The organism is Methylobacterium sp. J-072, assembly GCF_022829425.1.
Taxonomy (GTDB): domain Bacteria; phylum Pseudomonadota; class Alphaproteobacteria; order Rhizobiales; family Beijerinckiaceae; genus Methylobacterium.
This window is the reverse complement of record NZ_JAKSYK010000165.1, coordinates 1-55077: the sequence shown is the minus strand read 5'-3', so window position 1 is coordinate 55077 and position 55077 is coordinate 1. Positions and strand designations below refer to the sequence as shown.

57 protein-coding genes and 2 pseudogenes are annotated in these 55077 nt (G+C 68.6%); 21 read left to right on the top strand and 38 right to left on the bottom strand.

Features of this window, described 5'->3' with window-relative positions; translation table 11 throughout:
- Window positions 1-150 precede the first annotated feature (150 nt).
- From MKK67_RS18875 to MKK67_RS18865, 3 genes are read left to right on the top strand one after another with little or no spacing between them, the layout of a single operon-like run.
- Window positions 151-783: a MotA/TolQ/ExbB proton channel family protein gene (locus MKK67_RS18875; RefSeq protein WP_243967933.1), complete on the top strand. Its 633-nt coding sequence runs from the start codon at window positions 151-153 to the stop codon at window positions 781-783.
- 2 nt (window positions 784-785) lie between these two features.
- A complete protein-coding gene (locus MKK67_RS18870) occupies window positions 786-1262 on the top strand; it encodes an ExbD/TolR family protein (protein WP_243967922.1) in 477 nt (158 codons plus the stop codon).
- Complete coding sequence (locus MKK67_RS18865) at window positions 1259-2086, top strand: energy transducer TonB (protein WP_243967913.1); 828 nt, start codon at window positions 1259-1261, stop codon at window positions 2084-2086. Before MKK67_RS18870 ends, MKK67_RS18865 begins: the two co-directional genes overlap by 4 nt.
- 319 nt (window positions 2087-2405) lie before the next feature.
- Here the strand turns inward: MKK67_RS18865 and MKK67_RS18860 are convergent, their stop codons facing one another.
- The 4 genes and pseudogenes from MKK67_RS18860 to MKK67_RS18845 all read right to left on the bottom strand — a co-directional run.
- Window positions 2406-3467: a LacI family DNA-binding transcriptional regulator gene (locus tag MKK67_RS18860; RefSeq protein ID WP_243967906.1), complete on the bottom strand. Its 1062-nt coding sequence runs from the start codon at window positions 3465-3467 to the stop codon at window positions 2406-2408.
- A gap of 113 nt (window positions 3468-3580) precedes the next feature.
- Window positions 3581-4414: a DUF1868 domain-containing protein gene (locus MKK67_RS18855; protein WP_243967904.1), complete on the bottom strand. Its 834-nt coding sequence runs from the start codon at window positions 4412-4414 to the stop codon at window positions 3581-3583.
- A 2-nt stretch (window positions 4415-4416) separates the two neighbouring features.
- The gene (locus tag MKK67_RS18850) at window positions 4417-6723 is read right to left on the bottom strand and encodes a TonB-dependent receptor (protein WP_243967895.1); all 2307 of its coding nucleotides are present in this window, start codon (window positions 6721-6723) and stop codon (window positions 4417-4419) included.
- A 936-nt stretch (window positions 6724-7659) separates the two neighbouring features.
- Window positions 7660-8037: pseudogene (locus MKK67_RS18845) on the bottom strand (enolase C-terminal domain-like protein); the annotation flags it as partial.
- A 345-nt stretch (window positions 8038-8382) separates the two neighbouring features.
- On the opposite strand from MKK67_RS18845, the gene paoA reads away from it, so the two are divergent.
- Genes paoA through paoC form a run of 3 tightly spaced genes read left to right on the top strand, consistent with a single transcriptional unit; the run spans window position 8383 to window position 12188 of the window.
- Window positions 8383-9018 (top strand): aldehyde dehydrogenase iron-sulfur subunit PaoA, encoded by a 636-nt coding sequence (paoA, locus tag MKK67_RS18840; RefSeq protein WP_243968022.1) that lies wholly within the window; start codon window positions 8383-8385, stop codon window positions 9016-9018.
- A complete protein-coding gene (locus MKK67_RS18835) occupies window positions 9015-9965 on the top strand; it encodes an FAD binding domain-containing protein (protein ID WP_243967879.1) in 951 nt (316 codons plus the stop codon). The genes paoA and MKK67_RS18835 overlap by 4 nt, the downstream gene beginning before the upstream one ends.
- A gap of 3 nt (window positions 9966-9968) precedes the next feature.
- Complete coding sequence (gene paoC / locus MKK67_RS18830) at window positions 9969-12188, top strand: aldehyde oxidoreductase molybdenum-binding subunit PaoC (RefSeq protein ID WP_243967877.1); 2220 nt, start codon at window positions 9969-9971, stop codon at window positions 12186-12188.
- 272 nt (window positions 12189-12460) lie between these two features.
- Here the strand turns inward: paoC and MKK67_RS18825 are convergent, their stop codons facing one another.
- The 11 genes from MKK67_RS18825 to pobA all read right to left on the bottom strand — a co-directional run bounded on the left by MKK67_RS18825 (window position 12461) and on the right by pobA (window position 23126).
- Window positions 12461-12895, bottom strand: a complete 435-nt coding sequence (locus MKK67_RS18825; RefSeq protein ID WP_243967875.1) for a tautomerase family protein — start codon at window positions 12893-12895, stop codon at window positions 12461-12463.
- A 171-nt stretch (window positions 12896-13066) separates the two neighbouring features.
- Window positions 13067-14476: an amidase gene (locus tag MKK67_RS18820; protein WP_243967873.1), complete on the bottom strand. Its 1410-nt coding sequence runs from the start codon at window positions 14474-14476 to the stop codon at window positions 13067-13069.
- Window positions 14477-14611: 135 nt separating this feature from the next.
- Window positions 14612-15295 (bottom strand): type 1 glutamine amidotransferase domain-containing protein, encoded by a 684-nt coding sequence (locus MKK67_RS18815; RefSeq protein WP_243967871.1) that lies wholly within the window; start codon window positions 15293-15295, stop codon window positions 14612-14614.
- A 78-nt stretch (window positions 15296-15373) separates the two neighbouring features.
- Entirely contained in the window at window positions 15374-15607 is a 234-nt protein-coding gene (locus MKK67_RS18810) for a hypothetical protein (protein ID WP_243967863.1), read from the bottom strand.
- 133 nt (window positions 15608-15740) lie between these two features.
- Window positions 15741-16343: a TetR/AcrR family transcriptional regulator gene (locus MKK67_RS18805; RefSeq protein ID WP_243967861.1), complete on the bottom strand. Its 603-nt coding sequence runs from the start codon at window positions 16341-16343 to the stop codon at window positions 15741-15743.
- Window positions 16344-16505: 162 nt separating this feature from the next.
- Window positions 16506-17699 (bottom strand): 3-oxoadipate enol-lactonase, encoded by a 1194-nt coding sequence (gene pcaD / locus MKK67_RS18800; protein ID WP_243967859.1) that lies wholly within the window; start codon window positions 17697-17699, stop codon window positions 16506-16508.
- On the bottom strand, window positions 17690-19069 hold the full coding sequence (locus MKK67_RS18795; protein ID WP_243967848.1) for a lyase family protein: 1380 nt from the start codon (window positions 19067-19069) through the stop codon (window positions 17690-17692). The genes pcaD and MKK67_RS18795 overlap by 10 nt, the downstream gene beginning before the upstream one ends.
- On the bottom strand, window positions 19066-19779 hold the full coding sequence (gene pcaG / locus MKK67_RS18790) for a protocatechuate 3,4-dioxygenase subunit alpha (RefSeq protein WP_243967846.1): 714 nt from the start codon (window positions 19777-19779) through the stop codon (window positions 19066-19068). Before pcaG ends, MKK67_RS18795 begins: the two co-directional genes overlap by 4 nt.
- Window position 19780: 1 nt before the next feature.
- Window positions 19781-20488 (bottom strand): protocatechuate 3,4-dioxygenase subunit beta, encoded by a 708-nt coding sequence (pcaH, locus tag MKK67_RS18785; protein WP_243967837.1) that lies wholly within the window; start codon window positions 20486-20488, stop codon window positions 19781-19783.
- Between the two features lie 47 nt (window positions 20489-20535).
- Complete coding sequence (locus MKK67_RS18780) at window positions 20536-21921, bottom strand: MFS transporter (RefSeq protein ID WP_243967829.1); 1386 nt, start codon at window positions 21919-21921, stop codon at window positions 20536-20538.
- A complete protein-coding gene (pobA, locus tag MKK67_RS18775) occupies window positions 21918-23126 on the bottom strand; it encodes a 4-hydroxybenzoate 3-monooxygenase (RefSeq protein ID WP_243967827.1) in 1209 nt (402 codons plus the stop codon). Before pobA ends, MKK67_RS18780 begins: the two co-directional genes overlap by 4 nt.
- Before the next feature lie 132 nt (window positions 23127-23258).
- Between pobA and MKK67_RS18770 the strand changes: the two genes are divergently transcribed.
- On the top strand, window positions 23259-24122 hold the full coding sequence (locus tag MKK67_RS18770; RefSeq protein WP_243967819.1) for a helix-turn-helix domain-containing protein: 864 nt from the start codon (window positions 23259-23261) through the stop codon (window positions 24120-24122).
- A gap of 76 nt (window positions 24123-24198) precedes the next feature.
- Here the strand turns inward: MKK67_RS18770 and MKK67_RS18765 are convergent, their stop codons facing one another.
- Window positions 24199-24576 (bottom strand): hypothetical protein, encoded by a 378-nt coding sequence (locus MKK67_RS18765; RefSeq protein ID WP_243967810.1) that lies wholly within the window; start codon window positions 24574-24576, stop codon window positions 24199-24201.
- Between the two features lie 134 nt (window positions 24577-24710).
- Here MKK67_RS18765 and MKK67_RS18760 point away from each other — a divergent pair, with 134 nt between their 5' ends.
- Window positions 24711-25088 carry a PH domain-containing protein gene (locus MKK67_RS18760; protein WP_243967801.1) on the top strand — a complete coding sequence of 126 codons (378 nt, stop codon included), beginning with the start codon at window positions 24711-24713 and terminating at the stop codon, window positions 25086-25088.
- 91 nt (window positions 25089-25179) lie between these two features.
- Here MKK67_RS18760 and MKK67_RS18755 read toward each other — a convergent pair whose 3' ends face one another.
- The 3 genes from MKK67_RS18755 to serA form a co-directional block, all read right to left on the bottom strand.
- Window positions 25180-25740: a cytochrome b gene (locus MKK67_RS18755; RefSeq protein WP_243967799.1), complete on the bottom strand. Its 561-nt coding sequence runs from the start codon at window positions 25738-25740 to the stop codon at window positions 25180-25182.
- Window positions 25737-26792 (bottom strand): catalase family peroxidase, encoded by a 1056-nt coding sequence (locus MKK67_RS18750; protein WP_243967796.1) that lies wholly within the window; start codon window positions 26790-26792, stop codon window positions 25737-25739. The genes MKK67_RS18755 and MKK67_RS18750 overlap by 4 nt, the downstream gene beginning before the upstream one ends.
- A 139-nt stretch (window positions 26793-26931) precedes the next feature.
- On the bottom strand, window positions 26932-28230 hold the full coding sequence (serA, locus tag MKK67_RS18745; RefSeq protein ID WP_243967794.1) for a phosphoglycerate dehydrogenase: 1299 nt from the start codon (window positions 28228-28230) through the stop codon (window positions 26932-26934).
- Between the two features lie 523 nt (window positions 28231-28753).
- Here serA and MKK67_RS18740 point away from each other — a divergent pair.
- The 6 genes from MKK67_RS18740 (at window position 28754) to groL (ending at window position 34191) form a co-directional block, all read left to right on the top strand.
- Window positions 28754-29797 carry an ABC transporter substrate-binding protein gene (locus MKK67_RS18740; protein WP_243967785.1) on the top strand — a complete coding sequence of 348 codons (1044 nt, stop codon included), beginning with the start codon at window positions 28754-28756 and terminating at the stop codon, window positions 29795-29797.
- A gap of 53 nt (window positions 29798-29850) precedes the next feature.
- On the top strand, window positions 29851-30573 hold the full coding sequence (locus MKK67_RS18735) for an ABC transporter permease (RefSeq protein ID WP_243968007.1): 723 nt from the start codon (window positions 29851-29853) through the stop codon (window positions 30571-30573).
- Window positions 30574-30576: 3 nt separating this feature from the next.
- Window positions 30577-31398, top strand: a complete 822-nt coding sequence (locus MKK67_RS18730; RefSeq protein WP_243967774.1) for an ABC transporter ATP-binding protein — start codon at window positions 30577-30579, stop codon at window positions 31396-31398.
- A 137-nt stretch (window positions 31399-31535) separates the two neighbouring features.
- Window positions 31536-31808 (top strand): usg protein, encoded by a 273-nt coding sequence (locus tag MKK67_RS18725; protein ID WP_243967764.1) that lies wholly within the window; start codon window positions 31536-31538, stop codon window positions 31806-31808.
- Between the two features lie 434 nt (window positions 31809-32242).
- Window positions 32243-32533, top strand: coding sequence for a co-chaperone GroES (groES, locus tag MKK67_RS18720; protein ID WP_243967762.1), 291 nt, complete (start codon window positions 32243-32245; stop codon window positions 32531-32533).
- Between the two features lie 35 nt (window positions 32534-32568).
- Complete coding sequence (groL, locus tag MKK67_RS18715; RefSeq protein WP_243967753.1) at window positions 32569-34191, top strand: chaperonin GroEL; 1623 nt, start codon at window positions 32569-32571, stop codon at window positions 34189-34191.
- A gap of 192 nt (window positions 34192-34383) precedes the next feature.
- On the opposite strand, the gene MKK67_RS18710 is transcribed toward groL, so the two are convergent.
- The 5 genes from MKK67_RS18710 to MKK67_RS18690 form a co-directional block, all read right to left on the bottom strand.
- Window positions 34384-35385: a 4-hydroxyproline epimerase gene (locus MKK67_RS18710; protein WP_243967745.1), complete on the bottom strand. Its 1002-nt coding sequence runs from the start codon at window positions 35383-35385 to the stop codon at window positions 34384-34386.
- Window positions 35386-35408: 23 nt separating this feature from the next.
- Window positions 35409-36665 (bottom strand): NAD(P)/FAD-dependent oxidoreductase, encoded by a 1257-nt coding sequence (locus tag MKK67_RS18705; RefSeq protein ID WP_243967734.1) that lies wholly within the window; start codon window positions 36663-36665, stop codon window positions 35409-35411.
- 556 nt (window positions 36666-37221) lie between these two features.
- Window positions 37222-38244, bottom strand: coding sequence for a glycosyltransferase family 2 protein (locus MKK67_RS18700; RefSeq protein WP_243967727.1), 1023 nt, complete (start codon window positions 38242-38244; stop codon window positions 37222-37224).
- 273 nt (window positions 38245-38517) lie between these two features.
- Entirely contained in the window at window positions 38518-38916 is a 399-nt protein-coding gene (locus MKK67_RS18695) for an MliC family protein (RefSeq protein ID WP_243967725.1), read from the bottom strand.
- Between the two features lie 126 nt (window positions 38917-39042).
- Window positions 39043-39228: a hypothetical protein gene (locus tag MKK67_RS18690; protein WP_243967716.1), complete on the bottom strand. Its 186-nt coding sequence runs from the start codon at window positions 39226-39228 to the stop codon at window positions 39043-39045.
- Between the two features lie 464 nt (window positions 39229-39692).
- Between MKK67_RS18690 and MKK67_RS18685 the strand changes: the two genes are divergently transcribed.
- A complete protein-coding gene (locus MKK67_RS18685; RefSeq protein ID WP_243967714.1) occupies window positions 39693-39911 on the top strand; it encodes a hypothetical protein in 219 nt (72 codons plus the stop codon).
- Window positions 39912-39924: 13 nt separating this feature from the next.
- Here the strand turns inward: MKK67_RS18685 and MKK67_RS18680 are convergent, their stop codons facing one another.
- Entirely contained in the window at window positions 39925-41400 is a 1476-nt protein-coding gene (locus MKK67_RS18680) for a protein adenylyltransferase SelO (protein WP_243967712.1), read from the bottom strand.
- A 434-nt stretch (window positions 41401-41834) separates the two neighbouring features.
- Here MKK67_RS18680 and MKK67_RS32960 point away from each other — a divergent pair.
- Window positions 41835-42308: pseudogene (locus MKK67_RS32960) on the top strand (PAS domain-containing protein); the annotation flags it as partial.
- Complete coding sequence (locus tag MKK67_RS18675) at window positions 42300-43976, top strand: ATP-binding protein (protein WP_409568418.1); 1677 nt, start codon at window positions 42300-42302, stop codon at window positions 43974-43976. The pseudogene MKK67_RS32960 and the gene MKK67_RS18675, both read left to right, overlap by 9 nt.
- 112 nt (window positions 43977-44088) lie before the next feature.
- Here the strand turns inward: MKK67_RS18675 and MKK67_RS18670 are convergent, their stop codons facing one another.
- From MKK67_RS18670 to MKK67_RS18645, 6 genes are all read right to left on the bottom strand, one after another.
- Window positions 44089-45144, bottom strand: coding sequence for a serine endopeptidase (locus MKK67_RS18670; RefSeq protein WP_243967684.1), 1056 nt, complete (start codon window positions 45142-45144; stop codon window positions 44089-44091).
- Between the two features lie 51 nt (window positions 45145-45195).
- Window positions 45196-46509 (bottom strand): MFS transporter, encoded by a 1314-nt coding sequence (locus MKK67_RS18665; RefSeq protein WP_243967682.1) that lies wholly within the window; start codon window positions 46507-46509, stop codon window positions 45196-45198.
- A 36-nt stretch (window positions 46510-46545) separates the two neighbouring features.
- Window positions 46546-46689 (bottom strand): hypothetical protein, encoded by a 144-nt coding sequence (locus tag MKK67_RS18660; protein WP_243967680.1) that lies wholly within the window; start codon window positions 46687-46689, stop codon window positions 46546-46548.
- 169 nt (window positions 46690-46858) lie between these two features.
- Window positions 46859-47350: a MucR family transcriptional regulator gene (locus MKK67_RS18655; protein WP_243967678.1), complete on the bottom strand. Its 492-nt coding sequence runs from the start codon at window positions 47348-47350 to the stop codon at window positions 46859-46861.
- Window positions 47351-47685: 335 nt separating this feature from the next.
- Window positions 47686-47967, bottom strand: a complete 282-nt coding sequence (locus MKK67_RS18650) for a hypothetical protein (protein WP_243967676.1) — start codon at window positions 47965-47967, stop codon at window positions 47686-47688.
- Between the two features lie 60 nt (window positions 47968-48027).
- Window positions 48028-48399, bottom strand: coding sequence for a hypothetical protein (locus tag MKK67_RS18645; RefSeq protein WP_243968005.1), 372 nt, complete (start codon window positions 48397-48399; stop codon window positions 48028-48030).
- A 242-nt stretch (window positions 48400-48641) separates the two neighbouring features.
- On the opposite strand from MKK67_RS18645, the gene MKK67_RS18640 reads away from it, so the two are divergent.
- Window positions 48642-48968, top strand: a complete 327-nt coding sequence (locus tag MKK67_RS18640; RefSeq protein WP_243967674.1) for a hypothetical protein — start codon at window positions 48642-48644, stop codon at window positions 48966-48968.
- A gap of 9 nt (window positions 48969-48977) precedes the next feature.
- Here MKK67_RS18640 and MKK67_RS18635 read toward each other — a convergent pair whose 3' ends face one another.
- Complete coding sequence (locus tag MKK67_RS18635; protein ID WP_243967671.1) at window positions 48978-49211, bottom strand: DUF2171 domain-containing protein; 234 nt, start codon at window positions 49209-49211, stop codon at window positions 48978-48980.
- A 157-nt stretch (window positions 49212-49368) separates the two neighbouring features.
- On the opposite strand from MKK67_RS18635, the gene MKK67_RS18630 reads away from it, so the two are divergent.
- Window positions 49369-49611 carry a hypothetical protein gene (locus tag MKK67_RS18630; protein WP_243967669.1) on the top strand — a complete coding sequence of 81 codons (243 nt, stop codon included), beginning with the start codon at window positions 49369-49371 and terminating at the stop codon, window positions 49609-49611.
- Between the two features lie 35 nt (window positions 49612-49646).
- On the opposite strand, the gene MKK67_RS18625 is transcribed toward MKK67_RS18630, so the two are convergent.
- Window positions 49647-50036, bottom strand: coding sequence for a hypothetical protein (locus MKK67_RS18625; RefSeq protein ID WP_243967667.1), 390 nt, complete (start codon window positions 50034-50036; stop codon window positions 49647-49649).
- 95 nt (window positions 50037-50131) lie between these two features.
- On the opposite strand from MKK67_RS18625, the gene MKK67_RS18620 reads away from it, so the two are divergent.
- On the top strand, window positions 50132-50488 hold the full coding sequence (locus tag MKK67_RS18620; protein ID WP_243967665.1) for a hypothetical protein: 357 nt from the start codon (window positions 50132-50134) through the stop codon (window positions 50486-50488).
- Window positions 50489-50564: 76 nt separating this feature from the next.
- A complete protein-coding gene (locus MKK67_RS18615; protein ID WP_243967662.1) occupies window positions 50565-50849 on the top strand; it encodes a hypothetical protein in 285 nt (94 codons plus the stop codon).
- A gap of 22 nt (window positions 50850-50871) precedes the next feature.
- Here MKK67_RS18615 and MKK67_RS18610 read toward each other — a convergent pair whose 3' ends face one another.
- From MKK67_RS18610 to MKK67_RS18590, 5 genes are all read right to left on the bottom strand, one after another.
- On the bottom strand, window positions 50872-51612 hold the full coding sequence (locus MKK67_RS18610) for a DUF4336 domain-containing protein (RefSeq protein WP_243967660.1): 741 nt from the start codon (window positions 51610-51612) through the stop codon (window positions 50872-50874).
- Window positions 51613-51724: 112 nt separating this feature from the next.
- Window positions 51725-51919, bottom strand: a complete 195-nt coding sequence (locus tag MKK67_RS18605; protein ID WP_243967659.1) for a hypothetical protein — start codon at window positions 51917-51919, stop codon at window positions 51725-51727.
- Window positions 51920-52091: 172 nt separating this feature from the next.
- Window positions 52092-52841 carry a Crp/Fnr family transcriptional regulator gene (locus MKK67_RS18600; RefSeq protein WP_243967657.1) on the bottom strand — a complete coding sequence of 250 codons (750 nt, stop codon included), beginning with the start codon at window positions 52839-52841 and terminating at the stop codon, window positions 52092-52094.
- 410 nt (window positions 52842-53251) lie between these two features.
- Window positions 53252-54007 (bottom strand): amino acid ABC transporter ATP-binding protein, encoded by a 756-nt coding sequence (locus tag MKK67_RS18595; RefSeq protein WP_243967655.1) that lies wholly within the window; start codon window positions 54005-54007, stop codon window positions 53252-53254.
- Entirely contained in the window at window positions 54004-54684 is a 681-nt protein-coding gene (locus tag MKK67_RS18590; protein WP_243967653.1) for an amino acid ABC transporter permease, read from the bottom strand. Before MKK67_RS18590 ends, MKK67_RS18595 begins: the two co-directional genes overlap by 4 nt.
- Window positions 54685-55077: the final 393 nt, after the last annotated feature.

Genomic DNA, 55077 nt, shown 5'->3' with positions numbered 1-55077 from the left:
GGCAATGTGCTGCCGCGCCGCAGCAAATCGGGTACGCCACATTTTTGCCATCATCGCGACACTTGGCGGCCTTAATAGAACGTTCTAACAGCTGAGCGACGCAGATCGCATCACCCAAGCCATTCGAAATTGCATACCGGGGTTTGTAAGATGGACCCAGCTAGTCTCTCGCCGTCGGCGATGTTCTTTCAAGCCGGGCTGGTCGGTAAGGGGGTGATCATCACCCTCTCGATCGCCTCGGTGTGGTGTTGGGCCCTGATCGCCGAGGACATCTACACGACCATGCGACTCGGGCGGTCGCTCAAGGCGCTAGAGCGCGGGGGTGTTCCGAAGTTCCTGCGGCCGGTCATCGACGCCGGAACGCAGGCCGCCGCCGTCTCCCTCCCCAACGAAGGGGCCGGCGAGGCCCGCCAGCGCACCGTGGAGGCGATGAACCGCGCCGCTACGCACACGATGATCGCCACGGAGGGCGGTTACTCGAACCTCGCCGTGATCGCCTCCGTCTCGCCGTTCGTCGGCCTGCTCGGGACGGTCTGGGGCATCATGACCAGCTTCATCAGCATCGCCGCCTCGAACGACACCAGCCTCGCGGTCGTGGCGCCCGGCATCGCCGAGGCGCTGGCGACCACGGCGATCGGGCTGATCGCCGCGATCCCGGCCGCGATCGCCTACAGCCGCCTCGGCTCCATCCTCGGCAAGCTGTCCCAGAACCTGGCCCATCTGGTCGAGGCGCTCTCGGTCGACCTGATCGCCAAGAACCGCCTCGCACACAAGGAGATCTGACCATGGCCTTCGCTTCCAATTCCGGCGGCCCCTACCGCCCTTCCGCCGACATCAACGTCACGCCGCTGATCGACGTGATGCTGGTCCTGCTGATCGTGTTCATGGTGACGGCGCCGCTGCTCACGACGGGCATGAAGGTGAACCTGCCGCAGGCGCAGGTCGCCAAGCCGGTCGACCCGAAGGAGCCGGCGGTGGTCGCCGTCACCAAGGACGGCAAGCTGTTCATCGGCAAGGACGAGATCGAGGCGGAGCGCCTCGTCCCGGCGGTGGTCGCCGCGATCGAGAACGACCTGACCCGGGTCATCCATCTTCGGGGCGACAAGGACGCCGCCTACGGCGACGTGATCAAGGTGATGGACCTCCTGGCCAAGAACGGCATGACCCACATCGCGATCATCACCAGCAAGAATGGCGCCCAGGGCGGCGCCAATGCCGGCCGCGCCTCCGCGTCCGCCGCGGCGGGGAGCGGTGAACCATGAACACGATGGCGCTGGCCGGAGCCGATCCGCTCGTCCTGTCTCTGCCCAGACAGGACAATGCCAAGGGCTTGGTCCGCGGCACAGCCCTTGTCGTGGCGCTCGGAGTCCACGCGTTGCTGTTCGTCTCCTCGGGACCCGAACCGCAGCCCATCGCGCCGCCCGCAATCGAGACGCTCGAGGTCAGCGTCGTCGCCCAGGGCGACGCGACCACCGAAAACGCCTCGGAAACGCAGAGCGCGGCCGAGATGGCGCCGCCACCGGAGCCCGAACCGGTCCCGCAGCAGCCCGAGCCGGAGCCGCCTCCGGCGGTCGAGGAGGCGCCGGTCAAGGAGGATCCCACGGCCATCGCGATCCCGGTCAGCAAGCCGGAACCGCCCAAGGTGGTGAAGCCGCCGGAGCCCCGCAAACCGCCGGAGCCCCGTCCGGTGCCCAAGCCGAAGCCCCAGCCCAAGGCCCCCCCGAAGACCGAGCCGCCGAGCGCCGCCAGCGCAGCGCAGCACAGGGGCCATGCCGGTGCCGAGCGCGGCGCGCAGGCCGATGCGAGCAAGGCGCTCGCCGATTACGGGGCGCGGCTGAAAGCCGAGATCAACCGGCACAAAGCCTATCCGGCCGCCGCCCGCAACCGGCACGCTGCCGGAATCGTCCTGGTGACCTTCCTGGTGGGTCCGTCCGGACACGTCGCTTCCGCGTCGATCGCCCGCTCGTCCGGGGATTCCGAGTTGGATCAGGCGGCCCTGCAGGCCGTGCGAGGCTCCAGCCTGCCACCGCCCCCGGGCGGCCATTTCGGCGGACGCATCGCGGTCGATTTTTCGCTGAAACGGTGACGAACCCAGGCCTCGAAGGGCGCTCCGCTGAATATTCGGCGGGGCGCCCTATCTTTTCAGAGCCTGTCTGAATGCGTAATTGCGGTCGCGTGACGGTTCTGACTGACGGAGGTCCTGATTTCTCCCTCAGGATAAGGTCGAGAATGGGAAAAGTCCGGTCAAACAGGTTCTGAGAACTGCCACCGATCGGGCTTCAAACCCAAGCAAGCCATGAAAAGGCTCTGTGGTGTTGCGTCCAGCCCCCATGCTCCGGCGGGACGCAAAGCCGACGACGGGTTTGCTTCGCGAGTCGGGTTTTCTTCGCGCGCGCTCGCCAGCGTTAGCTTTGCGGCTCTATCTCCGGGGCCGGGCCCGTGGAGTCGCGGAACACCAGGCGCGTGGGAAACAGCTTCTGCGCCAGGTCGTCCGCGGGACGTGTGCCCTCGACGATCTCCACCAGCGTCGAGAAGGCGAACCGGACCATCTCCAGCGTCGGAACCTCGATCGAGGTCAGGCTTGGGATCGTGTAGGCGCACTGGACGAAGTTGTCGAAGCCGACGACCCGGATGTCCTCGGGCACCCGGACCCCGTGATCGTGCAGCGCCTTCAGGACGCCGAACGCCACCCGGTCGTTGGCGGCCACGATCGCGTCCGGCTGGGACTGGCGCTCCAGGAGGCCGAGCGTCACGCGGCGTCCGCTCTCCGAATTCCAATCGCATGGGATCACGAGGTCGTCGCGCAGCGGCAGCCCCGCCTCGGCGAGGGCTTCCTGGTAGCCTCTGAGCCGCTCGGTGACGGCGCGCAGCCGCCTCCCGTCGCGCTCACCCTTGAAGAAGCAGATCGACGTGCTCCCGCTCTGCGCGAGGTAGCGGACCATCTCGTACATCGCGTCGCGCTCGGCCCGCATCGCGTAGTGGGTGTCGGCGACGTCGAGGCCGAACACGAAGAACGGGAAACGCTTGGCCTGCAGCATCGCGATGAGCGGATCGTCCCGGCGGTCGGCGAAGACGACGATTCCATCGACGCGGGCTTCGCTCACCAGGCTGCTGATCTTGCCCAGGCCCTCCGGGTCGTCGCTGCGCCAGCGGCGGTGGATCAGCGTGTATCCAAACTGATCCGCCACATGCGCGAAGGTCTGCAGGACGATGCCCTGATAGGTCTCCTGCATCATCCCCGAAAGGTCGTCGTAGGGCTGGGCGCCCACGGAGAACACGCAGGCGATGCTGCGGCTCGGCTTCTTCCGGAGCGAGCGGGCCGCGAGGCTGGGGACGAAGTCCAGCTCCCGCATCGCGGCCTCGATGGTCTCCCGCGTCGTCCGGGCAACCTTCTCGGGATGGTTCAGGACCAGGGATACCGTCTGGAAGCTCACGCCGGCACGCCGCGCGACGTCCTTGATCGTCATTTGACCCATTATCACCTCAGCCCCGGCCCATCCGGCAAGGCGGTACGCGCGCAGCAAGACCCAGGCCGTGCTGCGTTCGAGGCCGCGAAACGCCGCCTTGTCGGTGGACCAGTCTAAAGCTGGCGCGGACGAAGATAAAGACGCGGATTGAAGGCGAACATATCATCGAATAGGCATAGTTCCGGTGCCCCAAGCTCGAGGACAGGCATTGCCGCGGCAAGGGCATTGATCGAATCGCGGCGCACGGCCCGATAGCGACTCGTCTCGATTTCGCTGAGCGGTTTGATTGCATAAGTCTGGGTGGTGTGAAACTTGTAAGTGTCGTGTCCGGGCTGGTGCAGCTTCAGCAGGTCGGACAGCCGATCCCGCACGCCGCGAAGCTTCGTGGCCTCGGCCTCGTCGGCCGGCACCAGGTAGATTCCGGCCCCCGGACGCACGTCGACGTTGCCATCGCCCTCCAGCACCTTCATCCGGAATCGCGGTTCGCAGCCGAGGTCGAAGGCTTCGAGTTTCTCGATGAAGAGCCGGTTGCACGCCTCCACGGACGCATCGAGGGGGAGATCGGCCGGCCAGAGACTCGGCTTCCGGTTGAAGTCGATCACGCCTTCGAACACCGTCATGTGGTAGCTCGACGGCGGCGTGAAGGTGAACTTGTGCGCGTAGGGCTCCGCCTCCAGGGCGGCGCGGAACGCCGCCAGGGGGGCGGTCGCCGGGTTCGACGGCTCGATATGGCAGATGATGGTGTTGCCGGGGCAGCGCAGAACCTGACCGTCGGGCGTGAACTTGGTGCCGATCCAGGGGAACGGCTTCGACCCGTCGGCGGCCGACGCTGCCAGGCTTCGAAGCCCGGCAAAGCTGCCGACCGCCGCCGCACCCGAGAGGTGAAGGACATGCCGGCGCGTCATGGTCAGGCTCCGACCGGTTTGCGAGAGATCGCGTTGGCTCATGGCTAGAAATCCAGGCTGAGGCTGGCGACGACCGAGAATGGCGCGCCGAGATAGAAAAACGGAGTCCCGGCCGAGCTGATCTGAACGCCGGTGCTGTTGCCGGGGTTGATGTACAGGTACTTACTGTTGAGAATATTGGTCAGGTTGAGCTTGAACTCGCCATCCTGCGCCCCCGGGATCGCGTCGAGGAAGGCCGTGCCCTTGAGCTTGTAGCCGAGGCCGAAATCGACCGTGGTGTAGCCCGGCAGGCGGATGTCGTTGGTCAGCGTGGCAAAGACCGAGCTGGTCCATTTCGCCCGGGCGAACCCGTAGAGCGGCCCGTCTTCGTACATGAGGGTCGCGTTGGTGATGTATTTCGGCGCGTTGAAGTACTGTTTGCCCTTGGTTGGGAGAGCCTTGCTGCCATCCTCGACCTTGATATCGCTGTCCAACGTGTCGTCGTTGATCGCCTGCGAGACCAGCACGCTCCAGCCCTCGTAGGGCTTGGTGCCGAGCTCGATCTCGCCTCCGACCGCCGTGGTACTGCCGATATTCGTGTACTTGCTGCTCAGCGTCGCATCGTTCTTGATCGTCACCGCGATCCGGTCGCTGTATTTGATCAGGAACGCGGTTGCGTTGACGTTCAATAGGTCGCCCTTGTAGCGATAACCGGTGTCGAAGCTGAGCGAGTTTTCAGCTTTCAGGTCGCGTATGGAGACCGTATTCTTGGTGTTGTCCACGAGGCGGCCGTCGGCGAAGTTCGGCGGGACGCGCGCACTCATCGACGCGTTGAAGAAAACCTGATTCTCCTCGTCGAGATCGTAGCGGACGCCGAATGATGGAAGGAAGAACGAATAGTTTCTTTTTACTTTGTAGTCTAGATAAGCATCCGTCAAATTGCTGTTCCCGGACGGTAGATTGTGGAACGTCCGGTCGTAGATCCGCTCCCGGCCAGACAGGTCGATATGCAGCCTGTCATCGAACAGGGCGATGCTGTCAGACAACGAGAGAGTGGTATTATAGTAATCCGTAACCCAGTCCCGACTCGTAAGGATGCGGCCCTTATTGTCCCTGATCAGATGCGACTGGAAAAAGATGTCGGCGATCGTGTTGGTCAGAGGATCAATCTGCTGGAACGGATTCAACTGATGCTGGTGGGTGTATTCCGCCCAGAGGCCGCCGCTGATCGTGTGCTCGCCGAATCGCCCCGTCAGGGTCGCGGTGTTGCCGACCCGGTCGAATTCGTTCTGGCTCATCTGAACCAGCAGGGCGTTGGTGTTGGCGGTGCCGTAGGCCGTGAACGCGCCGACTGGGCTCGAAAGGAATTTGTTGGTGTATCCGTTCTCCTTGAGGAGGACTTCGGTCGAACTGCCGGATAAGTGGTGGAGGAAATAGGGCGTCACTTGAAGATCGATCGTATCGGTCAGGGGGAACTTGCCGTCGATAGACACGAAGCCGTCTCGGCTCGGCTCCCATTGATAGTCGCCATAGCCGATATTGGCCGGCGTGTAGGGGAACGCCGGGTTGTTCGCGCTGAACGCGGCCTTCGAACCGCTCAGGATCGTCGGTGGTGTCGTCAGCCAGCCATTACGGTAGCCGTAAGCGGCGTACTGCGATTTTGTGATGTTTCGGATATAAGTGTTCTCGGAAAGATTGTAAAAAGATGTGACGGTGAGGCTGCTCCCGCCTTCAAGTTTCAGGTCGAACCGTCCGTCGACATGGTGCCGATCGGCAGCGCCAGGACCGACGAAATAGTCGGATTGCGCGTGCGAGTACGAGACATAGCCTTTCAGCGCATCGTCGTACATGAGGCCGGTATTCGCGCGAATAAAGCTCTTGAAGTTGTTGTACGATCCGAACGACTGCGAGACCGTGGTCTTCGGCGTGTCGGTCGGGACGCATTGCGACATCGAGACCTGACCGCCGACAGCGCCATGCTGCGCGACGGCACCAGCGCTGGTCCCCTGATTGACGTCGATCGAGCACAGGTTCTCGGAATCCGTGTAGACCTGTGGCGTGACCGCGAAGGTGCCGGGATCGTTGAGCGGCACGCCGTTGAGCGAGAGGCCGATCTGCGTGCTGTCGAAGCCGCGAATCGAGTAGCCGCCGCCGAACAGGCCGGAGGCATCGCGTGAGTAGGAATTGACGCCGACGACCTTGCCGATCTGTTGCGCGACGTTCTGAGTGCCCGGTTGGCGGGCGATGTCCTCCTGCCGCAGGGTCGTGGCTGCCGATGTGCCATTCTGATCGGCCAGCAGCGGCGTGCCGCGATCGGCTCCGCCGGCCTGATTCGCTGCCGCCTCCACCGAAACCGTTCCGAGGTCGTTCACCTGCTGTGCGAGCGCTGGAGTTTGGAGAGCCGCCAGAGCAACACTACTCAATAGGACGCGAATATGGAACGTTCTAATTTTTGTCATTGGAGATCCATGGCTTGTCAATTCTGAGGCTCAAGAAACCAACGTCGGCCCATCGCGTCCGAGCATGGCAAGTCAGTGATGGTATCCCAACGCCAATTAGAACGTTCCAATTTAAGCATGTCAAGCATGTCTGTTTTGCGACGCAATATGCGTCGCATAGGACCACTCGAAATTAATTTAATTTTTAGATCTTTACTGATTTATATAGTTTGAATTTTACACAATTGTCGTAAAATCCAGTGTATTTGAGTCGTAATGTGATTTTTATATCATTACATACGATGGCTGCAGTACGATTCACTAGAGCCTATCGTCATCCAATCCGTATAGACATCGATACCTTCTGCCTATCTGATGTAAGACGGCGTGAAGCGAGGATTTGAGCAGAACCAAGCATCGTCGAAGTTTTAGTTTTGTGATTGACGACCGGTGTTCGAGGCGTCGTCCGTGCTGCCGATCAGGATCAAGAACACGCCGGTCTCGCAGGACCACGCCGTCCGAGACCAGCGTGCCGAGCGCCTCGATGCGGTGGACGTCGTCGCGGGTGGCGATCGGCGAAATCGGGCTCAGATCGACCACGTCCGAGCGCTTCGCCATCTCTCTGACGCTCGCGTCGGCGATGCAGCGGGCGCTCCGGCACGGCGCGACGGGGCTTGACGTACAGGCAACGCTTGCCCGCGATCAGGCACCGGGCCATCGGTGCGCCCATGATGCCGAGACCGAGGGATTTGACCTCCATCCCGGTCTTCTACCGCATGCTCAGAGGCTATTGCGGAAGCGCACGGCGTCCGCAGGTCTTTCGGCGCGACGGCGGTCGGTGCCTCGTGCGAGACGGCATCGGGGGCGCGATCAGCGGACGAGGCAGGGCCTCTTCGGATCGAAGGTCCAGCCGGGGATCAGGAACTGCATCGCCGCCGCGTCGTCGCGGGCACCGAGGCCGTGTTCGCGGTAGAGGGCGTGCGCTCGCTCGACGGCGGACCAGTCGAGCTCGATCCCGAGTCCCGGTCGCTCCGGCACCTGCACGAGGCCGCCGCGGATCGCCAGCGGCTCCCGGGTCAGGGCTTCGCCGTCCTGCCAGATCCAGTGGGTGTCGATCGCTGTGACCTTGCCCGGGGCCGCCGCGGCCGCGTGCGTGAACATGGCGAGCGACACGTCGAAGTGGTTGTTCGAGTGCGAGCCCCAGGTCAGGCCGTGATCGCGGCAGAGCTGGGCCACCCGGACCGAGCCGGAGGATGGATGCCGCCGAATTGCGCCCGGGCGGCGGGTCAGGCCGCCGTTGGTTCGGCAGCGCCGGTCTTGGCAAACGTGGAGGAGCTCAGCGGCGATCGCCGATCAGCGCCTTCAGCTCGCTTTGTTCGGCGGCGTCGAGCTGGATAAGCCCGAGGCCGCGACCGGCAAACGCGCCGCGTTCGTGCGCGGCGCGCATAGCCCCAGGCCTATTTGACCCACTCATCTCCGGACGCTCGCGCGGTACTTTGGATCCTATCCAAGGTGCTCGTGTTGCCTCGGGCATTCCGCTATCGATGGACGGTCCCTGGCCCGCCATCTCCCGCAACAGGCTCGGAGACCATGATGGGACGACCTGGAGACCTCGATATGAGTCGACGTGACATGGTCGCCGGCGCGACCGCCGCCGCAGCCCTGACCACGCTTCCGTCCGGCGCCCGTGCCGGATCCGCCGCCGCCGACAAGCCGGTGATGGCGAAGGTCGGACTGACGGTGAACGGGCAGCGGCGCGAGCTCGAACTCGACATTCGCACCAGCCTGCTCGACGCCGCGCGTGAGCATCTGCACCTGACCGGCTCGAAGAAGGGCTGCGACCACGGCCAATGCGGTGCCTGCACGATGATCGTCGACGGCCGGCGCATCAACGCCTGCCTGACCTTGGCCGTGATGCATCAGGGGTCCGAGATCACCACCATCGAGGGGCTCGGGCAGCCGGACAACCTGCATCCGATGCAGGCGGCCTTCATCAAGCATGACGGCTACCAGTGCGGCTACTGCACGCCGGGCCAAATCTGCTCGGGCGTCGCCGTCCTGGCCGAGATCAAGGCCGGCATCCCGAGCCACGTCACCGCCGACCTCAATGCACCGACCGAGGTGAGCGAGGCCGAGATCCGCGAGCGCATGAGCGGCAACATCTGCCGCTGCGGGGCTTATTCCAACATCGTCGAGGCGATGACCGAAGTCGCCGGGAGGCAGGCATGAGGTCCTTCACCTACGAGCGTCCGAGCACGCCCGCGGAGGCGGCTGCTGCGGTCACCCGCACCCCGGAGGCCAAGTTCATCGCCGGCGGGACTAACCTCCTCGACCTGATGAAGCTGCAGATCGAGACCCCGGCCCACCTCGTCGACGTGAACGGGCTCGGTCTCGACCGGATCGAGGCGACCCCGGAGGGCGGCCTGCGCATCGGTGCGCTGGTGCGCAACACCGACCTCGCCGCCGACGCGCGGGTGCGGAAGGATTACGGGGTGTTGTCGCGCGCCCTGCTCGCGGGCGCCTCGGGCCAGCTGCGCAACAAGGCGACGACCGCCGGCAACCTGCTTCAGCGGACCCGCTGCCCGTACTTCTACGACACCGCCCAGGCCTGCAATAAGCGCCAGCCCGGCAGCGGCTGCTCGGCCCTCGACGGAGTCAGCCGGCAACTCGCGGTCATCGGCGGCAGCGACGCCTGCATCGCGACGCACCCGGGCGACATGGCCGTGGCGATGCGCGTCCTCGACGCCACCGTCGAGACCGTCGACGCCCAGGGCACCGAGCGCAAGATCCCGATCGCGGAGTTCCACCGCCTGCCGGGCGACGAGCCCGAGATCGACACGACGCTCAAGACCGGCGAGCTCATCACTGCGGTGACGCTGCCCAAGCCGGTGGCCGGCACGCATATCTACCGCAAGGTCCGGGACCGGGCCTCCTACGCCTACGCCCTGGTCTCGGTGGCGGCGATCCTCGGCAAGGACGGGTCCGGGCACGTGGCCTTCGGCGGGGTGGCGCACAAACCCTGGCGGGTCGAAGCGGCGGAGGCCGATCTGCCGCGCGGCGCCAAGGCGGTGACCGACACGGTCTTCGCCGGGGCCAAGCCCACCCATGAGAATGCCTACAAGCTGAAGCTCGCCGAGCGGACCCTCGGTGCGGCGCTCAACCAAGCGAGGGCCTGAGCCATGAAGTTCGACACCCCCGCCGGCCAGAACCCCATCGACCAGCTCAAGGTCGTGGGCAAGCCGACCGACCGGATCGACGGCAAGTACAAGACCACCGGCACCGCGCCCTACGCCTACGAGCGCCACGACGTCGTGCCGAACCAGGCCTACGGCTACGTGCTCGGCGCCGGCATCAGCAAGGGGCGCGTCCGTGCGATCCACGTCGAGGACGCGAAGCGCGCCCCCGGCGTGCTGGCCGTCGTCACCACCCTGGAGACCCCGCGGCTCGAGCGCGGCATGATGAACACCGCCTACCTGTTCGGCGGCGACGCGATCCAGCACTACCATCAGGCCATCGCGGTGGTGGTGGCTGAGACCTTCGAGCAGGCGCGGGCGGCCGCTTTCCTGGTCAAGGTCGACTACGCCGCCGAGGCCGGCAAGTTCGACCTCGCGGTTGAGGCGAAGGGCGCGCCGCCCGTCCCGAGCGACAGCGGCGAGGGCAGCGGCGGCGACGGCGAGGAGCGGGTCGGCGACTTCGAGGGCGCCTTCGCGCAGGCGCCGGTCACCCTCGACGAGACCTACAGCACCGCCGACGAGAGCCACGCGATGATGGAGCCCCACGCCACCGTGGCGGCCTGGGACGGCGACAAGCTCACGCTCTGGACCTCGAACCAGATGATCGCCTGGGGCCACGGCAGCATCGCCAAGATCCTGGGGATCCCCAAGGAGAACGTCCGGATCGATTCGCCCTACGTGGGCGGCGGTTTCGGCGGCAAGCTGTTCGTGCGCGCCGATGCGGTTCTCGCCGCGCTCGGCGCCAAGGCGGCCGGGCGTCCGGTGAAGGTGGCGCTGACCCGCCCGCTGATCGCCAACAACACCACGCACCGACCCGCCACGATCCAGCGCGTGCGCATCGGCGCGACCAAGGACGGCACGATCACGGCCATCGCGCACGAGAGCACCTCCGGGAACCTCCCCGATGGCGATCCGGAGACGGCGGTGAGCCAGACCAAGCTCCTGTATGCCGGCGCCAACCGCCTGACCGCGATGAAGCTCGCCCATCTCGACCTGCCCGAGGGCAATGCGATGCGCGCGCCCGGAGAAGCGCCCGGCCTGATGGTGCTCGAGGTCGCCATGGACGAGATGGCGGAGAAGCTGGGTCTCGACCCGGTCGCGTTCCGGATCCGCAACGACACCCAGGTCGATCCGCAGGCGCCGGAGCGCCCGTTCTCCCACCGCGACCTCGTCGGGTGCCTCAGGCTCGGCGCGGACACGTTCGGCTGGGCCAAGCGCAACCCGAGGCCCGGCCAGGTCCGGGACGGTCAGTGGCTCGTCGGCATCGGGATGGCCGCCGCCTTCCGCAACAACATGGTCTTGAAATCCGGCGCGCGGGTGCGCCTGGACGGTTCCGGCACGGTGACGGTCGAGACCGACATGACCGATATCGGCACCGGCAGCTACACCATCATCGCCCAGACCGCCGCCGAGATGATGGGCCTGCCCCTCGACAAGATCGTGGTGCGGCTGGGCGACTCGGCCTTCCCGGTCTCATCGGGATCGGGCGGGCAGTTCGGGGCCAACTCGTCGACGGCCGGCGTCTACGCCGCCTGCGTGAAGCTCCGGGAGGCGGTGGCGCAGCGGCTCGGCATCAACTCGGCGGATGCGGTATTCGCCGATGGCGAGGTGCGCGCCGGGAACCGTGCCGTGCCCCTCGGCGAGGCTGCCGCCCAGGGCGCCCTGTCCGCCGAGGACACCATCGAGTTCGGCGACCTCTCCAAGAAGCAGCAGCAATCGACCTTCGGCGCCCACTTCGTCGAGGTCGGGGTCGATGCGGATACGGCCGAGATCCGGGTGCGGCGCATGCTGGCGGTCTGTGCGGCCGGGCGCATCCTCAACCCGAAATCGGCCCGCAGCCAGGTCATCGGCGGCATGACCATGGGCACCGGGGCAGCCCTGATGGAGGAGCTTGCCGTCGACACGAAGCGCGGCTTCTTCGCCAACCACGACCTCGCCGGCTACGAGGTGCCGGTCCATGCCGACATCCCGCACCAGGAGGTGATCTTCCTCGACGAGGTCGACCCGATGTCGTCGCCGATGAAGGCCAAAGGCGTGGGCGAGCTCGGCATCTGTGGCGTCGGCGCGGCGGTGGCGAACGCGGTCTACAATGCCACCGGGATCCGCGTGCGGGACTATCCGCTTACCCTGGACAAGTTCCTCGAACGCATGCCGGACGCGGCTTGAGCGGGGCCGGCTGCCGGGTCGGTTCCGAATCTGACACGTCGCTGCTCGGATGGGATGGGTCGCCGCCTTGCGAGGCGACCCATTTCCATTTCAGGCTCTTCGCAGCCCGATCTTCTGCCCCGGGATCGATGCGACCGGCGTGCCGCGCCGCCGCTCATCATGCCGATCGCCGGGTTCGGCCCTCGCTCCAGGGGCCCCCGGAGCGGGCCTATGAGACCGCTTCAGTTATGGCAGTCGCGTCGACGAGACGGTAGGGCCGGCACGGTTGCAGATCAGGCCGCCTGCCTGAGCTTCTCACGCAGAGCGCTGGGTAACGCGGCGAGCCACGCGTCTTCCTCACCTGGTTCCGGCAGGACGTGGCCGAACTCCAGGACGCCCAGCGCCGGGATGTCCGAGATGTAGACCCAGACGTCCTGGTCCGAGATGCCGAGGATCCCGCTCGTCTCCGCCATGATGCGCCGGAGCATCCTGGCCTTCTGCTCCCGGGTTCGGCCTGCCCGGATATCGGCGCGCACCCAGACGTGATCGGGAGAGGCCGGCTCGCCGCCGATGAAGATCGACCCAGGCTCGACCCTGTTGAAGATGACCTGCACGAAGTAGCGCGGCGCGGTCGCCTCGACCGCATGGATCGCCGTGATGCTGGCGACGATCCCGGCGCGCTGTTCGGCCGTGAGCTCCTTCGCGGTCGAGATGACATAGGTCGGCATCGGCGTTCTCCCTGTCCTTGGGCGCTCGGCGTGACGGCCGGTGCGCCTCACGCGTCCAAGCCGGCCCTCAGCCTCCGCGAAGCCCACCGACCGGTGGAACCAAGGTCGGAGCGCCCGGCACCGTTCCATGCCGGGCCGACACCGGCTCCCGGCATCCCCGCAAAGGGCCGCCTAAAGGCTCGGATGCAGGTCGCGAACCGGGCTCAACGTCTCAAGCAGCGCGGCGACCTGCAGGATCGTCGACTCGGCCTGCCAGCTGGCCACGAACTGGACGTTGATCGGCAGTCCCTCATCGCTCGTCCCGAACCGCATCGACAGGCCGGGCAGGCCGGTGACGTTCAGCGGCACGGTCGCGCCCTGGAGGTAGGTGGCGTCGACGGTCTGGCCGTTGATGACGAACGTGGTGACGCCGTGCTTGTGGGCCGGGATGGGCAGCACCGGCGTGATCAGCGCGTCGTAGCGCCGGAAGTACGCGGCGTAGCCGTCCCGCAGCCGCTCCGCCGCCTGTTCGGCCGCGATGTAGTCGTCCATCGACGTGTCGGGGAGCGCGAGCATGGTCTTGGCCATCGTGTAGAGCTCGTCCCGGCCTCGACCGGCGGTCGCTTCCCGGAAGGCCGGCTTCATCTCCATGACGTGGAGCTTGTTGAACACGTCGAGGGCGAAATCGCGCTCCAGCGCCGGGATGCGCACGGCCTCCACGAGGCAGCCCGCGCCCTTGAGGGCCTCTGCCGCCGCCTGGACGGTCGCGGCGACCTCGGGATCGATCGGGCCGAAGCCGGGCTCGACCAGCCAGCCCACCCGCAGCGGACGGCCGGGCGCGGAGCCCAGACCGGCATCGGCGGCGACGGTGCGGGAGGCGTAGCCGTCTTCGCCGTCCGGGCCGGACAGGAGCGAGAAGGCCAGCGCGAGGTCGCGGATCGAGCGCGCCATTGGGCCGACATGCCAGAACCGACGCGGCGCGCGGGGCCAGATTCCCGTCATCGGCACCCGGCCATGGGTCGCCTTGAGCGAGACGATGCCGGTCTGCGCGGCCGGACCCCGGACCGAGATGGCGAGGTCGGTCCCGAGACCGAGCGGCGACATGCCCGCCGCGATGGCCGCCGATTCCCCACCGCTCGATCCGCCGGGCGTCCGCTCCAGGTCCCACGGGTTGTTCGACCGGCCCGAGAGCAGGTTGTCGCTCTCGATCCAGTAGGAGAATTCCGGCAGGTTCGTCTTCGCCAGCAGGATCGCCCCGGCCTCCTTCAGGCGGGCGACGCTCGTGGCATCCGCCTCGGGGACGCGCCCCTTGAAGATCGGTGATCCGCGCTGGGTCGGGACGCCGGCGGTGTCGATGGAATCCTTCACGGTGAACGGCACCCCGTGCAGGGGCCCGAGCGCGCCGCCGGCCAGAACCGCGGCCTCGGCCGCGCGGGCATCGTCGAGTGCCCGCTCCGCCACGGTGACGATGGCGTTGACCTTGGGATCGACCGCCGCGATGCGGTCGAGATGCGCCTGCACCACCTCCACCGGCGAGACCTGGCGGGTGCGGATCAGTTCGGCGAGTCGGGTCGCGTCCGAGAAGAGGATGTCGGTGGCCATGGGTCGGTGTCCTTCGCGATGCGTTTCGGGGGGCGCACCGACCCGGGGCCGGTCTCCAGCCGCACGGAGGCGCGGGCGGAGGTGCTCGGGGACGGCTTGGGAAAAAGGCTTGGAGACGGGACGGCTCGGAGGTGGTCAGCCGTTCGCGCGATGCGCGAGGAGACGCTCTGCGGCGGGTCCGGACGAGGCCGGGTTCTGGCCGGTGATCAGCAGCCCGTCGGCGACCACATAAGGCGCCCAGTCGTCGCCCCTGGAGAACCGGCCGCCGTTCCGCCGGAGTTCGTCCTCGACCAGGAAGGGAACCACCTCGGTGAGGCCCACGGCCTCCTCCTCGGTGTTCGTGAATCCGGTCACCGCCTTGCCCTGGACGAGGGGCGTCCCATCGGGGGCCTTCGCGTGGCGGAGGACACCGGGAGCATGGCAGACGAGGGCGACGGGCTTGCCGGCGCCGAGCGTCGTCTCGATCAGCCGGATCGAGGCCGGATCCTCGGCGAGGTCCCAGAGCGGACCGTGCCCGCCCGGATAGAACACGGCGTCGAACGGCTCATGGGTGAGGCCATCGAGCCGGGTCGTGTTTGCCAGCGCTGATAGGGCTTCCCCATCCGCCTCGAACCGGCGCGTCGCGTCGGTCTGGGAGGCCGGCTCGCTGCTTTTCGGGTCCAGCGGCGGTCGGCCCCCCTGGGGCGAGGCCAGCACGATCTCCGCACCGGCATCCTTGAACATGTAGTAGGGGGCGGCAAGCTCCTCCAGCCAGAAGCCGGTCTTCCGGCCTGTGTCGCCGAGCCGGTCGTGGGAGGTCAGCACCATCAGGATCTTCATCGTCGCTCTCCGTGGTTTCCAGGATTGATCGGGTTGGGATGACGGGCGTCGGGTGGTGGGTGGAAAGACGGGGCGGCGTTACTGCGCCTTCGACGGGCGCTCCGCGATCTGCTCGCGTGCCGGCCTCGTCGCCACCGACCGGATTTCCGGGTTCGCGCGGCGGATCTCCTCGGCCCTGGCCATGCGGACGGCGCCGATGGATTCCAGGGTGATCCTCTCCTGCGCCGAGGCAGCTGGGGGCCCGAGCAGGGCCGCCCCCAACCCGGCGATGCCGAGGGAGGGGAGGGCAAACGTTGTCGTGCGGTACGGCATGAGCTTTCTCCTCGTTGGGTTCCCGGTTCCTCGCCGGCCTCGGCAAGGTGTGTTTGATCGTCTTTGAGTAGACCAGTCGTCTTTAATTCGAGCACAAGCGTGTAGGGTCTGGCTGCCTCCGTCTGGCCGCGCGTCAGCGTGAGGACAGGCCGAGGATCTGTCGTGTCGTTGCCATCGCTGCCTCGAACGGTGCGTCGGTCCGCACGATCTTCGCCATCAGGCTCGCGCCGAGCCAGACGTGATAGAGCGTCTCGGCGGTCGTATGCGGCTCGCCAGCAACGGTCAGCGAGCCCTCCGCGACACCCGCTTCGATCGCCCGGGCCAGCCGCTCGATGATCCCGGCGGTCCCGCCCTTGAGGGCGAGGCGCATGGTTTCGGACAGGTCCGAGACTTCCGCGGCAAGCTTCACCGCCAGGCACTTGCGCTGGTAGTCGACGCTGCCCTGCGTCGCCTGCCATTTCCGCCAGTAGTTCATCAGGCGCTCGGCATGGCTCAGGCCTGGCTCGGCGAGAGTCGTGTCGAGATCGGCCAGATAGGTTTCGAAGTAGTCGTCGAGCAGCGCCTCGCCGAAAGCCTCCTTCGAGCCGAAATAGTGGTAGAATGACCCCTTCGGCACCCCGGCCGTAGCTAGGATCTCGTTGAGCCCCACGCCGGAAAACCCCTTCGCCCCCACCAGACCATAGGCGGTGTCGAGGATCTCCTGCCGGGTGTCGGTATGTGCGTTCAGGCGTGCCATGACGCTGAGATAGACGCGATTAGACCGGTCGTCTAGTGGGCGGGCGCATATTTTTGGCCTGCGATCCGAAATGGACTGCAGGTGACCCCGCGTTCGATGCACGTCCGCTCGCCGGACCGATCCGCCGCGCAGCGGCCGTCCGCCCGCCCTGTCCCGTGCCCCTCAGGTCGTCGAGACCTCCCGAGCATCGGCCCCCAGGGTGTCGCGCACCCAGCGGAACGCACCATTCGCGGCCGGTACGCCGGCGTAGATCGCGATCTGCAGGAGCAGCGCCTGCAACTCCTCCAGATCGACACCGTTGGCGAGCGCGGGGCGGATATGGAGCTTGAACTCCTCCTCGTGCCCGAGGGCGACCATCAGCGCCAGGGTCACGAGTGAGCGCGTCTTCCAGGGCAGGCGCGGGTCGCCCCAGACCTCGCCCCACGCGGTCCGGGTGATGAAATCCTGCCACGGCCCGGCGAAGGCACCGGCGGCGGCGAGCGAGCGCTCCACATGCGCCTCGCCGAGGACGGCCTTACGGTTGGCGAGACCAGTCTCGAATGGCACCGCGCCTGTGGGAGCCGGCGCCGTGCGATGGCGGTCGAGGAAGCCGAGCAAATGGGCTGCCGCCGCCTCCGGGTGCTCGACCGCCAACAAGTGTGCGGCTCGCGGAATCAGCACCAGCTCCGCCTGGGGGATGCCTGCACAGATCTCCTCGGCCATCGCCGGCGGCGTCGCCGGGTCGTCCCGCCCGGCGATCACCAGCGTCGGCGCCGTGATACGGCCGAGCACCGGCCGTAGATCCATCCGCCCGATCGCCCCGCAGGCGACCGCGTAGCCGGCCCGGTCGCAGGCCGCGAACGCCTCCCGGATCGGCGCCACCACCGCCGGCGCCCGCTCGGCGAAGTCGGGGGTGAACCAGCGCCCGAGCGTCGCGTCGACGATCGCCGCCGTACCCTGCGCCCGCACCGCGGCGGCCCGCTCGTTCCAGCTCGCCTCGCTCGGCATGTAGGCGGCGGTCGCCATCAGGGTCAGGCTCGCGACCCGGTCCGGCGCCGCGGCGGCCAGGGCCTGCACCGTCATGCCGCCGAGCGAGAGCCCGACGAGATGAGCGCGGCCGATGCCGAGCCCGTCGAGCAGGCCCAACAGGTCGCCTGCGAGGTCCGCGATCTCGGCGGGCGCATCGCGGGTGGCCGAGGCGCCGTGGCCGCGTGTGTCGTAGCGCAGCACCCGGTAGCGCCCGCGCAAGGCGGCGGCCACGCCGTCCCACATTGCCCGGGTCGTGCCGAGCGAGTTCGAGAAGGCGACCACCGGCGCGCCGCTTGGGCCGGTGAGGTCGTAGGCGATGTCGAGGCCGTTGACGGGGATCAGGGGCATGTCGGCTCCGGGGTCGAAGGGGTGAGGCGGGCGGCGAGCCGGTCGAGCTGCGCCAGCGCCCGATCGGTCGCCGCGGCGGCGGCCGCGACCGGACGGTCGATGTCGAAGGCGCGGTCGAGATCGACGCCGTGCGTCTCCGGCATGCCGGCTAGGACGCTGCGCAGGTCGCGGCCGGTGTCGCGGACCTCTCCGGCCGCGCGCTCCACCAGGGCGTGGGCCGCCCCGGCGCCGAGCGTCCGGGCGCAGGCCGCGGCGGCCGCGTCGGCGAAGAGCAGGCCGCGGGTGAGGTCGAGATTGGCGGCCATGCGGTCCGGCGCGATCACCAGGCCCTCGGCAAGGCCGCGCGCCTCGCGCAGCGCGCCCGAGGCGAGGCCGAAGAGCTGCGGCAGGGCGTGCCACTCGGCATGCCAGGGACCGGCCGCGCGCTCGTGGGCGCTCACCATCGCGTCGAGCAGCGTGGCCGCATGGCCCTTGGATGCGCCGAAGGCGGCCAGGATCACCGTGGCGGAGACCGGATTGCGCTTGTGCGGCATCGCCGAGGAGCCGCCCCGGCCCGGCACATGCGGCTCCGACACCTCGCCGACCTCCGTCGAGGCGAGGTGGGCCACGTCGCCGGCGAATTTCGCCAGGCTGCCGAGCAGCCGGGCCAGCCAGGCGCCGGCCTCGGCGATGCGGGCGCGGCGGCTGTGCCAGGCCACCGTTTCGGGGGCGAGGCCGAGATGCGCGGCGTAGGACAGAGCCACCATCTCCGCCTGCACACCGAGGCCCGCCAGCGTGCCGACCGGGCCGCCGAGCGAGGCGGTCAGCAAGCGTGTGCGGAGCTCCGGTAGGTACGAAGACACTTCGGCGAGGCCGAGTGCCCAGGTCGCGGCCTTGTAGCCGAAGCTGATCGGCGCTGCGTGCTGGCCGTAGGTGCGCCCGGCGCAGGGTGTGGCGCGATGCGCCTCCGCGATCCGCCGGAGGCCGGCGAGCACGGCGGCGCTCTCGGCCGCGATCAGGTCGAGGCCGTCGCGCATCTGCAGGACCAGGGCGGTGTCGGCGATGTCCTGGGTCGTGGCGCCCTTGTGGAAGCCCGCTTCCAGATCGACCGGCAGCAGCTTGCGCACGGCTGCCACGAAGGGGATCACCGGCACGCCCGCGAGCGCGGTGCCGGCGCCGAGGGCCTCCAGGTCGAGCGCCGCGGGCGTGAGCGCGTCGAGGGCGTCGGCGAGCGCGGCCGGCACGAGGCCGGCCTCCGCTTCCGCCCGCGCCAGGGCCGCCTCGGCGCGCAGCATCGCGGCGAGGCGCGCCTCGTCGGAGAACACGGCGCGCATCGCCGCGGTGGCGAAGAGAGGCCCGAGCAGGCCGGAATCGAGGGCTGAGAAGGTCATAGGTCGAAGAACACGGTCTCGCCGTCGCCGCTCAGGACGATATCGAACCGGTAGGTCGGCGGATCCTCACCTACGCGGGGCGCGACCAGGGTCTGCCGACGCGCCTCGGGAACGAGAGCGAGGATCGGATCCTCTTCATTCGCGTCGGCATCGGCGAAGTAGACGCGCGTGACGAGCCGCTTGAGCAGGCCGCGCCCGAACACGCCGACGGCGATGTGGGGGGCCTGCCAGCGGTTCCCGCCGACCTGGAGCGGCACGGGGCCCGGCCTGACCGTGAGGAACCGGAAGGTGCCCGCGGCGCTGACCGCCGCCCGGCCGAATCCGATGAACCCGGGGTCGATCGCCACATCCGCGCGGTCGTCGGCCGCCCCGTGATAGCGCCCGGCGGCGTTGGCCCCCCAGATCTCGATCATCGCGTCGGGGACCGGCCGGCCCTCGCCGTCGCGCACCGTGCCGACGAGCGCGATGGTCTCCCCGCGCACCGGCCCGCGCGGCGGCGCGCGATGGAGGATGTCGTGCTCCTCCGGGAACAGGTCGGTGCGCGCACCGATGTCGCTGCCGCCGACGAGGTCGGCGCCGCCCTTCCAGGGCAGGCCGTAATGGAAGAACGGGCCGACCGTCTGCCAGGGCGTCTGGCCGAACAGGGCCGGATCCTGGTTGTCGGGCCGCGGGTCCGGGTTGCGGGGCAGGCCGATGGGATCGTCGGTCATCTCAGGGCTCCCAGGGCGTCGCGTCGCGCCCGCGCAGAACGATGTCGAAGACGTAGCCGAGGGCGTGGTTCGGCTCGGTCGTGTCGATGTCGAACCGCGCCACCAGCCGGTTGCGGTAGGGCAGCGGCACGGCGTTGGCGATCGGATCGATCTCGATGAGCGGGTCGTCGGGGAAGTAGAGCTGGGTCACCAGGCGGGTCGCGAAGGCGGGGCCGAGCAGCGACAGGTGGATATGGGCCGGCCGCCAGGCGTTGCGATGGTTGCCCCAGGGATAGGCGCCGGGCCGGATCGTGGTGAAGCGGTAGCGGCCCTGCGCGTCGGTGACCACGCGGCCCGTGCCGGTGAAGTTTGGGTCGAGGGGGGCGTTCCACTGGTCGTTGCGGTGGATGTAGCGCCCGGCGGCGTTGGCCTGCCAGATCTCCACGACGGTGTCGGGCACCGGTCGGGCGTCCTCGTCGAGGACTCGGCCGGAGACGATGATCCGCTGCCCGATCGCCTCGCCCGGGCCGCGCGCGTGGCGGGTGAGGTCGGCGAGCGCCGGCCCCATCAGCGCCTCCCAGGCGCCGGCCGGCCCGGTGATCTCCGTGAGCGTTTGCGGCACGCGCACCAGCGGCTGGCGCGGGCTGCGCAACGCCGTGGAGCGATAGGGCGGGAACAGCGAGGGCGGCTGGCCCGGATCCTCGGCTCTGTAGGGTCTGGCATCCGGCATGAGGATCCTCCTGTCCGGCGGGTGGCGTGAGGGGTGACGTATGGTGGTCAGTGGCCGAGCGCTTCTGCCGGCTTGGGGGTCGCACCGCCCGGGCGACCGCCGGCGAGGCGCTTGACGACGATGGCCAGGGTGGCGAGCGCGGCCGGGATCGCCACGACCGCGAAGGTCGCGCTCAGGCTCCAGTCGGATAAGCCCCCGACGAGGAAGGAGCCGGCGATGCCGCCGAAGCGGCCGAGCCCCAGCATCCAGGCCACGCCGGTGGCCCGTCCCCGCGTCGGGTAGAAGGCCGCCGCGAGGGCGGGGAGCGAGGATTGCGCCATGTTCATCAGGGTGCCGGCGACCAGCACCGCCGGGATCAGCAGGGCGAGATGCCCGACCGCCTGCCCGATCAGCGCGACCGCGAGTGCGGTCAGCGCGAAGGTCGTCGCCACCACGATGTCGGCGTCGAGCCGGTCCATCAGCGCGCCCAGCAGGACGGCGCCGATGCCGCCCAGCGGGAACAGGGCCGCGATCAGGGCCGCCGAGCGCGGGTCGAGACCGGTCTCGCGGAACAGGATCGGCATCCAGTTGACCAGGGCGTAGAAGATCGTGAGGCCGCAGAAATAGGTGATCCACAGCATCACCGAGCCGAGGCCGTAGGCCGGCGAGAGGACGAGGCGCAGACCGCCCGGCCCGTCCGGGGCGGCTCCGCCGGGCGTCGTTTCGCCGAGGGTGTAGCGGCCGGCGGGGGCGACGCCGGGCACGACCCGCCGCAGGATCGCCGCCACGCGCTCCGCCGGTGCCCCATGGGCGACGAGATGGCGGATCGATTCCGGCAGGAGCGCGCCGAGCAGCAGGGCCAGCAGCAGGGGCGCGGCGCCGCCCAGGATCAGGACGCTGCGCCAGCCGAAGGCCGGGATCATCCAGGCGGCCAGGAAGCCGCCGAACGCCGCCCCGAGCGGGAAGCCGGAGAACATCAGGTTGATCAGGAGCGCCCGGCGGCGGGCCGGGACGTACTCGCTGGTCAGCGTCACGGCGTTCGGCATCGCCGCCCCGAGGCCGAGGCCGGTCAGGAACCGCAGGATGCAGAGCCATGTGATGTCCGTCGCGAAGGCGGAAGCGAGGCAGGCGGCCCCGAGCTCCGCGACCGCGGCGACCAGGACGGCCTTGCGACCGTAGCGGTCGGCCACGGGGCCGGCCGCGAGCGCCCCCAGCGCGAGGCCGAACAGGGCGGCGCTGAGGACCGGTGCCAGCGCCCCGCGCGGCACGCCCCACTCGGCCATGAGCGAGGGCGCGACGTAGCCGATCGCGGCGGTGTCGAACCCGTCGAGCAGCACGATCAGGAAGCACAGGCCGAAGGTCAGGCGTTGCAGGCCCGAGACCGGGCTCGCGTCGATCAGGGCCGGCACATCGGTGGCCGGTGCCATGTCGCGGATCATGGGCTCGCGGATCATGGGCGTGCCTCCGTCGAGAGCCGTCCGGTGCTCGGATCGATCGGCAGGCCGATGTAGTTCTCGGCGAACGCCATCTGGGCCGCGCGCGAAGTCCGCAGATAGGCGAATTCGGCCACCTGCATGCGGCGGTCGAAGCCGGTCGCCTCGGGGAAGCGGTGGGTCAGCCCGGTGAACCACCAGGAGAAGCGCTCGGCCTTCCAGACCCGGGCCAGCGCCCGCGCCGAGTAGCCGTCGAGGCCGGATCGTTCATTCCGGGCGTAAAAGCCCTCCAAGGCTTCGGCCAGCATGACCACGTCCGACACGGCGAGGTTCATGCCCTTCGCGCCGGTAGGCGGCACGCTATGGGCGGCATCGCCCGCCAGGAACAGGCGGCCATATTGCATCGGCTCGCCGACGAAGCTGCGCAGCGGCGCGATGCTCTTCTCGAAGGCCGGCCAGCGCACGACGCCTGCGGCGGTCTCGGGCCCGAGGCGCAGGCACAGCTCGTCCCAGAAGCGCGCGTCGGGCCAATCCTCGATGCGCGCGTCGATCCCGCACTGGATGTAGTAGCGGCTGCGCGTGGGCGAGCGCATGCTCGACAGCGCGAAGCCGTTGGCATGGCTGGCATAGATCAGCTCGTGCGCCGCCGGCGGCACCTCGGCCAGGATGCCGAGCCAGCCGAACGGATAGACCCGCTCGAAGGTTTTTCGGATCGCCTCGGGGATGAATTGGCGGCAGATCCCGTGGGAGCCGTCGCAGCCGGCGACGACATCGCAGGCGAGATGCTGCGTGCCGGCAGCGGTCCGGTAGCTGACGGACGGGGATGCGCTGTTGATGTCGTGCAGGTGCACATCCGCCGCCTCGAAGACGATCGGCATCCCGTGCGTCTCGGCCGCGTCGAACAGATCGCGCATCACCTCCTGCTGGCCGTAGATCGTGACGGCGCCGCCGGTGAGATCGGCCATGTCGATGCGAAAGGTCTCCCCGTCCAGGGCGAGAGTCGTGCCGGTATGCACGAGGCCCTCGGCGCGCAGACGCCGGTCGAGACCGAGCCGGGCGAGCGCCGCGACGGTGCCCTGTTCCAGCACCCCGGCCCGGACGCGGCCCTCGACGTAATCGCGCGTCCGGCGCTCGATCACCACGCTCGCGATGCCCGCCGCCCGCAAGAGATGCGCGAGGACGAGGCCCGCCGGCCCGGCGCCGACGATCGCCACCTGCGTTCGCATGTTTCCTCCGATTCGTGCCGATCTCTGACGGATCGGTCTCCGGCTTCATCCTGCCGCGGCGGGCGGCCCTTGGGGATGGAGACGCGTGCGATTCCCTTGTATTTTTGTGTCGATTCCGCCTCCGACGCACCGATGCCGAGACCCCTCGTCCCGCACTATTTCCTCTACGGCGAGCCGCCCCAGGCGCCCGACGATCGCTTCCTGCACGTCGAAGACCTGGACGATCGCAGTCGGGCTGCGGCGTGGCGGATCACGCCGCACGCCCATGCGGACCTGCACCAGGTGTTCCTGATCCGGCACGGGCATGGAACCGTGACCGCGGAGGGGGAGGCGACCGCGTTCGTGGCGCCCTGCGCGCTGATCATCCCGGCCGGCGTCGTGCACGGCCTCGTCTACGAGACGATCAGCGCGGGCCGGGTCGTTTCCGTCTCGGATACGTTCCTCCACGCGCTGACGCGCGAGGAGCAGGCCCTGTCGGGCGTGTTCGGTTCGGTGCGAAGCCTCGCGCTGTCGCCGCCGTGCCCGCTCGACGCCGCGATCGAGGCGCTCTGGGCCGAGCAATCCAGGGCGGCACCGGCCCGGAGCGCGGCCGTGGCGGCCCGTCTGACGCTGCTTCTCATCGAGATGGCGCAGCTGATGGACGAAGCCGGCAGCGGCGCGCCGACGCAGCTCGCCGCCCAGACGCGGATCGTCGCCCGCTTCCGCAGGGAGGTCGAGAACAGCTTCCGGACCGGCATCGACCTCAAAACCTACTGCGACCGGCTCGGCACCACGCCGGGCCGGCTGCGCGCCGCCTGCCGGTCCGTCGCCGAGACCACGCCCGGCCAGCTCATCGCGGACCGGATCGTCCTCGAAGCCAAGCGCGGCCTACGCTACTCGACCCTGCCGGTCTCCGAGATCGCCTACGCGCTGGGCTTCCAGGATCCGGCCTATTTCTCCCGATACTTCGCCCGCGCAGTCGGCATGACCCCCTCGGCCTTCCGCAACGCCGCGTGAGCCTGCGCTGCTGGTCCCAAACAGGCGGCCGTCGCCATGGTGGCGAGGCCGTGTCAGGGCACGCACCGCCGTCGCGTCATGCGGTGATGGGCCTGACCACGACGTCCCCGGCATCGACAAGGGTCGCCATGACGCCGGACTGGATCCGAGCGAAGACCGCATCGAGATCGCCCGTGCTCTGCATCAGCACGGCGCAGGAGAGGGCGATGACGTGCGGAGTGCGGTCAGGCCCCTCGGCGAGGAACTCACGGATCGCCTCGACCAGGGATGCGTTCGGGTCCTCCTCCGGCAGAGTGCTCAGGACATGCGCGCAATCCTGCCGCAGCGATGCCATCTCGGTGTCCACGACCGAAACCCAGTGCCGGGCCTGGTCATAGATGAGCCAGCGTACCGAGCCAGGAGCCACCGGGGCCAGTCCCGCGAGATAGCGCCGAGCGGCTGCGTCATCGAACATGCCAGGGGCTTTAGCGCCGGTCCTCCGAAACGCCAACGCGTCGGATGGCCGGTTCGGACCGCCGCCCTGTTGCCGGCGCGGAACCCGAACGGCATGGTGTCGGCCCCGGAACAGGCGAAGCGAGCGTGCGAGCCATGGGTTTGCTGGACGGATTGCTCGGCCATGGCAGCGAGGTCGACGCCGCATCCCTGGAGCGGCGGCTCGCGGGCATCCTGATCGACGGCGAGACGGCGCGCCTGGCGTTCAAGATCATCCGGGACGTGTTCGTGTTCACGGAGCGCCGGATCATCCTGATCGACGTGCAGGGCGTCACCGGCAGCAAGGTCGAATTCACCTCGATTCCCTACCGGGCGGTGGTCCGCTTCTCGGTGGAGACGGCCGGCACCTTCGACCTCGATGCCGAGCTCAAGATCTGGGTCTCGGGCACGCCCCAGCCGATCGAGCGCACCCTGAAGAAGGGGGCCGACGTGCGCGAAATCCAGCGCGCCCTGGCGGAAGGCGTGCTGCGCTAGACCTTTGGTTCTGCATCGCCTTTTTCCCGAAAGCCGGCAACCACCTTTCGAGGCGATGCCTAGAGCCTCGTCCCGACCGATGGACGCCGGCTCACCGGGACGGCGTGCCGCTCCGCGATCCGACGGGGGCCATCGCCTCGAACACGCCGTCCCGGCGCACCAGCGCGTGGAACAGCGCCGCCGCGACATGGGTCAGCACCAGGGCGAAGAACGCGAAGGCGAGGTAGGAATGCGCGTTCCAGAGCAGCGTATGGAGCGCGGCGTTCTGCGGTAGGATCGCGGGCAGCCGGATGTCGCCGTAGAGCACGACCGGGTAGGCGCCGGCCGACAGCATCGCCCATCCGAGCAGCGGCATCGCGAACATCAGCCCGTAGAGTCCGTAATGGGACAGGTGCGCGGCGAGCTTCATCGGGGCCGGCAGGTCGGCTGGCAGGGGCGGCGTCCCGCTTCGCGCCCGCACCGCCAGGCGGATCAGGGCGAGGACGAAGATCGCGACACCCAGGGTCTTATGGGTCGCGAGCAGTGGCACGTATGTCGGCATAATCGTCGAGACCATGCCGACCCCGATGAAGAACATCGCGATGATGCACACGGCCATCGACCAGTGCAGGAGCCTCTGGCCGCCTGTGAAACGCGTCCGGTCGGTCGTCATCGCCCCGCCTCCGAGGTGCGCTTGGAATAATCCTTCGCCTCCGCGGTGCGCAGATCGTAGGATCGCGCGTAGGCTGCCGAGCGCGCCGCCGGGAACGGGTCGTCGGAGACCCGGATGCCGTCCGGCAGGATCGTCGGATCGAAGTTGATGTCGCGGCACGGGCCGTCCGCCTCGGGCTCGATGCGCTCGACCACCAGGGTGCCGGCCTCGACGCTGCGCCGTCCCTCCGGCCAGGCGCGGCTCGGATCCGCGGTCGGGTCGCCGGGATCTGCGACGGTCAGGATCAGGCTCCAGCGCTGCGGCGCGGCCGCGACCCGCTCGGTGATCTCCCGCTCCAGATAGGCCGCGCCGCGCTTGCCGAGCTCGTCGGGTGTGATCCGCTCGGCCTGCGCCTGCGGGCGGAACGACCAGCGCACCGCCTGCTCGGCCCCGGATGCGTTGGTGAACAGGAAGGCGTCGAGGCTGTTGTAGGGCTCCTGCGCGTAGCTCGCGGTCCAGTCGGGGCTCTTGGCCCAGGCGCCGAACGGGGCGAAGTCCGGATGCGCGGCGACGAAGGCCGCCATGGCGTTGGGCTCCTTGCTCGCGGGAACCCGCAGGAGCTCGAAGAACGCCTCCGGGGTGGCGACCGGGAAGACCGGCGCGTTGATCATGGCGGCGCGCCACACCGCGCCATCGTCCGTCGCGATCTGCAGGCCCAGGCCGCGCACCCGGACGGTGGCGTCCGCTGCGCCGGGATTGGGCGTGCCGAGGTTGAACCGCCCCAGGGCCGGATGGCGCCCGATCTCGAACGCCCGAGCCCGTGAGAGCGCGGTGCCGTTGCCGTTGGCCTCGAACACGCCCGTGAAGCAGATCCCCTTGGCGTGGTTGCGCCGGTGCCCGGGAACCGGCCCCGTCGGTGGAGCGAGCGCGTCGACCAGCTTCGTCGGCGTCAGGCGGTCGGGCGAGAGCCAGCCCGCGGTGTAGGCGAACGCGCCGGTGGCGCCGGCGCAGACCGCCGCGATGACGGCGAGGGAGGCCAGGGTCGAGCGTGGCCCTGACGATGGCAGCGGCATGTGAAGGTCTCCCTTGCACGTCGCGCGGCGGCGGCCGCGGACGGCTCCGGCGCGGCGACGAACGATCCCGGTCCCGGATGGCGGCGGAGACCGGCTCCGCCCGCGTTCGAGGCCTCACAAGCTGCCAGAAATTTTGAATTCAGGAAAGCAAAGCTTCAGCGCGCTGCCGAATACGGGCCGCGGTCGCGGGAAGACGGGTTTTGGCCCGCGCCGCTGATGCGGCCCGTTGCGCGAGGTGCCGGGCGCGCACGGTGCCGTCGATGCTCCGGAGCGCTTGGAGAACCGCGTCCGCCTCCGGCAGCTGCACCGACGCGTCCACCACGACGTAGCCGAATTCCCCATCGGTCTGCAGGTACTGCGCATCGATGTTGAGCGCGCGGCCCGAGAAGATCGCGTTGATCTTGCCGAGCACGCCCGGCACGTTCCGGTGCACGTGGAGGAAGCGCGCGCCGGACAGGCGCGGCGGCAATTGCACCTGCGGAAAGTTGACGGCGCCGAGGGTGGAGCCGGTCTGCGCGTAATCGACCAGCTTGCGAGCGACCTCCGCGCCGATGCGGTCCTGCGCCTCTTCGGTCGATCCGCCGATATGCGGGGTGAGGATGACGTTCGGCAGACCCTGAAGCGGCGACACGAAGCGCTCCGCATTGGATTTCGGCTCGACCGGAAACACGTCGATCGCCGCGCCGCCGAGACGCCCGTCCCGCAACGCCTGCGCCAGAGCCTCCAGATCCACCACCGTGCCGCGGCTGTTGTTGATCAGATAGGCCCCGGGCTTCATCGACCGGATGCGCTCCGCGCTCATGAGCCCGTGCGTTGCAGGCGTTTCCGGGACGTGCAGGCTGACGACATCGCTGGAGGCGAGCAGGATCTCAAGGCTGTCCACGGGCTCGGTGTTCCCGTGCCGCAGCTTGTCGGTCAGGTCGTGGAAGATGACCCGCATGCCCATCGCTTCGGCGAGGTTGGACAGCTGCGAGCCGATATTGCCGTAGCCGACGATCCCCAGGGTCTTGCCGCGGACCTCGAAGGATCCCGAAGCCGATTTGTCCCACCCGCCCTCGTGGGCGGAGGCCGAGCGCGGCAGGATGCGCCGGAGCAGCATGACGATCTCGCCGATCGTCAGTTCGGCGACGCTGCGCGTGTTCGAGAACGGCGCGTTGAAGACCGGCACTCCGCGCGCCCGGGCGCTCTCGAGATCGACCTGATTGGTGCCGACGCTGAAGCAGCCGATGGCGGTCAGGTTGGGCAACGCGTCGAGAAGCTCGGGGGTGATCTTCGTCCGCGAGCGGATCCCGAGCACGTTGGTATCGGCGATGCGCGGCGCATCGGTGACGCCGATGGCGTGCGACAGCTGCTGCACAGCGTCGAGGCCCGCCTGCGCGAAGACCTGACGGGCCGTGGCGGCAATATTCTCGGTCAGGACGATACGATCCGTGGGCAAAACCGGTACCTCAGTGGACGGGAGGGCGCAGATTATCACGTTCCCGGCGCTTGGCTTCGCCGGCAATTTTCTTCCCATAGGCGACAGTGGCCGGTTATAGGATCACTGTGCTTCTCAGGTGTATGATCGCATTGATGTGATCGGTCTCGCTAAGATCGGCCGGCGGTGAAGGTATCGACGGGGTTTTGACGACTCAACGACCGCACAGATCCGCGCCCGCACCGTAACGCGGCGCCGGAAGAAGGACATGCCAAATGTAGGTCTGGACGGGGCAGGGATTTTCAGCTTGGCCGTTTGATACGAAGAACACATTCTGTTGACCTGGGAGATGGTTAGGCGAGAATGTCGCCGATGCCTCCTCGCGCTTTCTTCCGCAGCAAGACCCCTTTCTTCGGGCTCGACCGATTGCAGGATCGGGATTGCTGAAAGCAGCCGGTCGGGCATCGGCATCCCGGTTCTTCCCGCGCCGTCCGAGACCACGGCCTCAACGGACAGGCGCGCCTGCGCATCCAAGGCACTCCCCATGACACGCGATCGAACGACCCTGTCCCGCCGCCGCGTGCTGGCGCTCGGCGCGGGCGCGCTCGGGACCGTGGCCCTGCCGGGCACCGGCGGCGCTCAGCAGGGTGCGAAGCCTTCGGTGGTCCGGATCGGCTACCTCACGGCACCCCGGGCCTGGGTGATCGGCAAGCATGACCGCGCGTTCGAGACCGCCCTCGGCACGGGGGTCGAGTGGATTCCGTTTCCGTCGGGCGGGCCGGCGCTGCAGCTGCTCGCGGCCGGGAAGCTCGACTTCGCGATCTTCGGCAGCACCCCGATCGCCGCGGGTATCTCGCGCGGGCTGCCGATCCAGATCCTCGGCTCGCCCGAGGTGGTGGCGACCAGCGAGCGCCTCGTGGTCAGGCCCGAGATCACGGCGGTCAAGCAGCTGGAGGGCAAGCGCATCGCCGTGGCGCCGTCCTCCACCATGGCCTTCGCCCTGGAGGCGGTGATCCGGATCAACCGGCTCGATCCCGCGAAGGTCAAGCGCCTGCCCCTCGGCCAGCCCGAGACGATCGCCGCCTGGAAACGCGGCGACATCGACGGCACCTACATCAACGGGCCGTTCTGGAGCGACCTGCTCGGCTCGGGCGGGAGGCAGCTCCTGGTCTCCGGCGATCTCCAGCCGCACGGCTTCTTCTTCTGGAACTCGGCGGTGGTGCGGACGGATTTCGCCCAGCGCTACCCCGAGACCGTGGTCACCTGGCTGCGCACCGTGCAGGCCCAGTTCGACCGCTACCGGGCGGATCCCGAGGGCGTGGCCCGAACCCTGGCCGAGGATTTCGGCGCGCCCTTCGAGGCCGTGCGGGACACGCTGGTCGGCCTGTCCTATCCGACCTTCCAGGAGCAGCTCGGCCCGAAATACTGGGGGCGCACGGCCAAGGCGAGCGCGGCACCGTTCCTCAAGGCACTCTCGGACACCGCCGACTTCCTGGCGGAGAGCGGCGAGATCAAGCGCGGCGGCATCCCGGCCTCCTTCGGGCCGTTCGTGAATTACGACCTGCTCAACCGCGCCTTTCCCGCGTGAGTCGGCTCTCGCTTCCCCACCGCGCTCTGCTGGGTGCGGTGTCGGTGCTGCTCATGCTCCTGGTCTGGGAGGCGGCGTCCCGCCTGTCGCTGGTCGATGCGCTGCTCGTGCCGCCGCCCTCGGAGATCCTCGCGACGGCGGCGGACCTGATGCGCGACGGCTATCGGCAGACGCCCCTCTGGGATCATGTGCTCCTCAGCCTCGCGCGATCGCTGGCCGGATTCCTGGCCGCGATCGTCACGGGGGTGCCGCTCGGCATCGCCATGGGCATGTCGCCGGTCCTCGGCGCGCTGGTCGACCCGTTCGTCCAGTTCCTGCGCCCGCTGCCGAAGCTCGCCCTGATCCCCCTCGTCGTCCTCTGGTTCGGCATCGGCGAGACCTCCAAGATCCTGCTGATCTACCTGTCCACCGTCCTGACCATCGTCGTCGGGGCAGCCGCCGCCGTGAGCCAGGTGCGGCGGCAGCAATTGCGGGCGGCGCGCGCACTCGGTGCGCGCGGATTCACGATGTTCCGGTTCGTGATCCTGCCGGCGATCCTGCCCGACCTGTTCGTAACGGTGCGGCTCGCCTTCGGCATCGGCTGGACCACCCTGATCGCGGCCGAGATGATCGCCTCGGAGGCCGGGCTGGGCTGGATGGTCGTCAATGCCGGCGCCTACCTGCGCACCGACGTGGTCATGCTCGGCATCGTGCTCCTGGGCGCCACCGGCTACGCCCTCGACCTCGCCCTCGTCGGGCTTCAGCGCTGGGCCACGCCCTGGGCCGGCAGGAGCTGATCCGTGACCGTGCACATCCTGCCGCCCGACCTCCAGGCCACCCGACTGCCACCGTTACCTGACCCGCTGATCGTCGTGGAGGACGTGGCGAAGCGATTCGTCGATGGGCGGACGGGGCGCGTCACCGCGGCCCTGGAGCACCTCTCCTTCGCGATCCGGGACGGCGAGTTCGTCTGTCTGCTCGGCCCCAGCGGCTGCGGCAAGTCCAGCGTGCTGGACCTGCTCTGCGGCTTCGAGCAACCCACCGAGGGGCGCATCGTCGTCGAGGGCGGTCCGGTCCGGGAGCCCGGCCCGGACCGAGGCATCGTGTTCCAGGAGGCGCTGCTGTTCCCCTGGCTGTCGGTGTTCGACAACATCACCTTCGCGCCCCGCCTCGCCGGCGTGCCGGCCGCGCTCTACCGCCCCCGGGCGGCCCGCCTGATCGCCCTGATGGGGCTCGACGGCTTCGAGAACCACGCCCCCTACGAGCTGTCCGGCGGCATGCGGCAGCGCGCGGCCATCGCCCGGGCCTGGATCTCGGAACCGCGCATCCTGCTCATGGACGAGCCCTTCGGCGCGCTGGACGCCCAGACGCGGCTGTCGATGCAGGAGCAATTGCTGATCGCCCGTGAGGCCACGGGGGCGACGGTGCTGTTCGTCACCCACGACATCGAGGAGGCACTGTTCCTGGCCGACCGCATCCTCGTCCTGAGCGCGCGGCCCGGCCGCGTCGCCCGGGAGATCCCGGTGCCGTTCGGCCGGTCGCGGCGCTACGCGGCGCTGCTGACCGACGAACGCTTCGGCCGGCTCAAGCGGGAGATCGTCGAGGAACTCCGCGCCGGCTGACGGAGGCCGTGCGCCGGGCCTTCCCCGTGGCACAAGCATCTGTCGACACGCGGGAATATGGCGAACCGTTTCCTTGAGGCGGCAAATCGCCCGGGTTAGCTTACCGTCTCGGTCAACCGGCTTCAGCGAGTTGGGTGATGGCGACCTCGAAAAAGCGTCCTTCCTGGATCGAAGGCTACAGCCTGACCACGGCGGAGATTTTTTATCACCTCCCCGATTATCCGCATCTTCTCCAGACCTTCGTCTGGCAGCAGCTGGATCTGTTTCCCCATCTCCCCGAATTGAAGAAGTTCCTGGCCTTCTGGCAGGAGCAGCTCGACGGCCCGGTGCATTCCGTGAAGGTCATGCATTGCCAGCTCCTGAAGCCGGCCGAACTGCGCGCGGTGTCCCGGGACTTTTTGCTTCACTGAAGGCCTGTCTGACCAACCCTATCCCCTCTCGACCTCATCCTGAGGTGGCGTAGCGCAGCGGAGCCCTCGAAGGAGCCCTCCAGCCAGCCACGCGATCCCTGGAGGGCTCCTTCGATGCTGCTGCGCAGGACCTCAGGATGAGGGGAAGATTGGGATACACGTCGGTCAGAACCGTCAGGCTACAGCGAGCGCGCGGTCGAACAGGTTCCGAGAGCCGCGTGTGAAGCACCCTACGAACCGCGTGCACGGGTAGGACGGCTACGGGAAAATATTTCCGGTCCCACCGGTTCTGCTGTTCGAACACTCTGCCGAAGCGCGTTCTTTTAAAAGAACATCTCCGTTGACATAAAGAACGTCTCTGGACACCTTATTCGGTGTCGGCGGGCCTGGATCAGGGCGCGCCGGAGGCTCGTCAGACTGGAGATTCGATCCCGATGGCCCTTCGACCCCTGCACGATCGCGTGCTGCTGCGCCGCGTCGAGAGCGACGAGAAGACCAAGGGCGGCATCATCATTCCGGACACCGCCAAGGAGAAGCCGCAGGAGGGCGAGGTCGTCGCCGTCGGCCCCGGCGCCCGTGACGAAGCCGGTCGGGTGACCCCGCTCGATGTCAAAGCCGGGGACCGCGTCCTGTTCGGCAAATGGTCGGGGACCGAGATCAAGGTCGATGGTGAAGACCTCCTGATCCTCAAGGAATCCGACATCCTCGGCGTCATCGCGGCCTGAACAGGCTTCACAACCTTAGACTTGGGAGATTGGACATGGCTGCAAAGGACGTGAAGTTTTCCGGCGATGCGCGCGAGCGGCTTCTGCGCGGGGTCGATATCCTGGCCGATGCCGTGAAGGTCACCCTCGGCCCGAAGGGCCGCAACGTCGTGATCGAGAAGAGCTTCGGCGCGCCGCGCATCACCAAGGACGGCGTCACCGTCGCCAAGGAGATCGAGCTGGAGGACCGCTTCGAGAATCTCGGCGCCCAGCTCCTGCGCGAGGTGGCCTCGAAGACCAACGATCTGGCCGGCGACGGCACGACCACCGCGACCGTGCTGGCGCAGGCCATCGTCCGCGAGGGCGCCAAGGCGGTCGCCGCGAACTTCAACCCCCTCGACCTCAAGCGCGGCATCGACCTCGCCACCGCCGCCGCGGTGAAGGATATCACCGAGCGCGCCCGCAAGGTGACGTCCTCCGACGCGATCGCGCAGGTCGGCACGATCTCGGCCAACGGCGACAAGGAGATCGGCCGGCTCATCGCCGAGGCGGTGCAGAAGGTCGGCAACGAGGGCGTGATCACCGTCGAGGAGGCCAAGACCGCCGAGACCGAGCTCGACGTGGTCGAGGGGCTGCAATTCGATCGCGGCTATCTCTCCCCGTACTTCGTCACAAACGCGGAGAAGCTGATCGCCGAGCTCGAAGACCCCTACATCCTCATCCACGAGAAGAAGCTCTCCACCCTGCAACCGCTGCTCCCGATCCTGGAAGCGGTCGTGCAGTCCGGCCGGCCGCTGCTGATCATCGCCGAGGATATCGAGGGCGAGGCTCTGGCGACGCTGGTGGTGAACCGGCTGCGCGGCGGCCTGAAGGTCGCGGCCGTGAAGGCGCCGGGCTTCGGCGATCGCCGCAAGGCGATCCTGGAGGACATCGCGATCCTCACCAAGGGCCAGACCATCTCGGAGGATCTGGGCATCAAGCTCGAGAACGTGACGCTGCCCCAACTCGGGCAGGCCAAGCGGGTCCGCATCGAGAAGGAGAGCACCACGATCGTCGACGGTGCCGGCGACAAGGCGGAGATTGCCGGGCGTATCGCGCAGATCAAGGCGCAGATCGAGGAGACCACTTCGGACTATGACCGCGAGAAGCTGCAGGAGCGCCTGGCCAAGCTCGCGGGCGGCGTCGCGGTGATCCGCGTCGGCGGCGCCACCGAAGTCGAGGTGAAGGAGAAGAAGGACCGGGTCGACGACGCGCTGAACGCCACCCGGGCGGCGATCGAGGAGGGCATCGTCCCGGGCGGCGGCACCGCGTTGCTGCGCGCCAAGGTGGTGGTCTCCGCCATCAAGACCGACAATGCCGACGTGAAGGCGGGCATCGCCATCGTGCTCAAGGCCCTCGAAGCGCCCATCCGCCAAATCGCGGCCAATGCCGGCGTCGAGGGTTCGATCGTGGTCGCGAAGGTCATCGAGAGCGGCTCCGACACCTACGGGTTCGATGCGCAGACCGAGGTCTACGGCGACCTGATCGAGGCCGGCATCGTCGATCCGGCCAAGGTGGTGCGCACCGCCCTGCAGGACGCCGCTTCGGTGGCGGGCCTATTGGTCACCACGGAAGCCCTCATCACCGAGCGCCCGAGGGAGAAGTCACCGCTCCCAACCCCGGCGGGGGCGGATTTCTGATCCCCACGCATTAGGCCGGCGCGTTCGGCAGACCCCAGACGCGGCGTCCGTCCCCTCGAAGGTTCGCGGGGACGGACGCGATACGAGACGGAGGGTGCCGTCACTCTCTCGGATCTGCTTCCGCGGTTCGGGCTCTCCTGATCTGAAGCGTCCTTTTGCCGAAAGTCGGCCGCCCCCTATCGAATTGCCGCGCTACGTCACCACGAAGCCGTGCGCGAACGGGTCGCGGTCGTCGATGAAGATCGTGTTGATGCCGGTCTGGCGTGCCCAGCCGGCCACCGAGGGCACGATCGCAGGCTTGCCGGCGATGGTCGTGGCAGCCTCGACCCGGCCGCGGAACAGCGAGCCGATGATCGACTCGTGCACGAAATCATCGCCGGCCTTCAGCCGGCCCTTGGCGGCGAGCTGCGCCATGCGGGCCGAGGTACCGGTGCCGCAGGGCGAGCGGTCGATTGCCTTGTCACCGTAGAACACGGCGTTGCGGGCCTGGGCCTCGGGATGGCGCGGCGCGCCGGTCCAGAGAATGTGGGACAGGCCGCGGATCTCCGGATGCTCGGGATGGACGAAGTCGTATTGGGCGTTGAGCGCCGCCCGGAGTCGAGGCGACAGGGCGATGAGCTCGCCGGCGGAATGGTCCGCCATGTCCCGAAAGTTTTTTTGCGGTTCGACGATGGCGTAGAAGTTGCCGCCATAGGCGACATCGACCACGATCTCGCCGATGCCCTCGACCTGCGCGGTCAGCCCCTCGGCGTGGAGATAACCCGGCACGTTGCGCAGCCGCACCTCCTCCACGAAGCGGCCCTCCTGCCGGTAGGTCACCTCCACCTTGCCGGCCGGCGCATCGATGGCGAGCTTGCCCGGCTCGCGCGGGGTGACCAGGCCGTTCTCGATCGCCATGGTGACCGTGCCGATCGTGCCGTGGCCGCACATCGGCAGGCAGCCGCTGGTCTCGATGAACAGGATCGCGACGTCGCAATCGGCCCGCGTCGGCGGATACAGGATCGAACCCGACATCATGTCGTGGCCCCGCGGCTCGAACATCAGCCCGGTGCGGATCCAGTCGAAGGCGCGCAGGAAATGGGCGCGCTTCTCCAGCATGGTCGTGCCTTCGAGGATCGGGCCGCCGCCCGAGACGAGGCGGACCGGGTTGCCGCAGGTATGGCCGTCGAGGCAGGAGAAGGTGTGGTTGGCCATGGCGGCAAGTCCTGTTTGAAGCCCTATCGGAAGCGCTGGGGCGAGAACGGCGCGAGGTCGATCGCTGGCGGCGCGCCGGTGACGAGGTCCGCGACGAGGCGGGCCGTGCCCGCCGACTGGGTCAGCCCGAGATGGCCGTGTCCGAAGGCGTAGACGACCCGCCGCGTGGCCGCGGCATGGCCGATCGCCGGCAGGGAATCGGGCAGCGACGGGCGAAACCCCATCCAGGGCCGACCACCCTCGGTGTTCAGGCCCGGCAGGAAGCGTTTTGCGTTGCGCAGCATCGCGTCCGAGCGCCGGAAGTCCGGCGGCCGGTCGAGGCCGCCGAGTTCCACCGCGCCGCCGACCCGGATGCCGGACGACAGGCGCGTCACCACGAAGCCGTGGCCGCCGAAGGTGACCTGCGTGCGCAGGTCGAAGGCGCCCTCGGGCAGGGTCGTGTTGTAGCCGCGCTCGGTCTCCAGCGGGATCCGCTCGCCGAGGCTGCGGGCGATCCGGTGCGAGAACGCCCCGGCCGCGACCACGACCTGCGCGGCGTGGCGCGTGCCGGCTTGCGTCACGACGGCGACGCCGTCCTCCGTGGGCCGGAGCGCTGTCACGGCGGCGCGCGCAATCGTGCCGCCCTCGGCCCGCAGGCGCTCGGCCAGGGCGAGCACGTAGTCCTTCGGGTCCGCGATCGAGAACCAGCCGGGCGTGAATGTCCCGTGGGTGAATCGCGGCGACAGGCCCGGCTGGATCGCCGCCATCGCGGCGGCGTCGAGGTGCTCGAAGGCGATGCCGTGATCCGCGCGCACGTGCCAGCCCGGCAGGGCGGCCTCGAACTCGGGCCTCCCCTCGTAGACCTGGAGGTTGCCCTCCTTGCGCAGCATCGCCGATGTGCCCGTCGCCGTGAGGAACGGCTCCAGCGCATCCCGCGAACAATCCATGAGCGCGGTCTGGGCGGCCGTCGCCCGGCGGACGCGCTCCGGCGCGCAGGCCCGCCAGAAGCGCAGCATCCACGGCAGGATTCGCGGGGCGTAGGCCGGCGGCACCGAGAGCGGCCCGAGCGGGTCGAGCAGCCAGCGCGGCGCCTTCCGGAGGATGCCGGGCGAGGCCAGCGGCAGAATGTCGGTGAAGGCGAAGGCCCCGGCATTGCCAGCGCTGGCCCCGGCCGCCGGGCCCTCGCGGTCGAGCACCGTGACCGACAGGCCCCGGGCGCGCAGGGCGAGCGCGGCGGACAACCCGATGACGCCTGCGCCGATGACGATGACGGCGCCCGGCTCGGAGGGAGAGGAGCCCATCGTTTAGCGCGCCGCCGCCGGAAGCCGGCGCGTCCTGCAGGACCGGACGACGACGAGGGGGGCGCCAGGTGGCGTGCCCCCCGTGGTGCTCCGGTAAAAGATAGTCATTGCGTCCGTCATGCCGATCGTCAGGTCTCTGAAGGTTCAGGACGCATATTCTGGGCCGTCAGCAGGCATCCGGATCGCATATGCCTCCTGGCCCGCGTCGTTCAGGGACCTACATTCAAGGGCGATCCGAATGTATTGGCAAAACGCCTGTTGAATGACTATCGCGTGCGGGACTGATATTGAATGGATACGGCGCGCATTGTGCAAAGGTCCAGAAATATTTGATCGAGTGACTGAATTTGCTCAGCGCAGGGACCGGAACCCGCCTTCGGACCGCCGCGCGGATCAGGTCCGAGTTCGACATGGGTCCCCCACGGTCGCGCAGGGATCGTTGGCTGTGCAGGGCGGATCCGTCGAGTCGGCATGCGCATGGATGGCCGCATGAACCCTCTAGGTGCACGCGCAGCCGTAAAGAACCGGCTCGAATAGGCGATCCGACAACGCGCCGTCAGCCGGACCGGGCCATGCCCAACGTGCGGATGTTCGATACCACCGGCCGCCAAGTCCTGGTCAGACGTGCCTCAAGAAGCGATCGGATTGTACTAAGCGGCAGAACCAAACACGCGAGCAAAAACACGACGACGGACAGGCGCTTGATGGGATTGTACCAGCTCGGGAAAGATGTTGCCGTGACGATGGCGCTCCTCCATGTGATGCGCCGGAATTCAATGATATCGATGTAATTTCTGTACCGAGAATACATATACATTTCTGTCGAGTTGCCGATATTACATTTTCCATCCTTCTCGATTAATATCGTTCTCAGGTGGGACAGGCGATCGACAAATCGCTTCTGGTGCCGTCTGAGCAGCGTCGGCGCCGGCACCCGGTTGCTGCCGGATTTGTTCCTGTTGTGCAGCCGATAGCGTCCGAGCGGCTCGGAAAGACTCACGACATCGCCGTAGAACGGAGCGGCCAGCAGCATGATGCCGTCGACCGCGGAGTCGTAATGCGCGTCGTCCAGCAGCGTGCACAGATCCCTGCGGAACACATTGCCCGAGGTCGGCGGAGTGATGTAGGTGCCGGCCTTCTCGATTGCATCGACGAAGAGGCCGCGGTCGCGCGCGTCGGCCAGTTTCGGAAAGGCGGGGCCGATGACGGATCCGGTGCTGTCGATCCGAAGCAGAGGGAACTGAAGCTTCGCGACTCCTTCGTCGAGATGGAGGATGATTTTCTGTATTGCGCCGGGCATCAGCTCGTCGTCGGCATCCAGGAACAGTACGAAAGGCGCGTCTGTCTTGGAGACGCCGTATCGGCACGCGCTCACTTGGCCGCCGTTCTCTTTCCGGAACGATCGAAGACCGAATTTCTCGATTTCATCCCACGATCGGTCCGTGGACCCGTCATCGATGACAATCACATCGCAGTGTGTTGTATCCTGAGAAACGACGCTCTCGATCGAATGCCGGACATAATTTTCGTAGTTGTAGCAATTTATTATAATCGCGAGCCGCGGTCTCTCAGGCGTCATCGAGTCTACCTATGTAACTATAGCTCGTCAAAATCAACATAAGTCTGGATCGCCCCAGATATTGCTATTATCCATGTATTATGGCTTTCGGTAAATGCCGACGCGTTCGATTTCGATCGGGATTAAATTTGAGGCCGATCCGTACCTTCAAGGCACGTGGCCGATATCCGCTTTGCGGGCCTGGGATAGGGGTTCGGCGCCGCGGAGGCGCCGCTTTCGGTGGCCCTCCGTCGGAAGGGATGCCGGTTCGGAGGCGCACAGGAGGCTGGCGCGCTATCGCGGTGACGTGCCGGAGGGGGCCGACATCTGCTCGGTGCACACGATCGGGCGCTTGGACGCGTCGGTCCAGATCACCTCCTGGCCCTTGCCGCGCAGTTCGTGCGTCTCGTCCGCATAGCGGAAGCCGGAACCGCTCGGCTGAATCGGGAGCGTCACGGCGGAGCCGCTCGGCGGCTGGACCACGGCTTGCTCCGCTTGGCCTGCGGTGACGAACGCGACGGTCAGGGTCTGGTCCTTGGGGCAGGAGAAGACGACCTTGTGCGCCTGGGCCGGTTCGGGGCGGATGGCGTCGCCCGTCGCCTGCGCGGGCTCTTCGGCGGCGAGCGCCCGGGTGGCGCCGGTCCAGGCTGAAATTTCGCAGAGAAGGCATAGGGCCTGCGCGAGTCTTCGCATCAGCAAGTCTCCCTTGGCCGCGACTGGGGGCCTTAAAGGTGAACGCGCGGCACCGGCTCGTCACGCGATCATCGGACCCGAGATCGTCGACAGGACGGTAGCATCCGGCACGCGCCGGGCCGCGTGTCAGCGTCCGGGGTCGGCGTGGTCCTTCAGCTCGCCCAGCAGCGCCAGGATCCGCCCCAGCAGCGCCCGGGCATGGAGCGCGACGCCGCTGCCGGCGCGGTCGTCGGCTTGGGCGGCACAGGCCTCGTAGGCCGCGCGCAGGGCGGCGAGCTGGCGCGCGCGCAGCTCGGGATCGTCGGAGCCCATGGGCTACCTCTCCGACAGGCTGGTGTCTGCGGTACGTCCCCGCGGACAAGCCTCCTCAACCACCCTCAGTCGGGGAGTTGGAAAACCGTGTTTGAACGGTCCCTACGACCTTTAGTGCCGGAACACCTGGACATGCGCCGCAGGCTCCCCGACCACGCAGTCAAGGATTCCGGTGCCGTCGCGGTCGGCACCAAACCGTCAAACAAGGGGTTTCCACGCCCCAGGGCGGCACGTACCGCCCCGGGCAGGCGGGTAGCCCATTCTAGGAAGGGAATCCAGGCCCGTGACGCCGCCGAGCCGATACGGTCTGGGGATGGTGCAGAAACGTACGGATGAGTCTTTCGCTAGATAAAATGTCGGATTTTGTCTTAAAATCCATTAACCTTGACTCAGGGCGCCGTTGAACAAGCGGGGTGCCTCAGACTTCTGCTTTCGTGCATCATGACGTTTGAGGTGCAACAAAGATGAACTCTTATTCCATCTTACTTCGCAACCGGGCACAGGCGGGTGTGGGCCATCCGCGACTCCTGGCCTACGAGATTCCGGATCGGCTCGCGGCGCAGGCGCTCGTTTCAGGGATCGCCGCCTCCTACCGGGAGCACGGCTTCAACCCCGCAACCCGGATGCACTGGTTCCAGGACGGCGACAGCGTCCACGAGATCTATGCGTGGCCGCACTTATGAAGGTTGCGCCGGCTCAGGTGCCGCAGAACGTCCGGTAGCCGACCCCGCCGCCCTCGGGCGCCTCGGCGTAGCGGGCCATGGCGGGCTGGTCGTCGTAGGGGCGGGACAGCACCGTCAGCAGCTCCTCGAACGGCGCGAAGTCGCCACGCTCCAGAGCCGCGGCGATCATCGCCTCGACGCGATGGTTGCGCGGGATGAAGGCCGGGTTGACCCGGCGCATCGCCGCTTCCGCCGCGGCGGGGGCGCGGGCTTCCTGGGCGAGGCGCTGGCGCCAGTTCGAGGCCCAGCCGTCATAGGCGGTCGGATCGACGAACAGGTCGCGCACGGCGGCGTCGGCCTCCGGGTTTGAGGCGGCGGCGCACAGAGCCCGGAAGGTGCGGGTGAAGTCGGCTTGGTTCTCGGCCATCCGCTTGAGCAGGTCGCCGGCCAGCGCCGGGTCACCATCGCGCAGATCGGTGAGCCCGAGCTTGGCATTGAGGCCGCTGTGATAGGCAGCCTCGAAGCGCGGCGCGTATCCCGCCAGGACGGCTTCGGCCTCGGCGACCGCCTCGGTCTCGTCGGCGGCCAGCAGCGGCAGCAGCGTCTCGGCCAGGCGCGTCAGGTTCCACAGGGCGATGCGCGGCTGCTCGCCGTAGGCATAGCGCCCGTGCTGGTCGATCGAGCTGAACACCGTCCGGGGATCGTAGGCGTCCAGGAAGGCGCAGGGGCCGTAATCGATCGTCTCGCCAGCCACCGACATGTTGTCGGTGTTCATCACCCCGTGGACGAACCCGACCAGCAGCCAGCGCGCCACCAGCGCGGCCTGGCGGGCCACGACGCCTTCGAGCAGCGCCCGGTACGGTTTCTCCGCGCCGGCCGCCTCGGGATAGTGCCGGGCCAGCACATGGTTGGCGAGAGCCCGCAGGCCCTCGACATCGCCCCGGACAGCGAAGAACTGAAAGGTGCCGACCCGGATATGGCTCGCCGCCACGCGGGTCAGCACGGCGCCGGGCAGTAGGGTCTCGCGCACCACCGGCTCGCCCGTCGCCACGGCGGCGAGCGCCCGCGTGGTCGGGATGCCCAGCGCCGCCATGGCCTCGCTGACGAGGTACTCGCGCAGCACCGGCCCGAGCGCCGCGCGGCCGTCGCCCCGGCGGGAGAACGGTGTCGGGCCGGAGCCCTTCAGCTGGATGTCGCGGCGCTGTCCCGCCCGGTCGACAACCTCGCCCAAGAGAACCGCCCGGCCGTCGCCGAGCTGCGGCACGAACTGCCCGAACTGGTGCCCGGCATAGGCGGCAGCCAGGGGCGTCGCGCCGTCGGGAACCTGGTTTCCGGCCAGCGCCGCCACCCCCTCGGGGCCGGCGAGCCAGTCCGGATCGAGGCCGAGATCTTCGGCGAGCGCCCGGTTGAGCCGGATCAGCCGCGGCGCCGCCACGGGTGTGGGCGCCCGGGCGGCGTAGAAACGCTCCGGCAGGCGGGCGTAGCTGTTGTCGAAGGGGATCGGGGTCATCGACGGCATCTATGAACGCGCCCGGCGGCCAGCAAGCGCGGCCGCAATCCAGAGAAGACGGTTCAGGCCGCGCGGCGTTCCCTCAGGCGTCGTGATGCCCCCCGGCACAGTCATGGCGTCGAACAGCCGGCCGATTTTGCGACCGAACCGCCGGGATGTGCGTTCGCCCCAGGCATCCGGCTCTCCGCCTCCGGTCCGAAGCCGTCGATCCGCACTGTGGCAGGCAGGTCTCAGAATGGCGCCTCTAGACGAAAACATGCGGGCACGGCCGACCGCATGCTTGTAAGACTTGCCCCCACGGGCGATGCCGCTGCCATGGCTCTGCGCGGACCTCTATCGATCTTGCCGAAGCCCGTATCGCGGGCGGCGCTGCACGGCGGCGAGACCCGCGACCGGGTGTGGGCGGCCGCGCGAGCGCGCGGGCCAAGCCAGCCATGAGCGCCACGGCCGCATTTCTGCCCGGGGGCGGCGAGCTCGGCGCGATCGTCCGAGCCTATGACTGGGCGACCACCCCGCTCGGCCCGATCGAGACCTGGTCCCAGAGCCTGCGCTCCGCGGTCAGCACCGTGCTGCTGTCGCCGGTGCCGATCGTGCTGCTCTGGGGACCGGACGGCATCATGATCTACAACGATGCCTACTCGGCCTTCGCGGGCGGGCGGCATCCGCAGCTGCTGGGCTCGAAGGTGCGCGAGGGCTGGCCCGAGGTCGCCGATTTCAACGACAACGTCATGCGGGTGGGCCTTGCCGGCGGCACCCTGTCCTACAAGGACCAGGAACTCACCCTGCACCGCTACGGCCGGCCCGAGCAGGTCTGGATGAATCTCGATTACTCGCCGGTGCTCGATGAGGCCGGCGAGCCGGCCGGGGTCATCGCCGTCGTGGTCGAGACCACCGAGCGCGTGCTCGCCGAGCAGCAGCTGAAGGCGAGCCAGGCGCTGGCCCAGCTCTACGCCGACCGGATCCAGCTCGCTTTGTCGGCGGGCGCGATCATCGGCACCTGGGTGTGGGATCTGCAGGCCGACGAGTTCACCGTGGACGAGGCCTTCGCCCGCAGCTTCGGCCTCGATCCGGCCCTCGGGCGGGTCGGGCTCAGCCTGGAGCAGGTGATCGCCACGGTCCATCCGGAGGACCGCCAGGGGCTGATCGCAGCGATCAACGAGGTGATCGCCCGCGGCGGCGCCTACGCGCACCAGTACCGGGTCCGGCGCACCGACGGAAAATATTACTGGATCGAGGCCAACGGCCGGGTCGATCTCGCGCCGGACGGGACGCCGCTCAGCTTCCCGGGCGTACTCATCAACGTCGAGGACCGCCGGGCGGTCGAGGCCGAGCGCGACCGCGCCATCATGATGCTGCGCACCCTGACCGACACGCTGGAGCAGCGCGTCGCCGAGCGGACCAGCGAGCTGATGCGGACCGAGGACGCCCTGCGCCAGTCGCAGAAGATGGAGGCGGTCGGCCAGCTCACCGGCGGCGTGGCGCATGATTTCAACAACTTGCTGACCATCATCCGCTCGTCCGTGGACTTCCTGCGCCGGCCCGACCTGCCGGAGGCGCGCAAGGCCCGCTACCTCGACGCCGTCTCCGACACGGTCGATCGCGCCGCCAAGCTCACCGGCCAGCTCCTCGCCTTCGCGCGCCGGCAGGCGCTGAAGCCGGAGGTGTTCCATGTCGGCCAGAAGGTCCGCGGCATCGCCGACATGCTCGATACGGTGATCGGTGCCCGGGTCCGGGTGGTCGCCGAGGTGCCGGACGCGCCCTGCTACATCCGGGCCGATGTCAGCCAGTTCGAGACCGCCCTGGTCAACATGGCGGTCAACGCCCGGGACGCCATGGACGGGGAGGGGACCCTGACCCTGCGGCTGGCGGGCAACCGCACCATGCCGGCGATCCGCGGCCATGCCGGGGCGGACACCGCCTTCGCCGCGGTGTCGCTGACCGATACCGGCGCCGGGATCTCGGAGGCCGATCTCGGCCGCCTGTTCGAGCCGTTCTTCACCACCAAGGAAGTCGGCAAGGGCACCGGGCTCGGCCTATCCCAGGTGTTCGGCTTCGCCAAGCAATCGGGCGGCAACGTCGACGTGACCAGCGCGCCGGGGCAGGGGGCGACCTTCACCCTGTATCTCCCGCAGGTGGACGTGGATCACGCGATCGACGCGGCCGAGACCGCCCCGGCGCCGATCCTGCCCCTCGGCGCGGGCCAGCGGGTCCTGGTGGTCGAGGACAATGTCGAGGTCGGCCAGTTCGCCACCCAGATCCTGCAGGATCTCGGCTACGAGACCGTCTGGGCGGCCAATGCCGAGGCGGCGCTGGAGCGGCTCGGCCGGGACGGTGGCGGATTCGAGGTGGTGTTCTCCGACGTGGTCATGCCCGGCATGGGCGGGCTGGCGCTGGCCCAGGAGCTGGCGCGCCGGCTGCCGGAGCTGCCGGTGCTGCTGACCTCCGGCTACAGCCACGTGCTGGCCCAGGAGGGCACCCACGGCTTTGAGCTGCTGCACAAGCCCTATTCCGCCGACCAGCTCGGGCGGGTGCTGAGCCGGGTGGTCGGACGGCCGGTGCCGGTCTCCGCCGAGTGAGGGCTTCGCCCTAGCGCATCGTCCCGGATATAGAAACCGGGACGATGCGCTATAACCTTGGTTTTGCATCATCTTTTTCCGAAAGGCAGCAACCACCTTTCGGGATGATGCTCTAGGCGGCCGGCAACGCGGCGCCCGCGCCCGGGGTGCCGCAGGCGTGGCAGAACCGCTCGAAGGTGCTCTTGCGCTGCGTGCAGGCCGGGCAATCCTCGAACAGGCCGAGTCCGCAATGCGGGCAGAAATTCGTGTTCGGATCGCCGAGCGCCGCCGGCCGCTCGCAGCCCGGGCAGACCTTCTTGGCGAGCCGGGCCAGGGCCTGATCGGTGGCGATCTCGGTGCGGCGCTCCGCGTCGGGCCGCGCTTCGACCTGCGCCTGGCGCGCCCGGTAGGCGTGGAGGGCGTTGATCGCCGCGCGCCCGCCCACCAGCGTGACGACCACGCCGACGCCGTACTGCACGTAGCCGCCGTAGCTCGGCATGTACGGCACCAGCTCGACGAAGAACGCGAAGGCGGCCGCGAACGCGAAGCCCCAGACGAACGGCCAGTTGCGCGCGTGCCGCCGCTTCATCAGCAGCCAGCCGGCGAGCACCAGCAGCGGCAGCGTCAGGGCGAGCCGGTAGCCGAACACCCGCAGCTCCTGGCCGCGCTCAGCCGCGTCGAGCTTCTCCTGGGCCGCCGCGCGCAGGGCATTGTCCACGCGGATCTGGTCCTGCTCCCGCTCGGACAGGTCGGCCTGCGCCTGGGCCAACGCGGTCAGCCGATCCTCGACCGCCCGCTCGGCGTCCTTCAGCGCGTCGAGCTGCTTCGTGCGGTCGATCAGGCCGGGATCCTGGTCGACCCGCCGGGTCGCGTCCCGGGTCTTCAACCAGTTGGCGAAGGTCTCGCGGGCGCCCTCGGACGCCGCCTGGGCCGCCTCCAGGGCGAGCTGGTCCCGTCCGGTCCGGCGCCGGGTGTCGTCCATCTCCCGGCGGATCTGCTTCAGCGTCTCGGTCGAGGCTCGGGCCTGGTCGGGTTCGAGGAACTGCTCGAGTGTGTAGCGCTGCTCCACCTGCGGCAGGTCGCCGACGACCAGGGAGCCCAGCCCGATCAGGAACCACGCGAACAGCAGCGCCACGAGCCAGAGGGCGAGGTTGAACCAACGCTCGGACAATCGGGACCCAGCACGCACGCCGTCGACTCCACAGACCCACTGTCCGCAAGCTCTAGCATAAGCCGGCGGTCAGCGGGCCGGCGCGGTCCCCGGTACAGCCGGTACGGCGCGCGCCCGGCCCGGGACGAGCGACAGCCCGGCCGAGATCAGGGCGAACAGGATCAGCGGCGTGAGGGCCAGGGTGAAGCTGCCGGTGGCGTCCTTGATGGTGCCGATCAGGTAGGGGCCGAGGAAACCGCCGAGATTGCCGACCGCGTTGATCGCCGCGATGCTGGCTGCGGCCGCGGCCGGCGGCAGCTCCTCGGTCGCCAGGGCCCAGAACGGCCCCTTCAGCATGTAGACGCCCACCGCCGCCACGGTCAGCGCGCCGACCAGCGGCAGGATGCCGGACAGGACCGTGCCGCCCGCGAGCCCCGCCGCCAGGACCAGGAACGGGATGGCGAGGTGCCAGCGCCGCTCGCCGACCTGGTCGCTGTGCCGGCCCCACAGGATCATCGCCACGGAGGCGACGCCGTAGGGGATGCTGTTCAAGAGGCCGGTCTCGACATTGGTCAGGCCGTAGCTCTTGACGATCTGCGGCGTCCAGAAGGTCAGGCCGTAGCTGCTGGCGGTCGAGCCGAAATAGATCGCGGCGAACAGGATCAGCCGGCGGTCGCGCAGCATGGTCCCCAGCGACGGCGAGCCGGTCCCGCCGGTGCGGGCGGCGTTGCGGGCGGATTCCTCCCGCAGGCGTCCCTCCAGCCAGTCCCGCTCGGCGGGGGGTAGCCACGCCGCGTGCCGCGGCCCGTCGGGCAGGAACCACAGTACGGCCCCGGCCATCAGGAGTGCGGGCAGGCCCTCCAGGATGAACAGCCATTGCCAGCCGGCGAGCCCCCAGCCGCTGAGGCCCAGCAGCGCCCCGGAGATCGGCGAGCCCAGGAACGACGAGATCGGGATCGAGATCATGAAGATGCCGACGATCCGCGCCCGGTAGGCCGAGGGGAACCAGTAGGTCAGGTACAGGATCACGCCCGGGAAGAACCCGGCCTCGGCGACGCCGAGCAGGAAGCGCAGGCCGATGAACGACCACGGCCCCTGCACCAGCGCCATGGCCATGGAGATGACGCCCCAGGTCGCCATGATCCGGGCGATCCAGAGCCGGGCCCCGAAGCGCTCCAGCATCAGGTTGCTGGGCACCTCCATCAAGAAATAGCCGAGGAAGAAGATCCCGGCGCCCCAGCCGAACACGGTCGCGGTCAGCCCGACATCGTGGTTCATCTGGATGGCCGCGAAGCCGACATTCACCCGGTCCAGGAAGGACACGAAATAGGCGAGGATCAGGAACGGCACGAGCCGCCACCCGATGCGGCGCATCGCCGAGCGTTCGATTTCAGACTCGGCCATGGTGATCCTCCTCGTCGGCGGCCGTCTCCGGGCCGCTCACGGGTGCGGGCGCAGGCTCCGGGAACGCCGGTTCGGCGATCCGGCGACGAAGAGTTCGATCGCGGAGAGGCAGGCGGTCGCGCAGGTCGCGCCGAACAGGGCGGCCCGGTCGCCCGCGCCGGGATCGGTTCCGGACGGCATCAGAGGGTCGCCGCGGCGCATCGCGTGCGGTTCATCTCGGGTTTCCTCGCGGCCGGTCGGTTCGAATGCCGATCCTGGCCAGCCGATCTACCGCGAAAGCCCGATGATCGGAAGTCGTCACCGCGTGAGGACTTCCGATTTGTCGCCGGTTTCCGGACCGTGTGTAACCCTACGCGGGCTTTCGGGCTCGGGCGGCCTTCGCCGGCGCCTCGCCGGTCTCGGCGGATTTCGGGGTCGACTTCCGGCGCTTGTGGCCGAGGCCCGCGGTCCGAGCGAACTCGGCGCGCATGGCCGAGTAGTTGGCGGCCGTCGTCGGGTAGTCGCGCGGCAGCCCGAAGCGCTCCCGATACGTTTCAATGGTCAGGCCGTGCCCCGTGAGGTGCCGCTTCAGCGTCTTGTACGGCTTGCCGTCGATGAAGCTGATCAGCGCGTCGGGGGTGATCGACTTCCGGACCTGGCCGGAGGTGATCTTCTTCGGCTCCGGCTCGGCGGGCGCGCCGACCTGACCCAGGCCGCTCAGGGCCTCGTGAACACGCGCCAGCAGGGTCGGCAGTTCGGGCATCGGCACGGAGTTGTTGGACACGTAAGCCGACACGATGTCGGCGGTCAGAGCGATGACATCGACCTGATCGTCTTGCGGAAACGCGGTGTCGTCTTCCATGGGCGGCTCTCGATGCGGAACTGCGCGATGAACATCGCTCTATCTGCCGCCAGTCAAGCGCCTATCTGAGCAAAAACAGGTGATCGCCCCTGTTGTTGGTCAAAGTATCTGTTGAATACCAGCATAAAGTGGTTATCCCGCAACAGCCGACCCGGCACAGCGCTATTCTGCCCATGCCCTCGGCAACTTGCGCGGATCGACCGCGCGGCGGCGCCGTTCAGGAAGTCTTAACGGCGCCGTGGTCTCTCGAAGCGTCGCTCCGGCTTCGCGGGGCAGGAAGCCGAACGACAGGCGGGCCGAGCCTTGCCCTTCATGCTCGGCCCGCGCCCTTGCGCTCAGGCGTTGGCGGCGCGTGCGATCGGCGTCGGGATCGCCCCGTGCTTGCTCGGCGGCGTTGCGCGCGACGCGTAATCCGCCCGGTAGCTGCGCTCCAGATTCATCAGCGTGCGCATCGGCGCCTCGGCCAGATCGAGCAGCCGCGCGTCGCGCCAGCGCAGCTTGGTCAGATGCCGGCGGCTGAACCACCGCGGCTTCTCTTCCTCGACGAGCAGGATCAGCTTGCCCGTCCATGTTTTCCGAAACCAGAACCGCCCCGTGAGCTTGCCTGCGCCGAACATCGCAGCACCTCGCATGAGAGCCCGGGACGACAACGTCCCGGAAGCTCGGCGGTTTCCGCCTCAGCCGCTCGTGCGGGCCTGCAGGTGCCGGGCCGTCCAGGAGGCGACCGCGAGGCCGACGATCCCGCCAGCGACGGCCGCCGCCGCCTTCACCAGGAAATCGTCGAACCGGCCGTGGCGCGTGCCGGTCAGCGTCTGACCGGCTTCCAGGCCGCCGGCCAGCAGGACGGCGCCGAGCAGGATCCAGGGCCAGCGCCGCGGGTAGCCCAGCGTCAGGAGCAGCCCGGCCAGCGCGTAGGCGGCCGCCCGCTCGAAGCTCGGGTTGGCCGTCACCACCGGGCGCAGGCCGATCGGCACCAGCGTGATCGCGACGATCGCCGCGACGAGGATCCAGGCTGCAAGTCGCACTAGGCTCAGCACCCACTTGTCCATCATGAGCCCCGCGTCTCGGAACACCGCGCCGACCTCTCCGCATACAGGGCCTGCGGACCGGAAGCTGTTGCAGTTCGGCGGCCCGGACGCAGAAAGCCGACGCAGCACCGGCGTGTTGCCGAGTTCGGCGTGATCGCAAAGGGTTAGCGCCGCGCGCGGTCGGGGAGGCTCCCGATCGCGCCACTGTTGCTCGTTCGTTCTAGGCAAAGGATCGGCGAATCGGGCATAAGAGCGGGATGCGCATGCCCGTGCTCAGCCCTCTCGCGATGCTCGTCCTAATCGGTGCCGGGTCGGTCGCGATGGCGGCCGCGCCGGCCGATCCGCGCGCGCTCGAGCTGGCCTGGCACCGCTGCCTGCGGGAATCCTACGCCCACCAGCCGCCCGGTCAGAGCCGGGCCGGGGACGAGCGCAACGCCCTCGACGAATGCAAGGCCCAGGAGGATGCGTTCGTGGCCTCGCTCATGGCCGCCGGACCGACGCAGGATGGCCGGACCGGGACCGTCTGGTCCCGGACCTGGGCGGCGTTCGTGGAGCCGCTCACCGCCTGGATCGGCGGTCTCCGGCGCTGACGCCGCCGGTCAGGAGGTCGACCACTCGCGCTTCACCTCGTCGGCTGGCCGGTCGAGATGGACCTTGCCGCCCTCGACGGCCCGGACGAAATCGAGTGGTATGAAATGGTGCAGGCCGCCCGCCGCCGCATCGCGCTTGGTCAGCTTGATCTCGCCTTTGTCGATGTGATCGACCGTGCCGACATGGGCTCCGTCCGAGCCAACAACCTCGGCGTGTTCCTGAATCTGGGCGGCATCAACCATCGGTTTTCTCCCTGTCGTGCCGCGTCAAACCGCGCGCCGGGCGGCGCAGTTCCGGGCCGCGCCATCCAGACCCAGGCCGTCAGGGGGGGGCGGGCTCCGCGGCGTCGCACCGCGCGGGCGCCGCTGAACCGGTGCAGGCGCGGCTCGTTGATCCGCCATGACCGATTCAACGCCCGCCCCGCTGGACCAAGTCGCCGACGCCCGTCGGCACGAGATGGCGACCGAGCACCTGCTGTTCGGCACGATCCGCTTCCTCGCCCAGCGCCATCCGGAGCTGCTGGACGAGCTCGACCGCAGCCTGGACCACCTATGGGACCGGGCCGAGGGTGCGGAGCGGGACGACGCGGCCGTGCGCAAGATCGCCAGCCGCATCATCAAGAGCCTGCGGGCGGAGAGCTAGCAGGGCGATCCGATCGCCCTGCACTCCGAAGACCGCTACTGGCGCGCGCAGCCGATGCAGATGCCGCGGGTGATCGCGTCGTTGCGCTGCTCGAGCGGGCTGCGCCGCTCGATGCTGCCGGTCTCGTTGGGTCCGAGCGCGCCGGGGTTCGGCACCGTCTGGCCGGTGGCCGCAGTGTGGGGTGCTTTCGCGGCCGTGGCCGGGCCGCCTCCGGTTCCCGTCTGGCTCACGGGTTGGGCCCAGACGGGCTGCGTGCCCAGGGCCAGAACGACGAGCGTGGCGATCTTCAGGGGCGCGCGCATAGGTACCTCCCGGCGCTTTTTATCTGCGTGGAACTGACGCACCTGCCGGTCGAAAGTTCCGTTTTCGCGCATGAGCGGAATGCAAGGATCACCTTCGCGTGGCGCTCGGCTGGCCAGGATCACGGCCCCACCATCCGGGGTATCGGCTAAGCCCTATTGAGGCTTGCCGGCCAAGCTGGACCGCCGGTTAGTGGCACCCTCACGATCGAGGGGCTACCATGAACCCGACCGTCAAGGCCGTGCTGCTGAACGAGCGGGCCAGTGTCCTGGCCGCCATCGCGGCCCGTGAGGGGACCGTGTCCGATCTGCTGGTTCAGTTGAACGGCGTCGAGAACGACATCTGGCGGTTGCGCCACCGGCTCATCGATCTGGAAGCCTATCTGATCGGCCAGCGGGTCGAGTTGACGGAGGATGCGTCACCACCGGAGGTCGCCGCCGTCGCGGCACCGAGCGACGCGCCCGGCCTGCCGGCCTGCAAGCCCCTCGACGACTTCGTCCGCCACAGGTCCGGAAAGCGGAAGCTCCTCGCCGAGGTCGCGCCCCGCCTCATTGAGGATGCGCGCCGGTCGAGCTGAGCGCGCCGACGGGATTGCCCCGCGGCCCTGTCCTGGGGCCTATCTAGACCCCGCGCGGATTCGAGAGGGGTGAGGGATGGGCAACCGGGATGGCGCCGGCGCGTCGAGCGCACGGATCGCAGAAGTCCAGCGCCTCGCGACCGCCCTGGCTGCCCGGGTCCGGTACGCGCAGCTGGTCCAGCGGCCGGTCTACGAGGAGCAGATCAACGCCCTGGTCGGCGCCGCTCGGCTCCTCGACGAGGAGAGGGTGCCGTGGCCGCCCATGGTCGAAGAGGTGCTGATGGAGCTGGCCAAATCCCTGGACGGCTCCGGCGCGGCGGAGGATGCCGAGGCGCCGGATTCTGACCGGGAGGACATTTAAGAGACCGCAAGCCGCCGCGGGCTCAAGAAAAATCGCCGAGCCAGCGCAGCGAGCGTCGCAGGCGGTCGGTGCCGCCCTGGGCGAACCACAGCCCGTGCGCGAAGATCACGGCGTCGGGCTTGAGCGCGACGAGTTCCGCCGCGGCCCGCGCGGTATCGCGCCGGCGCAGCTTGATCACCAGGCGTAGGTAGGGCGGCGGCTGGCCCTCCGGCGCGGTCATGCCGGCCAGGCGCAGCAGCGGCCGCAGGAGCGCCGGCATCTTGGCCGGCTCCAGGTTGAGCACGAGATCGGTCAGAATTAGCGTCCGGCTGCGCCCGTGGAAGAACGCGACCTCGCGGAAGCCGAGGCCGCCCGGAACTACGATCTGGCGCAGGTCCGACGCCCATTCGGGCGGCGCCGCGTCGTCGAGCACGCGGTCGATCCGCAGGCCGGCGCGGCGGACCTGGCGGCGCTGGCGCAGGTTCGGGGCGGCCCAGGTCAGGGCCTCCGGGCAATGGCTCTGCCAGTCCTTCAGGAAGGTCCAATGCGCGATATTGGGCGCGACGAGGTGGCGGATCGGCCCGAGCGCCGCGATCGCCCGGTGCAGGGCCGCATCGTAGCGCGTCGGCGAGTGGAGCCACAGGCTGCCGTCGCCGAGCCGGACCACCGTCATCCGGACGGGGAGCGGCATCCCGAGGATCCGCAGGGGACCGCTGTCGACGATCCAGACGCCCTCGGCCACGGGCTTGAGCACGTCGAGGGGCGGATACGTCGCTTCAGGCAAGGCCCGGTCCTCTCGGTTGCCTCCGGCGCCAGGGCCGGATCGTCAGGCAACCGGCGGAGGGCACAGGGTTTCCCGGATGGATCGCCGCAGCCCCGATTCCTCAGCTTCTCGCTCACCCCGCCTGGAACGGCCGGTGCTTGTCGTCATCGGTATCCGTCGCCGCGCCTTTCGGTACGGTGCTGGTGTCGACCATGGTCCGCTGGTCTCGCTGAGGATCCGGAAAGTCCGTCAACGCGCGCCAGGGCGTCGCTGGCACGCCCATCCGGAAACCGCCCGATGACCGGAACAGCCAGGCCGCGACGAGCATCCAGGGCACGACGAAGAAAACGAAAGCACTAAGTCCCACGACGATCCTCCTTGGGCGGCACGCTTACCGGAAGAACGCGGGAGGAGCCGCCATCGATCCTGGCGGCCGCTACAGCAGGCGCCGCCGAAGTGGATACCGGTTCGGCGTCAGCGAGGGCGTTGAATCAACGGCTCTAAGACGACGCCACCAAGTTGCTGCGGATTCCGGCACCGAACCCACCGATCAGACGGTCATACTCGGCCTCGGCCGTGCCGTAGCTGTCGCCCGCGAGGTCGAGCAGGCCCTCGCGGTCGATGATCTCGACGAGGCCGCGGTGCTTGCGCACGAAGCCGTCCCGCTCAAGCCGTCTCAGGGCGGCCGTCACACCGGGCCGTTCGACGCCCAGCATCAGCGACATGAACTCGTGCGTGACCATCACGGCGTCGCCGTCGCTCCGGTCCTGGTACATCAGCAACCACCGGGCCAGCCGCATCGGGGTGTTGCCCCGCGCATTGGCGAAGGCCGTCTGCGCGGTCTGGGCGAAGTGGGTGTGGATGTAGCGGAGCAGCACGAGGCGCATGGCCGGACGTGCCTCCACCACCCCAAGCAGCACGCGCGCATCGATCGACAGCATGTAGCCGGGCGCCTGCACGAAATGTGTGTAGGGGGTGCGGTCGTCACCGAGCAGGACGGGGGCGGCCCCGACCAAACCTTCGCGGCCGATCAGCCCGATCTCCACCCGGCCGCGCGCGCCGTCGTTCGTCACGGAGACGATGCCGGCCTCCACGAAGTAGGCGGTCTCGATCTTCGTTTTGGGGGCGATCAGGATCTGCCGGACGGCCATGTCTTCCGGGCGCAACGCGGGCTGCAGCGCCAAGAAATCGTCCGGTGCGAGCGCCCGGAGAAGGCGGTTGCCCAGATTGGCCTGCTGAAGCTGTGCCACGGGGTCTCATGCGTATCGGGCCAGGGCACAAGCGGTCCCTCAATCGTCGGCGCCCTGGACGTAGCCGACAACCCACCTCCGCTAAGGCCTGGTTTCGGTCGCTGCAACGTAAGAATTTGACAGAAAAGTGCGTCCGAATGCCGTCTTCGATCCAATGTAAATTTCTTACCATTGGGCTTTTCGATGCATTGGCGCGTCATGCGGATACGATCCCACGCGAACGACCGCATTTGCACCGGAACGGTTCTGACGATCGAGTCAGAAGCCTGATCGCCATCTTTCGAGATGAGGTTTGATCTGTCCAATATCGCATGATCATCTCGGACGTATCGGTCGATGTCCGGTCCTCACCCGGCTGCGGCATGGCCTGCGACGACCTCCTGAGCCTGCGCTGCCTCTCCGGCTGAGCCTCAGCCCGTGACCTCGCCAAGCAGCGTCTGGACGAAGCGGCGGGTGCGCGGATCGGCGGGCCGGGCGAACAGCTCGGCGGGCGGGCCCTGCTCCACGAAGGTGCCGCCGTCGAGGAACACCACCGCGTCGGCGACCCGCCGGGCGAGGCGCAGGTCGTGGGTCGCCATCAGCATGGTCATGCCCTCGCGGGCGAGGCCGGCCAGCACGTCCACCACCTCGGCGGCGAGTTCGGGATCGAGCGCCGAAGTCGGCTCGTCGCAGAGCAGCAGGCGCGGGGAGGGGGCCAGCGCCCGGGCGATCGCCACCCGCTGCTGCTGGCCGCCGGAGAGGCTCGCCGGCCAGGCCTCGGCCTTGTGGGCGAGGCCGACCCGCTCCAGCAATTCCAGCGCCCGGACCCGGGCCGCGTCCTTCGGCCATTTGCCGACCGTGATCAGCCCCTCGGTGATGTTCTCGATCACCGTGCGGTGGGGAAACAGCTGGAAATTCTGGAACACCATGCCGGTCTGGCGGCGCACCGCGAGCACGTCCCGCCGGGCCGGCGGCGCGCTGGGCCGGAACTCCAGGCGCTGGTCGCCGAGCACCAGCGTGCCGGCCTGCGGGATCTCCAGCAGGTTCACGCAGCGCAGCAGCGTCGACTTGCCCGAGCCCGACGGGCCGATCAGCGCCGTGACTTGGCCCTCCGGCACCGTCAGGTCGATGCCGCGCAGGATCGGAGTGTCGCCGAAGCGTTTTTCGATGGCCTGGAGGGCGATCATGCCCGGGCCTCCAGGTAGCCGCCGTAGCGTCCGAGCCGTCGCTCCAGCCGGCTCTGGAGCCAGGACAGGGCGGAGCACAGCACGAGGTAGATGAGCGCCGCCTCGACGTAGAGGATCAGCGGCTCGTAGGTGACCGCGACGATGCGCTGGGCCGCCTGGAACATCTCCGGCACCGTGATGGCGGCGGCGAGCGAGGTATCCTTCACCAGGGCGATGAAGGTGTTGGACAGGGACGGCACCGCCACCCGCGCCGCCTGGGGCAGGATCGTGCGGCGCATCGCCTGCGCCGGGGTCATGCCGGTGGCGTAGGCGGCCTCCCACTGCCCCTTCGGGATCGACGCGATCGCGGCGCGCACGATCTCCGAGGCGTAGGCGCCGATATTGAGGGTGAAGCCGATCACCGCCGCCGGAAACGCGTCGATCAGGATGCCGACGCTCGGCAGGCCGTAGAAGATCACGAACAGCTGCACGAGGAGCGGCGTGCCGCGAAAAATCCAGACATAGGTCCAGGCCAGAGCCGCCAGCGGCCGCGGCCCGAACAGCCGCGTGAGGGCGATCACCAGGGCGAGGCTCAGCCCGAGCACGAAGGCGATCAGCGTCAGCGGTATCGTGAACCGGAGACAGGCTTCGAGCAGCGGCCCGAGCGACTGGAGCATGAGGTCGAGCCAGTGCGGCACGGGACGGTGTTTCCTGCGGGATCGGGCGAGGGTCTATACGGCTTTGCGCCGCGGATCGCGCGGGGGATTTTTGGCTGGGCCAGCTGGGGATCGCCCGGGGCGCAGCAAGGCACCCGGTCCGGCGATACCACGCGCGCTCCCTCCCCCCTCTGCGGGGGAGGGTGGCCCCCGAAGGAGGTCGGGAGAGGGGAGCCACGGTGCAGGATGGGGCTTTGTCCGTCGTGCCCGTTGCGTCATTTGCTGAACCCGGGTTCCCCTCTCCCGACCCCTGCTGACGCAGGGGCCACCCTCCCCCGCAGAGGGGGGAGGGAAGCGTCCGTTCTGACCTATTGGAGTGATGCCCATGAGTTTCGGGCTCGATGAGGACCGGACTGCGATCCGCGAGATGGCGCT

Coding starts and splice junctions, on each gene's coding strand:
- MKK67_RS18740 (WP_243967785.1), top strand. CDS start 28,754: ATGACACGCGATCGAACGACCCTGTCCCGCCGCCGCGTGCTGGCGCTC.
- MKK67_RS18665 (WP_243967682.1), bottom strand. CDS start 46,509: ATGGCCGAGTCTGAAATCGAACGCTCGGCGATGCGCCGCATCGGGTGG.
- pobA (WP_243967827.1), bottom strand. CDS start 23,126: ATGCGAACGCAGGTGGCGATCGTCGGCGCCGGGCCGGCGGGCCTCGTC.
- MKK67_RS18705 (WP_243967734.1), bottom strand. CDS start 36,665: ATGGGCTCCTCTCCCTCCGAGCCGGGCGCCGTCATCGTCATCGGCGCA.
- MKK67_RS18660 (WP_243967680.1), bottom strand. CDS start 46,689: ATGCCGTCCGGAACCGATCCCGGCGCGGGCGACCGGGCCGCCCTGTTC.
- MKK67_RS18855 (WP_243967904.1), bottom strand. CDS start 4,414: ATGAGCCAACGCGATCTCTCGCAAACCGGTCGGAGCCTGACCATGACG.
- MKK67_RS18755 (WP_243967799.1), bottom strand. CDS start 25,740: ATGACGACCGACCGGACGCGTTTCACAGGCGGCCAGAGGCTCCTGCAC.
- MKK67_RS18725 (WP_243967764.1), top strand. CDS start 31,536: ATGGCGACCTCGAAAAAGCGTCCTTCCTGGATCGAAGGCTACAGCCTG.
- MKK67_RS18815 (WP_243967871.1), bottom strand. CDS start 15,295: ATGAAGATCCTGATGGTGCTGACCTCCCACGACCGGCTCGGCGACACA.
- MKK67_RS18805 (WP_243967861.1), bottom strand. CDS start 16,343: ATGGCACGCCTGAACGCACATACCGACACCCGGCAGGAGATCCTCGAC.
- MKK67_RS18690 (WP_243967716.1), bottom strand. CDS start 39,228: ATGGGCTCCGACGATCCCGAGCTGCGCGCGCGCCAGCTCGCCGCCCTG.
- MKK67_RS18645 (WP_243968005.1), bottom strand. CDS start 48,399: ATGGACAAGTGGGTGCTGAGCCTAGTGCGACTTGCAGCCTGGATCCTC.
- MKK67_RS18595 (WP_243967655.1), bottom strand. CDS start 54,007: ATGATCGCCCTCCAGGCCATCGAAAAACGCTTCGGCGACACTCCGATC.
- pcaD (WP_243967859.1), bottom strand. CDS start 17,699: ATGCCCCTGATCCCCGTCAACGGCCTCGACATCGCCTACGACCTCACC.
- MKK67_RS18700 (WP_243967727.1), bottom strand. CDS start 38,244: ATGACGCCTGAGAGACCGCGGCTCGCGATTATAATAAATTGCTACAAC.
- MKK67_RS18765 (WP_243967810.1), bottom strand. CDS start 24,576: ATGTTCGATGACGCAGCCGCTCGGCGCTATCTCGCGGGACTGGCCCCG.
- MKK67_RS18630 (WP_243967669.1), top strand. CDS start 49,369: ATGACCGATTCAACGCCCGCCCCGCTGGACCAAGTCGCCGACGCCCGT.
- MKK67_RS18710 (WP_243967745.1), bottom strand. CDS start 35,385: ATGGCCAACCACACCTTCTCCTGCCTCGACGGCCATACCTGCGGCAAC.
- MKK67_RS18865 (WP_243967913.1), top strand. CDS start 1,259: ATGAACACGATGGCGCTGGCCGGAGCCGATCCGCTCGTCCTGTCTCTG.
- MKK67_RS18620 (WP_243967665.1), top strand. CDS start 50,132: ATGAACCCGACCGTCAAGGCCGTGCTGCTGAACGAGCGGGCCAGTGTC.
- MKK67_RS18820 (WP_243967873.1), bottom strand. CDS start 14,476: ATGGCCACCGACATCCTCTTCTCGGACGCGACCCGACTCGCCGAACTG.
- MKK67_RS18825 (WP_243967875.1), bottom strand. CDS start 12,895: ATGCCGACCTATGTCATCTCGACCGCGAAGGAGCTCACGGCCGAACAG.
- pcaG (WP_243967846.1), bottom strand. CDS start 19,779: ATGACCGACGATCCCATCGGCCTGCCCCGCAACCCGGACCCGCGGCCC.
- MKK67_RS18605 (WP_243967659.1), bottom strand. CDS start 51,919: ATGCTCGTCGCGGCCTGGCTGTTCCGGTCATCGGGCGGTTTCCGGATG.
- MKK67_RS18750 (WP_243967796.1), bottom strand. CDS start 26,792: ATGCCGCTGCCATCGTCAGGGCCACGCTCGACCCTGGCCTCCCTCGCC.
- MKK67_RS18875 (WP_243967933.1), top strand. CDS start 151: ATGGACCCAGCTAGTCTCTCGCCGTCGGCGATGTTCTTTCAAGCCGGG.
- paoA (WP_243968022.1), top strand. CDS start 8,383: ATGGGACGACCTGGAGACCTCGATATGAGTCGACGTGACATGGTCGCC.
- MKK67_RS18640 (WP_243967674.1), top strand. CDS start 48,642: ATGCCCGTGCTCAGCCCTCTCGCGATGCTCGTCCTAATCGGTGCCGGG.
- MKK67_RS18870 (WP_243967922.1), top strand. CDS start 786: ATGGCCTTCGCTTCCAATTCCGGCGGCCCCTACCGCCCTTCCGCCGAC.
- MKK67_RS18795 (WP_243967848.1), bottom strand. CDS start 19,069: ATGACCTTCTCAGCCCTCGATTCCGGCCTGCTCGGGCCTCTCTTCGCC.
- MKK67_RS18680 (WP_243967712.1), bottom strand. CDS start 41,400: ATGACCCCGATCCCCTTCGACAACAGCTACGCCCGCCTGCCGGAGCGT.
- MKK67_RS18770 (WP_243967819.1), top strand. CDS start 23,259: ATGCCGAGACCCCTCGTCCCGCACTATTTCCTCTACGGCGAGCCGCCC.
- MKK67_RS18635 (WP_243967671.1), bottom strand. CDS start 49,211: ATGGTTGATGCCGCCCAGATTCAGGAACACGCCGAGGTTGTTGGCTCG.
- MKK67_RS18835 (WP_243967879.1), top strand. CDS start 9,015: ATGAGGTCCTTCACCTACGAGCGTCCGAGCACGCCCGCGGAGGCGGCT.
- MKK67_RS18760 (WP_243967801.1), top strand. CDS start 24,711: ATGGGTTTGCTGGACGGATTGCTCGGCCATGGCAGCGAGGTCGACGCC.
- MKK67_RS18685 (WP_243967714.1), top strand. CDS start 39,693: ATGAACTCTTATTCCATCTTACTTCGCAACCGGGCACAGGCGGGTGTG.
- groES (WP_243967762.1), top strand. CDS start 32,243: ATGGCCCTTCGACCCCTGCACGATCGCGTGCTGCTGCGCCGCGTCGAG.
- MKK67_RS18735 (WP_243968007.1), top strand. CDS start 29,851: ATGCTCCTGGTCTGGGAGGCGGCGTCCCGCCTGTCGCTGGTCGATGCG.
- MKK67_RS18695 (WP_243967725.1), bottom strand. CDS start 38,916: ATGCGAAGACTCGCGCAGGCCCTATGCCTTCTCTGCGAAATTTCAGCC.
- MKK67_RS18655 (WP_243967678.1), bottom strand. CDS start 47,350: ATGGAAGACGACACCGCGTTTCCGCAAGACGATCAGGTCGATGTCATC.
- paoC (WP_243967877.1), top strand. CDS start 9,969: ATGAAGTTCGACACCCCCGCCGGCCAGAACCCCATCGACCAGCTCAAG.
- pcaH (WP_243967837.1), bottom strand. CDS start 20,488: ATGCCGGATGCCAGACCCTACAGAGCCGAGGATCCGGGCCAGCCGCCC.
- MKK67_RS18780 (WP_243967829.1), bottom strand. CDS start 21,921: ATGATCCGCGAGCCCATGATCCGCGACATGGCACCGGCCACCGATGTG.
- MKK67_RS18650 (WP_243967676.1), bottom strand. CDS start 47,967: ATGTTCGGCGCAGGCAAGCTCACGGGGCGGTTCTGGTTTCGGAAAACA.
- MKK67_RS18615 (WP_243967662.1), top strand. CDS start 50,565: ATGGGCAACCGGGATGGCGCCGGCGCGTCGAGCGCACGGATCGCAGAA.
- MKK67_RS18810 (WP_243967863.1), bottom strand. CDS start 15,607: ATGCCGTACCGCACGACAACGTTTGCCCTCCCCTCCCTCGGCATCGCC.
- MKK67_RS18860 (WP_243967906.1), bottom strand. CDS start 3,467: ATGACGATCAAGGACGTCGCGCGGCGTGCCGGCGTGAGCTTCCAGACG.
- groL (WP_243967753.1), top strand. CDS start 32,569: ATGGCTGCAAAGGACGTGAAGTTTTCCGGCGATGCGCGCGAGCGGCTT.